The sequence below is a fragment of the Burkholderia sp. 3C genome (genome assembly GCF_054589155.1).
Map to the genome: position 1 here is coordinate 129,842 of NZ_BAAILN010000030.1, position 41,025 is coordinate 170,866.

Consider the following 41,025-nt stretch of genomic DNA (forward strand, 5'->3'; position numbering starts at 1 on the left):
TCAGGGCGTGCCGCTGGTGCTGCCGCCCGTGCCGCCGGTCGGGCGGTTGGCCGCCGTGCCGGCCGCGGCCACCGCCGCCAGCAGCGCCGCCGACGGCGTGCCGGCGCTGGTGAACGCGCCGGCCGCCTGCAACGCATCGAGATCGGCGTCGGCGCCCGGCTGGCCCGGCGTGAACGCCGTCGTCAGGAACGCCGAGGTCGACAGCGTGATGTTGAACATCGACTTCAGCACCGTCGCCACGCCGCCCTGCGCGGCGCTCAGGTTGCCGCTGTTGACCACCGCGCTCTGATAGGCCGTGTTCGACGCGAGGCCGCCGAGCAGGCCGTTCAGATCGGTGCCCAGTTCGGCCGCCAGGTAGACGAGCATCAGTTCGGTCAGCGGCGTCACGTTGAACGTGCCGCTGCCGTTCGCGAGCGAGTGCAGCGTGGCCGTGCCCGTGCTGCCCGTGATCGAGCACGGCCCGGAGAACGCGAAGCTCACCGTGAACGCGCCGGCGGACGTGGCCGTGCTCGCGCCGGTGCCCTGCACGCAGGCCACCGTGATCGATGCGTTCGCCATCGCCGCGCCCACCGCCGCGGTGCCGCTGATCTTGCCCGAGGCCGTGGTGGAGGTCGTGACCGGCCCGCCGCCGCCGCTGTCCCCGCCGCCGCCGCAAGCGGTCATCAGGGCCATCGCAACGACGCCCGGCCCCATCCACTGCGCGGCGCGCAGTTTCGTAACGCCTGTCTTCATCGTGGTTCTCCGTGTTCTCGTGAATCGTCGTGCCGACCACGGGCGGTGCGAAACGTCGGGATGACGGGTCGCACCGCACGCGGCTCGTGTGGTTTCAGGGTTGCGGCGCGACGGCGGCGGCCGTCGTCGTTGCGCTTGCGGCGTTGATGGCGTGGGTTGCGTTCGCGATGGCGACGAGCGCCAGCGGCTCCTGCGCGGGTGTCGTCTGCGTCTGCGTCTGCGTCTGCGTCTGCGGTGCGGCGGCCGGCGTCTTGCGCGTGGCCGCCGCATCGGGCGCGGCGTAGCGTTCGTAGGCGTCGCGCATGCGGTAGAGCTGGGTCGAGAAATACCCGGCGCTGAAACGGCCCTGATTGAGCAGCAACTGTTGCGTGTCGTAGCCGAAATCGAGGCTCTGCGTGCCGTCGGCCGCCAGGTAGTTAGTCGAGCCCACGCGCGTGCGGAAATTCAGATCGAACTGCGAGGTGCCGGCCACCTCGACGAGGCCCGGCTTCATGCCCTGACGCGGCGTGAGCGGCAGGCTGACCGACGCCCCGATGAACGAGCCGTGGCCGCTGTGCTGCGCCTGGAAGCTGAACGCGACGTCGTCGAACCAGCGCGTCGCCACCACCAGCGGCCCCTTGTCGCCGCCCACGTAGCGCGCCACGCCCGCCTCAATCCACAGCTTCCAGGCCGGCTGCACCCAGCGATAGGTCAGCGAGGCGTTCTTGACGTCCGGCAGCGCATCCTTGCCCGGCTCGCGGCGCAGGTAGGCCAGCTTCAGGCGCACCACGTCGGGCCGGCCCGGCACGAACGCCGTCGTCTCGTTCTCGACGCCGAGATATTGCAGATCGAACTTGCCCGCCGACGTGACGTTCAGCACGCGCGGCGCGATCCAGAAGCTCTGCGCGAGCGCGGCGTCGGCGATGCCGCCGCGCAGGCGGTAGGCGCTGTAGAAGCGGCCGTTGTCCATGTTGCGGCTGTTGGCGAGCGGCGCGATCGCGCTCGCGTAGAACTCCGCGCCGCGCCAGAGCGGCACGAACGCGCGCAGTTGCGCGCCGACCGAGTAGTCGAAGTTGCCGTAGTCGGTGCCGTACAGGTAGTGCGTGACCGGCGCGATCTCGAAGCGCACGTAGCTGTGGCGGCCCGTCCTGCCCGACCAGTCGACGCTGGCCGAATCGTAGGTCGGACGCATGCGCATCGCGAGCGACGCGCTTGCCGTGGTCGGCGCGCCACCGGCGAGGAACGCCGCGTACGCGCCGCGATCCACGCTCACCTCGGCCATCGCCGCGCCCGCCTTGCGGATCACCACGCGGATCGTGTCGATCTCGCCGCCCGCGTGGCGCGCCGCGATGCCGAGCGCGATGCCGAGCGCATCGGCTTCGTTCTGGTTGTAGCGGTGGTTTTCGTATTCGACCACCAGGTCGTGGCCGACGATGCCCGCGCGGCCGCGTTCGAGCCCGGCCTCGGACAGCGCATCGACGATCGCGTCGAGCGAAGTCGGCCCGCTCGCCACCGGCACGATCGCGCCGACCCGCTGCATCGTTGCGCGCGCATCCATTTCGTTCGTCGACGCGGGGTGCAGCGCGGACCATGCGATGGCCGGCAGCAGGAGTGGCGTGGCGGTGTTTGCCGAGGCCGGGCGGGCGTCCAGGCCCGAGGTTGCGCCCGCTGCGGCATGCGGTTCGGTGTCCGTCGATGCGGCGTTCGTCATCGCGGCGTTCGCGGCGGCGTTTGCGGCTGCGTTCGTGGCCGCGGCCTGCTGCGCATCGCACAACGCGCTCGCGCAATGGGCGGCGTCGAAGCGCTTGCCGAGCGGAATCTGGATGCCGACCGAGAACGCCGTGCGTTCGGCCACGCCGTGGGTCTGCTTCAGCGAGCGCATCAGCGTGGCGACCAGGCTCGCGTCGGCCAGCCAGCGGATGGCCGGCGAGTGATAGCGGATGCCCGCATAGGGTGTCTGCGAATCGTGTTCGACCAGCAGCGACAGGCCCGTGTGGAACACACTCAGCTCCGCGCCGCCGAACGCGCCGTCGAGCCGGTCGCCGCTGCCGTAGCCCACCGTGAACGTCGCCGGGCCGAGCGCCTGCGAGATCACGCCGTATTTCGCGCGAAAGAAATGCGTCTGGCCGCCGATGTCGTTGATGCCGAACGCGATGTCCGGCTGATAACGGAAGAACTTCGGCACCGCCACCTTGAGGTTCGCCATCAGGTGGCGTACCACGATCGACTCGGCACCCGGGAACACCGGCCGCACGTTGCCGGTGTAGTTCACCAGGCCGCCCGTCACCTCGACGTACGGCAGGATGCCGATGCCCGCCCACGCGACGTCCGACTTCGTGGCCGTGCGGCCGAAACGCGGGTCGATGTAATCGTTGTATTGCCCTTCGAACGTGCCTTGCGGCAGCGTGAAGCCGTACGGAATCACCAGCCCGCCGCTCGGCCCCAGCGCCGACAACGCCGGCTCCGCCGCCGTCGCGGCGCTCGCCGCGAACGCCTGGATCGCACCCAGCGCGAATACCCCAAGGCCGCTGCCGGCCCGCTTCTTTCGGTTTTTGTAGGTCATTGTTGTCGCTATCGTTGACGTGTGATCGCCGCTTCGCCGCCCCCCGCTCCCCGCCATCGAGCCCCCCCGGCGCGGCGGCAAATCGCACGCGTCCGCCCTGCATCCGGTGGACGGCTGCAAGGGAACCCGGCTCGATACCCGGTGAACCACGCCCGGCACCCGGACGTGGACGACATTCGCGCTGCACCGCACCGGCCGTACCGCGCCTGGCGTCGCTGCAGTCCTGCTGTCAGACCGTCGCTGCGGCGTCCATCCCCCTGCCACACACGCGACGCTGCAACGCAGCAAGAAGCGTTCCAAAATCGGAAGATTGCTTACAAATCGTCAATGCTGAAATTTTTCGTTTCCGAAAGAGGGTCGGACGGCGAGGGATTGCGAAAACGTGGACAAGCGCGAAGGTGCGCGGCGGGCGGGGATGTTCCGGTTACGTGACGTTCGGCGTGGGCGTTACGGGCGGGCGGGTGACATCGCGCGCGAGCGGCCGGTTTGCGCGCCGGAGCGGCGATGGGCGTGCGGCATAATGCTTGCCCACTCATCAGACGGAAGGCCGGGCCATGTCGACGCAAGCGATGCTGTATACGGAAATCGAAGGCAGCATCCGCGACAGCGGGAAGGTGAGCTTCGAGATCGGCGGCATTCCGATCACGTTCGATCTGGCGAACCGGCACGAGCGCTACTACGCCGCGTCGCTGCTGTTGAAGATTCGCTACCCGCAAGGCGACGTCGATCGCGCACTGTTCCAGCGCTTCGTGCAGGCCGGCGACCAGGTGCTCGACGCCGGCGCGAATATCGGCGTGACCGCGCTCGAACTGCTCGACACCGGCGCGCGCCGCGTGATCGCCGCCGAGCCGATCCCCGAGTTGTTCGCCCGGCTCGCCACCCTGCCGGCCGATCGCGTGGTGGCCGTGCCGCAGGCCGTGTCGTCAGCGCCCGGCTCGGCCACCATGACCGTGTCGCTCGCGCACAACCAGGGCTCGAGCCTGAAGGACGAAGTGCTGGCGCTGTTCCCGTATATCTTCGGCGACGCCCATCGCAAGATCGACGTGCCGACCATCACCATCGACGCGCTGCGCGCCGAACACGGCGCCTTCGACATCTGGAAGCTCGACATCGAGGGGGCGGAGGTCGATGCGCTGACCGGCGCGGCCGACACGCTTGCGCAGTGTCCGCCGCGGGTCGTCATCGCCGAGTTGTATGGTGAGTTGCGGCACGAATTCGCGGAGCGGTTGAAGGCGACGCATCCGTATGGATATCGGGCGTATCTGCGCAAGTCGGATTACGGGCTGGAACTCGTGGATGTGAGTGTGGAGCCGGGGGAGGATCACCATCACACCAGCCCGATGTTTGCGTTTTGCCGGGACGCGGCGGGTTGAGCCGCAGGGTTGGCTAGCGGCATGTGAAACGTGGTGCCGGCGCGCTTCGCCGGCCAGGATCGACGCCGGTTACTGATATGCCGCAAGCCCCGCCGCCCGGGCCGCGCCCGGTGGCCGTTTTACCCTCTGCCAAACGGCCTGCCCCGCGAACCGTCACCGCCCCCTGCTGGTAAACTCCACGACCAAAGCCACTTCAGCCTGTCAAATGAGCACGCAACCCACCGACGTAACCGCGAACCACACGCCCATGATGCAGCAGTACCTCCGCATCAAAAGCGAACACCCGGATACGCTCGTCTTCTACCGGATGGGCGATTTCTACGAGTTGTTCTACGACGACGCCGAGAAAGCCGCGCGCCTGCTCGACCTGACGCTGACGCAACGCGGCGCGTCGGCCGGCACGCCGATCCGAATGGCCGGCGTGCCGCATCACGCGCTCGAACAATATCTCGCGAAGCTCGTGAAATTCGGCGAATCGGTGGCGATCTGCGAACAGATCGGCGACCCGGCCACGTCGAAGGGGCCGGTCGAGCGCAAGGTGGTGCGCGTGGTCACGCCCGGCACGCTGACCGACGCGGCACTGCTGTCCGACAAGGCCGACGTGTTCCTGCTCGCGCTGAGCCTCGGCCACAACAAGCGCGGCGTGGTCACCAACGTCGGCCTCGCGTGGCTCAACCTGGCCAGCGGCGCGCTGCGCCTCGCGGAAATCGCGCCCGGCGAACTCGGCACCGCGCTCGAACGCATCCGCCCGGCCGAAATCCTCGCCGCCGATGCCGCCATCGAAGCCGTGCCGCCCGGCGCCGGCGCGGTCACGCGCGTGCCGGCCTGGCACTTCGACATCGCCTCGGGCACGCAGCGCCTGTGCAGCCAGCTCGACGTGGCGAGCCTCGAAGGCTTCGGCGCGCATTCGATGACGAGCGCCTGCGGCTCGGCCGGCGCGCTACTGCTCTACGCGGCGTCCACGCAGGGTCAGCAATTGCGCCACGTGCGCAGCCTCAAGGTCGAGACGGAATCCGAATACATCGGGCTCGACCCGGCCACGCGCCGCAATCTCGAACTGACCGAAACGCTGCGCGGCACCGAATCGCCCACGCTCTACTCGCTGCTCGACACCTGCTGCACAACGATGGGCAGCCGCCTGCTGCGCCACTGGCTGCATCACCCGCCGCGCGCCTCGGTGGCGGCGCAGGGCCGCCAGCAGGCGATCGGCGTGCTGCTCGAAGCCGTGGGCGACGCGAACCTCGAAACGCTGCGCGGCGCGCTGCGCCGGATCGCCGACGTCGAGCGCATCACCGGCCGCCTCGCGCTGCTGTCGGCGCGCCCGCGCGATCTGTCGAGCCTGCGCGACACGTTCGCCTCGCTGCCCGAGCTGCGCGCGCGCCTCACGCCGATCGCGCAACAGGCGGAGGCGCTGGCGCGCCTCGAAGCCGCGCTCGAACCGCCGGCTGGCTGCGCCGACCTGCTGACGCGCGCGATCGCCCCGGAGCCGTCGGCGATGGTGCGCGACGGCGGCGTGATCGCGCGCGGCTACGACGCCGATCTCGACGAGCTGCGCGACATCTCGGAAAACTGCGGCCAGTTCCTGATCGATCTCGAAGCGCGCGAGCGCACCCGCACCGGCATCGCGAACCTGCGCGTCGAGTTCAACAAGGTGCACGGCTTCTATATCGAAGTCACACGCGGCCAGACCGACAAGGTGCCCGACGACTACCGCCGCCGCCAGACACTGAAGAATGCCGAGCGCTACATCACGCCGGAACTGAAAACCTTCGAGGACAAGGCGCTGTCGGCGCAGGAACGTGCGCTGGCTCGCGAGCGCTCCCTCTACGACGCGCTGCTGCAGGCGCTGCTGCCGCATATCGAGGCGTGCCAGCGGGTGGCCGCCGCGCTCGCCGAGCTGGATCTGCTCGGCGCCTTCGCCGAACGCGCCCGCGCGCTCGACTGGGTCGCGCCGCGCTTTTCCGATGAAATCGGCATCGATATCGAACAGGGCCGCCACCCGGTGGTGGAAGCGCAGGTCGAGCAGTTCATCGCGAACGACTGCCGGCTCGGCAACGAGCGCAAGCTGCTGCTGATCACCGGCCCGAACATGGGCGGTAAATCGACCTTCATGCGTCAGACCGCGCTGATCGCGCTGATGGCCTATGTCGGCAGCTACGTGCCGGCGAAGTCGGCCTGCTTCGGCCCGATCGACCGGATCTTCACGCGCATCGGCGCGGCCGACGATCTGGCCGGCGGCCGCTCGACGTTCATGGTCGAGATGACCGAAGCCGCGGCGATCCTCAACGACGCCACGCCGCAAAGCCTGGTGCTGATGGACGAGATCGGCCGCGGCACCTCGACGTTCGACGGCCTCGCGCTGGCCTGGGCGATCGCACGCCACCTGCTCTCGCACAACGGCTGCTACACGCTGTTCGCCACCCACTACTTCGAGCTGACGCAACTGCCGGCCGAATTCCCGCATGCGGCAAACGTCCACCTGTCGGCCGTCGAGCACGGCCACGGCATCGTGTTCCTGCATGCGGTCAACGAAGGCCCGGCGAACCAGAGCTACGGCCTGCAGGTCGCGCAACTGGCCGGCGTGCCGCCCGCCGTGATCCGCGCCGCGCGCAAGCACCTCGCGCACCTCGAACAGCAGTCGGCCGGCCGGCCCACGCCGCAACTCGACCTGTTCGCCGCACCGGCACCGCTGTACGACGACGAATCCGATTACGACACGCCCGCCGTGCACGAAGCACCGCCGGCCGCGCCGCATCCGGCGCTCACGCGCCTGCGCGAGATCGAACCGGACAACCTCAAGCCGCGCGAGGCGCTCGATCTGCTCTACGAACTGCAAACCCTCGCCGCCCGGCAAGCGGACGATGACCTCGCGCACTGAAGCCCGGCCTGCGCACGGCCCGCGCCGCGCTCCTTGCCGGCACACGGCGGCGTGGCTGCTGCTGGCTGCCGCCGCGGCGTTCGCCAACCCGGTTGGTGCCGCGCCCGCGGCCGGCGCCGCGCATGTTGCCGAGCGCGGCTTCGCGTTCGCGGTGCTGTCCGGCATGATCAACAGCCCGGCCGACGACCCCGGCATGGCGCGCATGTTCGACGCGATTTCGCGCGATCGCGCGGTGGCGTTCGCGATCTACGACGGCAACCTCAAGGGTGTGCGCGAAGCGTGCCGCGACGGCGTGTACGACAACCGCTTCGCCATCCTCAAGGCCTCGCGCGTGCCGGTGTTCTACGTGCCGGGGCAATTCGACTGGGCGGTGTGCGCGCAAAAAGACAACGGCGGCTACGACGCGGTCGAGCGGCTCGACTATCTGCGCCAGACCTTCCTGTCGGATTCCGAATCGCTTGGCGCGACGCCGCAGCCCGTCACGCGCGAGAGCGAAGTCGCGCGCTTCCGCCCGTTCCGCGAGAACATCCGCTGGACCCAGGGCGATGCCGTCTTCGTCGCGCTGAACGCGCCGTCGCCGAACAACCGCTATCTGACAGCCGGCGGGCGCAACGGCGAGTTCGAAGATCGCGCCATCGCCAACGCATTCTGGATCGACCATGCGGCCGAATTCGCGAAGCGGCGCAATGCCCGCGCGCTGGTGATCGTGATCGAAGGCGATCCGCAGTTCGAGCGCTACGAACACGAGCGCTTTGCCTGGCTGCAACTGAGGACGCGCGCGCGCGACGGTTTTCTGGAATTCAAGCGCTCGCTCGTGAAGGCGGCCGCCACGTTTCGCGGCACGATCCTCGTGATCCATGCGGGCAGCGAGGCGCTGCGCGGCGGCTTCCGGATCGATCAGCCGTTGCACGACGAGAAAGGCGAGCGCATGGAGAACCTGACGCGCATCGCGATCGCGCCGCGCGAACGGCTCGTGCAATGGATCAAGATCACGATGAATCCGGTCGGACGGCCGATGTTCGGGGTGAGCCTGCAGGAAGTGCCGGCCAACCTGCCGGTGCCGCCCGCGCTGCCTGCCACGCCGCACGAGGACATCCCGTTGCCCGATATGCCGGAAATCCCGGCGCTGCCGGAATTGCCCGATCCGGCCTCCACCGTGGGCGGCGTATCGCCGCAACCGGCTTCGATCGGCGCGTCGCCCGGCACCGCGGCGAGCGGCGCGGGTCAGGCCATGCCGCCGCTCTACCCATCGGCACCAACGTCCAACGTGCCGGCATCGGCGCCGGGCAGCTACCGCTGAACGCAGCCCGGAAGGCCTGAGCCACGATGCCCCGAGGGCCGGGGCCAAGCGGATGCAAAAACGCGGGCCTCGGCCCGCGTTCGATCAGTGCAGCGTGTGGCCTTTCGGCGCCTCGCCTTCTTCGTCGTCATCGTCCTCGTCGACGATTTCCAGCCCTTCCGCGCCATGCGCGTGTTCGTGCTCGATTTCGTCTTCGGTGGCCGCACGCACATCCTTCACGCTCAGCGAGAAACGCAGCGCCATGCCGGCGAGCGGGTGATTGCCGTCGAGCACCACCTTGTCTTCGGCGACATCGGTGACGGTGTAGATCAGCGAATCGACTTCCTCGTCGCCATCTTCCGGCGTGCCTTCGAATTGCATGCCGACTTCGAGCGGCTCGGGGAAGCGGTCGCGCGCCTCGATCTTCACGAGCTCGGGATCGTATTCGCCGAACGCGTCTTGCGGTTCGAGCTGGACCTCCGCCTCGTAGCCGGCTTCCTGACCGTCGAGCTGTTCCTCGATCTTGGGGAACGTGCCATCATAGCCGCCGTGCAGATAGACCATCGGCTCGTCGCTTTCTTCAATCAGGTTGTCTTGCGCATCCGACAGCTTGTAAGCGACCGATACGACGGTGTTTTTTGCGATTTTCATCCAGATCTCCCAATTTCAAGCCGCATTATACCGATGTCTCAACGGTCCGAAACCGAAGCGCACAGCCCGTCCGATGCCCCCCGCCCCGACCAGCCGACGCCGCTGCTCGGCAACCTGACACCGTCGCAATTCATGCGCAGCTACTGGCAGAAAAAGCCGCTGCTGATCCGCCAGGCGATACCCGGCATCGTGCCGCCGATCACGCGCGACGCGCTGTTCGAGCTGGCCGCCGACATGGATATCGAATCGCGGCTCATCACCCATTTTCGTAACAGATGGCAACTGGATCACGGCCCGTTCGAGGCACGTGCGCTGCCCTCGGTGAACAAGCGCGAATGGACCCTGCTGCTGCAAGGCGCGGACCTGCACGACGATGCCGCGCGCGCCCTGCTCGAACGCTTTCGCTTCGTGCCCGATGCGCGCCTCGACGACCTGATGATTTCGTATGCGACGGACGGCGGCGGCGTCGGTCCGCACTTCGATTCCTACGACGTGTTTTTGCTGCAGGTGCATGGCAAGCGACGCTGGCGCATCGGCGCGCAAACCGACCTGAGCCTGCGCGAGGATCTGCCGCTTAAAGTGCTCGAGCATTTCGAGCCGACCGAGGAGTGGGTGCTGGAGCCGGGCGACATGCTTTACCTGCCGCCGCATATCGCCCACGACGGCATCGCCGAGGGCGAGTGCATGACCTGCTCGATCGGCTTCCGTGCCCCGTCCACCGGGGAATTGACGAGCCAGTTCCTGTATTACCTCGCCGAGCGCGGCGCGCTGCGTCAAGGCGCGCGCGCCGGCGCGCTGTATCGCGATCCGCGGCAACCGGCCGTCGATCGTCCGGCGCAATTGCCGGCCACGATGGTGGAGAAAGTGGAAGCGGTGCTGAACGGCATTCGCTGGACGCCGCGCGAGATCGAATCGTTCCTCGGCAGCTACCTCAGCGAACCCAAATCGAACGTGGTATTCGACACCCCTGATGACCCGCTCGAAGAGGACGATTTCTCGACTGAAGCAGGCCGCCGGGGTATTCGCCTCGACAGAAAGGCGGCGTTGATGTATAACGCGCGCTCGTACTTCATTAATGGCGAAGAAAATCCGCTCGCCGGCACCGCAAAATGGCTGCCGGAATTGGCCGATCGACGCTGTTTGGGGGCGAAACGCTTTGTAACACACTCCCGCCACCCGCTCATGACAGCGTTGCTCCACGAGTGGTATTGTGCGGGCTGGATCAAACTGGGATAAGTGCTGTACGCTTGCCCCGGCATGACATCCCATATTGGATGAAACCTGTATGGGAAAGACAACGTATTGACCCCGCATTTGTCGACGGTCGATAGGAAAGTGCATATAATTTCCGCCCAAGCCGTAGGGAAGATTCACGCTCTGGCAGTGCGTCCAGCGCGTCTCCACCAGCGGCCCGAGTCGGTGTTGGAGCACATTACCGGTATTGTTTCGCGCTGTTGCTTACCTTTAACCATAAAAGGACGTGATCATGAAGAAATCCCTCCTCGTAGCTTCCCTGTTGGCCGCTGTTGCTCTTGCTGCTTGCAACAAGAGCTCGGACCAAGCTGCTTCGTCGGCTGCTAGCGACGCATCGGCAGCAGCTTCGGCTGCTTCGTCGGCTGCTGTTGCTGCTTCGGACGCAGCTTCGAGCACGGCTGCTGCTGCGAGCGACGCTGCATCGGCTGCTGCTGCTCCGGCTTCGGACGCAGGCGCATCGGCTGCTGCTCCGGCTTCGGGCGCAAGCAACTAAGCAAGACTCAGCTCACGCTGATACGAAAAACCGGCCCTGGTGGCCGGTTTTTTTATGCCCGCTCGCGATTCCATCGCGACAAGCGGGCACTCCCCTGCGGCACATGTGTGCTCGCTCCCCTACCCCACGTCCAGCCAGCCGAAACCGTCGTCCTGCGACGCGACCGTCACGTCATCCCGCGCGCAATCGAGCACGGCCGAGAATGCGGCCTGCGCCAGCTCGGGAAGGTTGTTCTGCTGGCTCAGGTGCGCAGCCACCAGATGCCGCAAGCGCGAGCGATCCAGCGAGGCCAGGATCTCGGCCGCCGCGGCGTTGCTGAGGTGCCCGTGCGGGCCGCTGATGCGCGCCTTCAGCGAGGCCGGATAGCGGCCCTTGGCCAGCATCTCGACATCGTGGTTGGCTTCGAGCACGAGCGCGTCGCAGCCGTTCAGGGCACTGCAGAGATGCGGCGTGGACATGCCCGCATCGGTCAGCACGCCGAGCCGTGCACTGCCATTGGAAAACACGAACTGAAGCGGCTCACGCGCATCGTGCGGAACCGTATAGGGATGGATTTCGAGATCGCCGATGGCAGCTGTGTCGTCGCCCCACATCACATGGAGATCGACGTCGGCGCTATCGGCGCCGACCGCGCGTGCGGTGCCCCAGCTCATGTACAGCGGGATGCCGAAACGCCGCGCCATGGTCAGCGCGCCGCCGATGTGATCGCTGTGCTCGTGCGTGATCAGGATCGCGTCGAGCTCCCCCGAGGCGAGCCCGACCCGCACCAAGCGGCGATCGATTTCTTTCGCTGAAAAACCGCAGTCGAGCAGGACGCGTGTGGTGGTGGTGCCCGACGATGCCTCGACAACGAGCGCGTTACCCTCGCTGCCGCTGCCGAGGCTTGTGACTCTCACGCGCTCAGTTCAGTTGCGTGTGGAGCAGCGTGATGATGCGCTGCGCGTCGGTCGAATTGTCGGCCTGGCCGTTTGCATCGACGACGGCCACCTGCGTCTTCGCGTCGCCGGTGGCACGCACGCTGACGAAGTATTCCTTGCCCTGCTTGGCGGCCTTGGCGTGGCCGTAGAACAGCTTGCCGAGCAGGCCGTCGCCCTTCAGCTCGTCGGCCGAATTCGCGTAGCGGACCATGTACACGCCCTTGGCGCGATCGCGGTTGTCGACGGCGAAGTTGGTGCGATCGAGCGCGAGGCCCACGCGCAGCCAGGCGCGATCGACGGATTCGGCCAGATCGAGCGTGGCCGCGCCGGAGCTGTCGACCACGGTGGCCGGCGCCGTGGCGGAGCGCGCGTCGGTCAGCAGCTGCTTGGCCTGGGCATCGGTCAAGCCGAACTTCTCCATCAGCTTGGCCAGGAACACCGCTTCGAGCACCGGGTTGCGCGGACGCTCGACCCAGCGCGACGAATCGCCGCCCTGCGGCCCCGTCAGCACTTCTTCCATCGCGCTGTGCGTGATCGAGATGTCGGTCGTGCCGTTGCCGCCACGCGTGACGAGCGTGCGGAAGCTGTCGCGCGTGCCCGACGAATAGGCGAAGTCGATCACGCGGCCGATGCTGCGGCGGAACCAGTCGTCCGGAATGTTGGCGCGATTCTCGGCCCAATCGGTGCTGAGGATGCCGGTTTGCGGCGCGTCGGTTTTCAGGGCGAAGCCGTTGTCGGCCCAGAATTCCTTCAGTTGCGGCCACAGCTGTTCCGGCGTGCGGCCATCGACCACGAGCCAGCGGCGATCGCCATCGCGCTCGATGTGCATGCCGTACGGGTCCTGCGCGCTCGGCTGCCCTTCCGTGGAATTGCCCGCGGCCGTCACGGCGCGCTGCGGCAGCGAACCGAGGCCCGCATTGGTCGGCGGCGCGACGTAGGACGGGCTGACCGGCACGGCCGTCAGATCCTTCGGCACGGCCAGCGGCGGCGCCGAGCCGGTCGACTTGTAGTTGACACGGTCGGGCGCGAAATAATCGTTCAGCGTGTCGCAACCGGCCAGCGCGCCAAGCGCAAGCGCCACCACGGACGCCTGGACGGCGCGAGAGGAAAAGGCGAAATGTTTCATGAAATCCTTCGTCTTGCTAAACGCGTGACACGCGCAATGCCGGCGGGCCGGGGTGAAATCGGGTGGGTCGGGAAGCACGGACGGCCGCGGGCGCGGCCATCCGGATCGGTCAAACGATGCCGGCTTCGCGCAGCGCGCCGCGCACGACATCGTGGAAGCGCTCGTCGAGCGGCGTCAGCGGCAGGCGGATGCCGCCGCGAATCTTGCCCATTTCCTGCAGCGCCCATTTCGCGGGAATCGGGTTCGCCTCGGCAAACAGGTGCTTGTGCAGCGACAGCAGCTTCATATGGATTTCACGCGCGGTTTTCGCGTCGCCGGCGATCGCGGCGCGACACAGCTCGCTCATCGCGCGCGGCGCGACGTTGGCCGTGACCGAGATGTTGCCGTGGCCGCCGAGCAGCATCAGCGCGATCGCGGTGGGATCGTCGCCGCTGTAGATGCCGAAGCCCTGCGGCGCGGCCTTGATCAGGTGCGCGGCGCGCTCGAGGTTGCCGGTGGCGTCCTTCACGCCGACGATGCCCGGCACCTCGGCGCAACGCAGGATGGTTTCATTGGCCATGTCGGCCACCGTGCGGCCCGGCACGTTGTACAGGATCACCGGCAGGTCGACCGCCTCGGCGATCGCACGGAAATGGCGATAGATGCCTTCCTGCGTCGGCTTGTTGTAGTACGGCACCACCTGCAGCGTGGCGTCGGCGCCGACCGACTTGGCCTGGCGCGACAGCTCGATCGCCTCGGCCGTGGAATTGCCGCCCGCGCCCGCGATGATCGGGATGCGCTTGGCGGCGTGCTCCACCGCCGTCTTGACCGTCTGGATGTGCTCGTCGACCGACAGCGTGGCCGATTCGCCGCTCGTGCCGACCACCACCAGTGCATCGGTGCCTTCTTCGATATGCCAGTCGACCAGCTTGCGGAAGGCCGGCAGATCGAGGCTGCCGTCTTCGAGCATCGGGGTCACGATCGCGGGCATGCTGCCGCGGAATTGAATGCCGTCTTGGGTGCCGTTAGCCATGAAACGCAATGAAAGTAAACTCAATAAACGTCGATTGTAGCGGATTACCCGAGCAGTCCGTAACGCGGGAATCCCTCCCCTTGATCGCGCACCGCGCAGATCCGCTGGACGAAGGCGGGCCGCCCCTGGTCCGTGAAGCCGTCCTCGAAACCGATCACGCGCAACTCGCCGCGTACCGCGTCGAGCAATTCGCCCGGCGTGAGCAGGAATGCGGGATTGGACGGCTTTCCGAGCGTTTCGTTGCCGCGCGCGAAAGTTTCGTAGAGCAGGATGCCGCCCGGTGCCACCGACGCCACCAGGCGCGGCAGCAGCGGGCGATGCAGGTAGTTCGTGACGACCACCGCCGCGAAGCGCGCATCGCCGGCCAGCGGCCACGGCGCACCTTCGAGATCGGCCGCGCGCGCCTCGACGCCGCCGATGCCGGCCAGCGCATCGAGCGCCACCGGATCGCGGTCGAGCGCGAGCACCGGATGGCCGCGCCCGGCGAACCAGCGCGCATGCCGGCCCTGCCCAGCCGCCACGTCGAGCACCGCGCCGCCGGGCGGCACCAGGTGCGACCAGGCGGCGACCCAGCGCGACGGCGCGCCGGCCGCGTGCGGCTCGGCGGTGCCTGCGTGGGCAGCCGGCGGGATCGGCGTGGTGGTGGTCATGCCGCGGCTCAGTTGTAGGACAGGCCCATTGCGTCGCGCACGTCGCGCATCGTCTCGACCGCGTGCTTGCGCGCCTTGTCGCAACCGTCCGCGACGATCGCGCGCAGCAGCGACGGATCGTCCATGTATTTCTGCGCACGCTCCAGCATCGGCTGCTGTTCGCGCAGGATGCCGTCGACCACCGGCTGCTTGCAGTCGAGACAGCCGATGCCGGCCGTCTTGCAGCCCTGCTTCACCCATTCGCGCGTCGAATCGTCCGAATAGACGAGATGGAATTGCCAGACCGGGCACTTGTCCGGATCGCCCGGATCGGTGCGGCGCACGCGCGCCGGATCGGTCGGCATGGTGCGGACCTTCTTCGTGATGGTTTCGGCATCTTCGCGCAGGCCGATCGTGTTGCCGTAGGACTTCGACATCTTGCCGCCATCGAGGCCCGGCATGCGCGAGGCCTCGGTCAGCAGCGCCTGCGGCTCGACCAGGATGATCTTGCGCGAGCCTTCGAGATAGCCGAACAGGCGTTCGCGGTCGCTCATCGACAGGCTTTGCGATTCCTGCAGCATCGCGCGCGCTTGTTCGAGCGCCTCGTCGTCGCCTTCCTGCTGGTAGGCGTTGCGCAGCTCGCGGTACAGCTTGGCGCGCTTGCCGCCGAGCTTCTTGGCGGCTTCCAGCGCCTTTTCCTCGAAATCCGCCTCGCGGCCATACAGGTAGTTGAAGCGGCGCGCGATTTCGCGCGTCATCTCGACGTGCGGCACCTGGTCCTCGCCCACCGGCACCAGCGAACCGCGATACAGCAGGATGTCGGCCGCCATCAGCACCGGGTAACCGAGGAAGCCGTAGGTGGAAAGATCCTTGTCCTTGAGCTTCTCGATCTGTTCCTTGTAGGTCGGCACGCGTTCGAGCCAGCCGAGCGGCGTGCTCATGCCGAGCAACAGCGCCAGCTCCGCATGCTCGGGCACCTTGCTCTGGATGAACAGCGTCGCCTGGGTCGGATCGATGCCGGACGCGATCCAGTCGATCAGCACTTCCCAGACGTTCTTTTCGATGACCTCGGGCGTTTCGTAGTGCGTGGTCAGCGCGTGCCAGTCCACCACGCAGAAGAAGCACGGATACTCGGACTGCAGCTTCACCCAGTTCTTCAGCACGCCATGGTAATGGCCGAGGTGAAGCGACCCGGTGGGACGCATGCCGGAAAAGATACGATCGGGGAACATGTTTGTGTTTTAGAAAAGCGATGCAATGGGAGACAGGATGGCCCGCACGATGCTGTAGCCGATGCCGACGCCGGGCTGCAGCCAGTACTTCGACAGCACGCCGGTCATGAGCAGCAGCAGCACGATGATGAAGCCGTAAGGCTCGACCCTCGAAAGCGCGATCGATTGCTTGGGCGGCAGCAGCGCCGACAACACGCGCCCGCCGTCGAGCGGCGGCAGCGGAAACAGGTTCAGCACGCACAGCACGAGGTTCACGCCCACGCCGGCGCCGGCCATGCGCGTGAAGAACGCCTCGTCGACGTCGCCGGCGGCCAGGCCGACCGCGACCAGGCCCCAGATCAGCGCCTGCACGAAATTGCAGGCCGGGCCGGCGGCCGACACCCACAGGCTGCCCCAGCGCGGGTTGCGCAGGTTGCGGAACGCGACCGGTACCGGCTTGGCATAGCCGAACAGGAAGGCCCCGCTCGTCAGGAAATACAGCGCGATCGGCATCACGATGGTGCCGATCGGATCGATGTGGCGCGCGGGATTGAACGAAACGCGGCCGAGCGCATAGGCGGTGTTGTCGCCGAGCAGGCGGGCGGCGTAGCCGTGTGCGGCCTCGTGCAGCGTGATCGCGAAGATCACGGGCAAGGCGTAGACGACGATCGTCTGAATCAGGTTGTCCATAGCGCGATATTGTAACAAGCGGAAAATGACGGACGCGGAAAACCGGCGGCGCGCCGCTGCGTTCGGGTCGGAGTCAGGCGTTGGCGCTCAGGCCGAACGGTTCGAGCGCGCCGCGGCCGGCTCGCACCAGCACCGGCTCGTCGCCGCTCAGGTCGATCACAGTGGACGGCTCGCGCGGGCATGCGCCGCCGTCGATCACCAGATCGACCTGCTTCTCCAGGCGTTCGCGAATTTCCTCGGGATCGTTGAGCGGCTCGTCGTCGGACGGCAGGATCAGCGTGGTGCCGAGCAGCGGCTGACCGAGCGCCTCCAGCAGCGCCAGGGTGATCGCGTGATCGGGCACGCGCAGGCCGATGGTCTTGCGCGACGGATGCGACAGCCGGCGCGGCACTTCCTTGGTGGCCTGCAGCACGAACACGTACGGGCCGGGCGTGACCGACTTGATCAGCCGGTACTGGTGGTTGTCGACCATCGCGAAATTGGCCAGCTCCGACAGGTCGCGCACCAGCAGCGACAGCAGTTGCTTGTCGTCGAGGCCGCGGATGCGGCGCACACGCTCCACGGCGGTCTTGTCGTCGAGATGGCAGGCCAGCGCGTAGCTCGAATCGGTCGGCATCGCGATCACGCCGCCCTGCCTGACGATCTCGGCCGCCTGGCGCACCAGCCGCGGCTGCGGGTTTTCCGGGTGAATCCTGAAGAACTGGGACATGGACTGTGTGGGGAGTGGATCGTCGGCCCGTGCGTGCGTTGCGCGTTGGGGGGCCAGGCCGCGCCAGGATGCGCGCGGCAGCGGGGGTCAAAGCCAGCGTTCCCAGACCGGTTTCAGGTCCGGCGGCAGTGGCGGCAGGCTGCCAAGCTCGATCACGCTCTCGCCCGGCGCATGGAAATCGGAACCGCGCGACGCCTCGAAGCCGTAGCGGCGCGCCACGTCGGCATATTCGCGATATTGGTCGGGCGTGTGGCTGCCCGTGACGACCTCGATCGCCCGCCCGCCCAGATCGATGAATTCGCCGAACAGCGCGCCGAATTCCACCGGCGTGAACGCATAGCGGCCCGGGTGAGCGATCACGGCCTCGCCACCCGCCTGCTGGATCCAGCCGACCGCGTCCGACAACTTGGCCCAGCGGTGCGGCACGCAGCCAGGCTTGCCGTCGCCGAGATAGCGCGCGAATACGTCTGACGTGGACGCGGCATAGCCGGCCTCGACCAGATAACGCGCGAAGTGGGTGCGGGAAATCAGTTCGGGATTCGACACGAAGCGCAGCGCGCCTTCGTAGGCGCCCGGAATGCCGATCTCGGCGAGCCGCTCGCTCATTTCCTGCGCGCGCGCCGCACGGCCGTTGCGGGTGCGATACAGCCCGTCGACGAGCGCCGGATGGGCCGGATCGATATTGAGCCCGACGATATGCACCGTGCGTGACGCCCACGTGACCGAAATCTCCACGCCGCACAGGTAGCGCATGCCGAGCGCCTGGGCCGCCTCGCGCGCCACCGCCTGGCCGCCGATCTCGTCGTGATCGGTCAGCGCCCACAGCGTCACGCCCGCCGCGTGCGCGCGCTGCGCGACCTCGGCAGGTGTCAACTGGCCGTCGGAGACGTTGGAATGGCAGTGCAGATCGGCGTTCATCGTCGGAATCGGGTACATGCAGGCATTCTACTGCAACGCCGCAATCCGGCGGTCGCGCCGATCCCGGATAGGGCCGCCATGCCCAGGTGAAACCGGGGCCGCATGCGGCCCGGATTCAGGCTGAAATCAGGCGCAGAACGCCTCGATCAGCGCGGCGACCTGCTCGGGCTGGTCGTGATGGACCATGTGGCCGGCGTCCTCGATGGTCTTCTCGCGCCAGTCGGGGAACGCGGCGAAACGCGCCTTGAATTCGTCGAGCGGGATCTTGCCGGCCAGGAAGCGCAGCGTCGGCGAATCGACCGCCTCGATGTGCAGCACCTTGGCACGCACCTTCGACCACACCGCCATCACCTCGTCGAGCCGGTACAGCAGCGGGCCGGCCTGCTTGTGGGCGGGATCGGCAAGCAGGTGAAAGCGGCCGTCGGGATCGCGGCGCGACCAGTAGCCGGCCAGGAACGCCGCACGCGAGGGCGCGAGGCGCGGGTTGGTCTTGATCAGGCGCGCGGCGACCTCGTCGAGCGAGGCGTAGCTGGCCAGGTGCGGCGGCTCGCGCAGCTCGTCGAGCCAGCCGGCCAAGCGCAGCGGCGCCTGCGACGGCGGCGGCGGCGCGAGGCCGAAGCCTTCGAGATCGACCACGCGGCGCACCCGCTGCGGCCTCACGCCGGCGTACAGGCACACCACGTTCGCGCCCATGCTGTGACCGACCAGGTTGACTTCGCCGTCCGGCGTGTAGTGATCGATCAGCGCTTCCAGATCGGCGAGATAGTCCATGAACCAATACTGGCCGCCGCCCTGCGCCGCCACCGGATAGTCGGACAGCCCGAAGCCGCGCGCGTCCGGCGCGATCACCTGCCAATCGCCCGCCAGCGCGTCGACCACGAACTGGAACGATGCGGCGACGTCCATCCAGCCGTGCAGCATGTAGAGCGTCGGCGCGCCGGGCCGGCCCCAGCGGCGTACGTGCAGGCGCGTGCCGCGCACGGTCACGAATTCGGAGAGGGAATCGGTGCTGATCTGGGTCATTGCGGCCACCAAAAAAGAATGATCGTTCGATTATATCGATGCCGATGGCAGCCGGTGCTGCGCAACGTCGCGCCGCGGACGCGTGTCGAGCCACCTCTCTAGGTCAAGCCGATGGTCGGGCCCCGGCCGCGGGCGGCGGATCGCGATCCTGCGCGACCAGCGCGTCGAGTTCGGTCTCGTCGAAACCGGCGTCGCGACGCGCCTCGAAATTGAACGGCCCGCGCAGGCGCGGCGCATGATATTGCGCGGCCAGTTGCAGGTAGGCCGGATGCGGTTCGCGCCCCGTTTGCGCGCACAGATGACGAAACCACCGGTTGCCGATCAATACGTGGCCGATCTCGTCGCGCAGGATCACGTCGAGGATCGCCGCCGACGCCTCATCGCCCGACTGCGCGAGCCGCGCGCGGATCGGCGGCGAGGCATCGAGGCCGCGCGCCTCCAGCGTGCGCGGCACCAGCGCCATGCGCGCCAGCACGTCGCCGGCCGTGCGCTCGCACATTTCCCACAGCCCGTCGTGCGCGGGGAAATCGCCGTAAACATGGCCGAACTCGCCCAACCGCTGCGCCAGCAGCGAATAGTGATGCGCCTCCTCGGCGGCCACCTTGAGCCAGTCGGCGTAGAACGCCTCGGGCATGCCGGGAAAGCGCCACACCGCGTCGAGCGCGAGATTGATCGCGTTGAATTCGATATGGGCCAGCGCGTGCAGCAGCGTGGCGCGCCCTTCGGGCGAGCGCATCGAACGGCGCTTCAGCAGGCGCGGCTCGACCAGTTCGGGGCGCTCGGGCCGGCCGGGCAAGGCCGGGGGCACCTCGAGGCGACGTGCCGGGTCGATCCGTGCGCGGCCCGCCAGGCCATCGGCATGCAGCGCGCGCACCTGCGCGGCCTTCGCGACGGGATCGGTTTCGAGCAGCGCGGCGAGTGCGGCGGCGCGCAGACAGGGCAAGGATTCGGACGGGAAATTCGGGTCGGACATGAATACGACGCTGGCGACAGCGAAGCGGTGTGCGCGATCAATTCACGCAAGCATTTACAATAGCGGATTACGGTGCGTTCGGCCGCTGCCCGTTTCGCGCGTGGCGGCCACGGCAACCCGGCCCGCACGGCCGCGCACATTGTACCGGCGCCATACGGCGCCCCACCCTGCAGGTGCCCCCCAGGAGACAACGTGACCATCTACAAGCTCGGCGAAGACGCCCCGACCATTCATGAAAGCGTGTTCGTCGCGGATAGCGCGGCGATCATCGGCAAAGTGGTGCTCGAGGAGAACGCCAGCGTCTGGTTTGGCGCGACGATCCGCGGCGACAACGAGCCCATCGTGGTCGGCGCCGGCAGCAACGTACAGGAAAGCGCGGTGCTGCACACCGATCCGGGCTGCCCGCTGACGATCGCCCCGAATGTGACGATCGGTCACCAGGCGATGCTGCATGGCTGCACGATCGGCGAGGGTTCGCTGATCGGGATTCAGGCGGTGGTCTTGAATCGTGCGGTCATCGGCCGCAACTGTCTGGTCGGCGCCGGCGCGGTGGTCACGGAAGGCAAGACCTTCCCCGACAACTCGCTGATCCTGGGCGCGCCGGCAAAGGTCGTGCGCACGCTGTCCGACAAGGACATCGCGGGCATGCACGCGAACACGCAAAACTACGCGCAGCGACGCGCGTATTTCAAGGAGCAGCTCGTGCGGATCGGCTAAAGCCGTCCGCCGCACTCCGCCAATCGAGGAACCGAAGTGAGCGACCAGCTACAGAAATTCATGTTCAACACGGCGCCGGTGCGCGGCGAGATCGTCTCGCTCGGCAGCACCTGGCGCGAAGTCCTGACGCGTCGCAGCTATCCGGCGCCCGTGCGCCACATTCTCGGCGAGATGATGGCCGCCTGCGCGCTGCTGTCCGCGAACCTGAAGTTCAACGGCACGCTCGTCATGCAGATCTACGGCGACGGGCCGGTCAAGATGCTGGTGGTGCAGTGCAGCTCGGACCTGTCGATGCGCGCCACCGCCAAGCTGGCCGATTCGACGGCGGCCACGCTCGGCGACGACATGTCGTTCGTCGATCTGCTCAACGTCAGCGGCCATGGCCGCTGCGTGATCACGCTCGACCCGTCCGACAAGCAGCCGGGCCAGCAGCCGTACCAGGGCATCGTGCCGCTCAACGATCACGACGGCCCGCTGCAATCGGTTGCGCAGGCGCTGGAACACTACATGCATCACTCGGAGCAGCTCGACACGCGGCTCTGGCTCGCGGCCGACAGCGACCGCGCGGTCGGCATGCTGCTGCAGAAGCTGCCCGGCGACGGCGGCATCGTGCCGGCCGCCGACGAGCAGGACGCCGACACCTGGGAACGCGTCTGCACGCTCGGCAGCACGCTGACGTCGAAGGAATTGCTCGAAACGGAACCCGAGACGGTGTTTCGGCGTCTGTTCTGGCAGGAGAACGTCCGTCACTTCGAACCGGCCAGCACGCGCTTCCAGTGCACCTGCTCGCGCGAGAAGGTGGGCGGGATGCTGCGCATGCTGGGCCGCGAGGAAATCGACGGCGTGATCGAGGAGCGCGGCCACGTCGAGATTCATTGCGAGTTCTGCAACCAGCGCTATGAATTCGATCCGGTCGATGTCGAACAACTGTTCGCGACGCCCGCGTTGGGTGCCGGCGTCACGCCGGCAGGCGATCAGCGTCACTGAGCAGCACGCGGCGGCACCGCCCGCCCGCGCCGAGGGAGAAGCATCATGAGCATCCGATCCATTCGCCAACTGCCGCTGCCGGCCTCGGTATCGGCCTCGGCCGCCCTGGCCGCCGTATTGGCGGCCACGCTGCTCGCGGGCTGTGCGGTCGCGCCGCCGTCCACGGTGCTGAGCCGGCTGCCCGATGGCCAGCCCGGTGCCGCCGCGGCCCAGGCTCGGCCGCTTACGCCCGCGGAAAAGCAGCGCTACGACGCCATCGACAAGCAGGTGCTGCGCGAGCAGGACGAGGTGATGTCGGCCGAAGCCGCCGCGCGGGCCGCTTATTACGCACCGGCACCGGTCACCGTCTATGGCGGCTACTACGGCGGCTGGAACAACGGCTGGGGTTACGGATACGGCTATCCGGGCTGGGGATGGGGCTGGTAAGGCTCATCCGGCCGTGGGTTCTCGCCTTCCGCTCATGCGCGCTCGCTGAATAAAAAACGCGACCCATTGGTCGCGTTTTTCTTTGGCTGCCGCCGTTCCCGCCTCACTCGTGATGCGCCGCGCGGCCGTGATGACGTTCGGGCTTGGCGCGCGACACCGGGTTCGGCACGACGCTGACCGGTGCACCGGTGGTCACGCCGTGATTGGTCAGCGACGCCGTGGAATTCTGATTCGGCACCATCGGCGCCGGCGAATTCGGCGAGACGAACTGCACGAACACTTCGCCGTCCTTGATCATGCCCATCTCGTAGCGCGCGCGCTCCTCGATGGCGGCCGTGCCGCTCTGCAAATCCTGCACTTCGCCGGCAATGCGCTCGTTGCGCAGCTTTTCGTCCGCGTTCTTCTGCATCTGGTCGACCAGCTCCTGACGCAATTCGTGCACGCGCAGCCAGCCGCCATGTCCCCACCAGAGTGGGTACTGAATCAACACCAGCAAGGCGATCAGAACGACAGTGACAAGCCGCATGTACGAGCCGCAGATATAAGAAGCGCCGCTTCACGAGGGTCGCGAAGCGGCGTCACGGAGGACAAGTCCGGATAGTAGCGCGTTATCAGCGCAGGTTGTAGAACGCCGACTTGCCCGGGTAGCTGGCGATATCACCGAGATCTTCCTCGATGCGCAGCAACTGGTTGTACTTCGAGATGCGGTCGCTGCGCGACAGCGAGCCCGTCTTGATCTGGCCGGCGTTCAGGCCCACGGCGATATCGGCGATCGTCGAATCTTCCGTTTCGCCCGAGCGGTGCGAGATCACGGCCGTGTAGCCGGCGCGCTTGGCCATTTCGATGGCGGCGAACGTTTCGGTCAAGGTACCGATCTGGTTGATCTTGATGAGGATCGAGTTGCCGATGCCCTTCTCGATGCCTTCCTTCAGGATGCGCGTGTTGGTGACGAACAGGTCGTCGCCGACCAGTTGCACCGTCTTGCCCAGACGATCGGTCAGCAGCTTCCAGCCGTCCCAGTCGCTTTCGTGCATGCCGTCCTCGATCGAGACGATCGGGAACTTGTCGGCGAGCGTGGCCAGGTAGTCGGTGAATTCGGCCGACGACAGTTGCAGGCCTTCGCCGGCCAGTTGGTACTTGCCGTCGTGATAGAACTCCGAGGCCGCGCAGTCGAGCGCCAGCAGGACGTCTTCACCGGCACGGTAGCCGGCCTTCTCGATCGCCTGGATGATGGTCGACAGGCATTCGTCGTTGCTGCCGAAGTTCGGTGCGAAGCCGCCTTCGTCGCCGACGGCCGTGCTCATGCCGCGATCCGACAGGATCTTCTTCAGCGCGTGGAACACTTCGGCGCCGCAGCGCAGCGCTTCGCGGAACGTCGGCTGGCTGACCGGAACGATCATGAATTCCTGGATGTCCAGGCTGTTGTTGGCGTGCGCGCCGCCGTTCACGATGTTCATCATCGGCACCGGCAGCTGCATCGCGCCCGAGCCGCCGAAATAGCGGTACAGCGGCAGGCCGGCTTCTTCGGCGGCAGCCTTCGCGACGGCCATCGACACAGCCAGCATCGCGTTCGCGCCGAGGCGCGACTTGTTGTCGGTGCCGTCCAGCTCGAGCAGCGTCTTGTCCAGGAACGCCTGCTCCGACGCGTCGAGACCCATGATCGCTTCGGAGATTTCCGTATTGATATGCTCGACCGCCTTCAGGACGCCCTTGCCGAGATAACGGCCGGCTTCGCCGTCGCGCAGCTCGATCGCTTCGCGCGAGCCCGTCGACGCACCCGACGGCACCGCGGCGCGGCCCATCGTGCCCGATTCGAGCAGCACGTCGCACTCGACGGTAGGATTACCGCGCGAATCCAGAATCTCGCGGCCGATGATATCTACGATTGCACTCATGATTTCCTCTGAGGATGACGATGGATTCCGTCGTGATGGCTGTGACGGCGGAGCAGACCTTGCTACAGACGCCTGCCACCGCCGCCAAGTTCATGCATTAGTTGAAATCGTTTTCCAGGAACGGCGTGCGCTTGACCGCCGTGTCGAGCGTGACGAGCGTCTCGAGCAGCGCGGCCATGCGATGCAGCGGCACGGCGTTCGGGCCGTCGGACTTCGCCTCGGCCGGGTTCGGGTGCGTCTCCATGAACAGCCCGGCCACGCCGGTGGCCACGGCCGCGCGTGCGAGCACCGGCACGAACTCGCGCTGGCCGCCCGAACTGGTGCCCTGCCCGCCCGGCAACTGCACCGAGTGCGTGGCGTCGAACACGACCGGCGCGCCCGTTTCGCGCATGATCGCGAGCGAACGCATATCGGACACGAGATTGTTGTAGCCGAACGAAACGCCGCGCTCGCAGGCGAAGAAGCGATCTTCGGACAGACCGGCTTCGCGGGCCGCGGCGCGCGCCTTGTCGATCACGTTCTTCATGTCGTGCGGCGCAAGGAACTGACCCTTCTTGATATTGACGGGCTTGCCCGAGCGCGCGCAGGCGTGGATGAAATCGGTTTGCCGACACAGGAAGGCCGGCGTTTGCAGCACGTCGACCACCGACGCCACCGGCTCGATTTCCTCGATGCCGTGCACGTCAGTCAGCACCGGCAGGCCGAGCTGGCGCTTGACTTCGGACAGGATGCGCAGGCCTTCGTCCATGCCCGGGCCGCGGAACGAGGTGCCCGAACTGCGGTTGGCCTTGTCGAACGACGACTTGTAGATGAACGGGATGTTCAGCTTCGCGCAGATTTCCTTGAGCCGGCCCGCGGTGTCGATCGTCATCTGCTCCGATTCGACGACGCAAGTGCCGGCGATCAGGAAGAACGGCCGATCGAGGCCGACTTCGAAATCGCCCAGTTTCATGCTTTCACTCCGGCACGCGCCTGCTGATTGGCCAGCGCGGCTTCGACGAACGACTTGAACAGGGGGTGACCGTCACGCGGCGTGGACGTGAATTCCGGGTGGAACTGGACACCGACGAACCACGGGTGCATCGAGCGCGGCAGCTCCATCATTTCCGGCAGATCCTCGCTCGGCGTGCGGGCGCTGATCACGAGGCCGCCGGCTTCGAGCTGGGGCACGAAACCGTTGTTGACCTCGTAACGATGGCGGTGACGTTCGTTGACGTCGGCGCCATAGATTTCCTCGGCCAGCGTGCCGGCCTTGATCGGGCAGCGCTGCGAGCCCAGGCGCATCGTACCGCCCAGATCCGATCCTTCCGTGCGCTTTTCCACTTTGCCTTCGCGATCGTGCCACTCGGTGATGAGGGCGACCACGCGGCTCGGCGTTTCCGGATCGAATTCGGTGCTGTTGGCGCCCTTCAGGCCGACCACGTCGCGTGCGAATTCGATGACCGCGAGCTGCATGCCGAGACAGATACCGAGATACGGCACGTTCGCTTCGCGCGCATAGCGGATCGCCGCGATCTTGCCTTCGGTGCCGCGACGGCCGAAACCGCCCGGCACCAGCACGGCGTCGAGGTGCTTGAGGCTGTCGACGCCGTTGGTTTCGATTTCCTCGGAGTCGAGGTATTCGATGTTGACCTTGGTCGACGTGTGGATCGACGCGTGACGCAGCGCCTCGATCAGCGACTTGTACGATTCCGTCAGCTCGACATACTTGCCGACCATGCCGATCGTGACTTCGTGCTTCGGGTGCTGCAGGCGATCGACCAGCGAGGCCCACATCGAGAGATCGGCGTCGTTCGGCGAGAGCTTGAGCTCTTCGCAGATGATCTTGTCGAGGCCCTGATCGTGCAGCATCTGCGGGATCTTGTAGATGCTGTCGACATCCCACACGGAAATGACCGCGTCTTCCGGCACGTTCGAGAACAGCGAGATCTTCTGGCACTCGTCGTCGGGGATGCGGCGATCGGCACGGCACAGCAGCACATGCGGCAAAATGCCGATTTCGCGCAGCTTCTGCACACTGTGCTGGGTCGGCTTGGTCTTCAGCTCGCCGGCCGTCGCGATGAACGGCACCAGCGTCAGGTGCACGAAGCACGCGCTGTTGCGGCCCATGCGCAGGCTCATCTGACGTGCGGCTTCGAGGAACGGCAGCGATTCGATGTCGCCCACCGTGCCGCCGATTTCGACGATCGCCACGTCCGGCTCGCCGCAGGTGGCCGACGCCGCGCCGCGCTCGACGAACGCCTGGATTTCATTGGTGATGTGCGGAATGACCTGGACCGTCTTGCCCAGGTAATCGCCACGGCGTTCCTTGCGGATCACCGACTCGTAGATCTGACCGGTCGTGAAGTTGTTGGCCTTGCGCATCTTCGTGCTGATGAAGCGCTCGTAGTGGCCGAGGTCGAGATCGGTTTCCGCGCCGTCTTCCGTCACGAACACTTCGCCGTGCTGGAACGGGCTCATCGTGCCGGGGTCGACGTTAATGTACGGATCGAGCTTGAGGAGGGTGACTTTTAGACCGCGCGACTCGAGGATCGCGGCGAGAGAAGCGGCAGCAATTCCCTTGCCGAGGGAAGAAACTACGCCGCCGGTGACGAATACATATTTGGTCATCGCTGAATGCTCGCGGGAAAAACGGATTATACCGTAAAGACCGTGCATCTCTGAGCAATTGTGGACCGATCGCGCCCTATCCTTGCCCTGTGCGGCGAGGCGGCCGATGGCCCGTTTCGGCACCTGCGCGGCGGCTATCCCGACGCCGCGCGAGCGGCCGGGAAGGCGTGCTGGGGCAGGCTGTCCCGCGCCATTGCACGCCGCCTCGCGCCACGCCGGCTGCTATGCGGCGGCGCCGGCCGAACGCAAGGTATTCAGCATGCGCTGCAAGGCGCGTGCGGTTTCCAGCGGGTGCTCCATCGGGAACAGATGCGAGCCTTCGAGCCACTCGATCCGGCCGTGCGCGATACGCCGCGTGGCATCGAGCCCGACCTGCCGCACCTCGCGCGAACGCGTGCCGGCCAGGAAGCCCACCGGCACCGGCGCGCCGTGCGCAAGCCGCGGCCCGAGCGTGTGCGGCAACGTCCGATAAATCATGTACTCGATCTCGCGGTCGAACGCGAGCCGCCGCTCGCCGGACGAATCCGTCTGCGGAATGCCGTGATCGACGTAGTCGGCCAGCATCCGCTCGTCCCAGCGCGCGAACGCCGGCTTCTCGCGGAAATGCCGCCAGACCTCGTCGCGGCTGGCCCAGCGCGTGCGCCGCTTGCGGGTGGCCGCAGCCGGCGAGAGCCGCTCGTCGAGGCCGGTCCACTGGCTCACGCGCAGCGCGCTGCTGCGCCAGCCCGCGATCACCGGCGAATCGAGCATGACGACGCCGCGCACCCATTGCGGCTTCTTGAGCGCCGCCATCAGCGACAGATACCCGCCGAGCGAATGGCCGACCAGCCAGACCGGCCGCTCGTAGCGCTGGCCAATCGTCTCGACCAGCTCGTCGACGAGATGCGGCCAGTCGCGCGTGACGGGATAGCGCCGGTCGTGACCGATCCGCTCCAGCGTGCGGATCTCGTACTCGTCGGCCAGCTCGGCGAACAACGTCCGGTAGGTCGAGGCGGGAAAGCCGTTCGCATGCGAGAAATGGAGGATGTCCTTCAAGTGAGCGGTGTCTCCTGTTTTCGGTTCGGGGCACGGCAGACAAGGCTGCGCGACGATGCCGGACGAGCATAGCGCGTCCGTGCGGCCATATCGCACAATGCGCCGGGGCGCACCGGGCCGCGTGCCGGGTCATTTTCGAAATGAGGCGATAAGCATTTGATTTTTATCGAATCCTTTCGATCGACCGCGCTTCGATGGTTCCCTCTACTCTCGCCCTCATCGATCCATCCAGTAGCGCCGGTGGCGGTCACGGTAGCGCAGGATCGGCAATGCGTCGGGAGCGTCGGGATCGTTCAGCATGACATCCACCTGACCGTCGCGATCGCTGCGCGCCAGCGGAATGCCGCGTTCGGCAAAACGCGCCCAGACAGTCGGATGCGGATGCCGGAAACGGTTCGCATAACCGAGCGGAAACCACGCGGTGCGCGGCCCGACCGCATCGACGAACGGTTCCGACGACGACGTGCGGCTGCCATGATGCGGCACCACCAGCACATCGGCCGCCAGCGCCGCGCGGTCGCCGGCCAGCAGCACGCGTTCGACGCGCGTGTCGATGTCGCCTGTCAGCAAGGCCGCGTGGCGGACCGCCGAGACGTGCAGCACGCAAGATTGCGCATTCGCGCTGCCGGCCCGCACCCCGCCCTGCGGCCACAGCACGGCAAAACGCACGCCATCCCACTGCCAGTGCTGCCCGGCCGCGCAAACGAGCCGGTCGGCCACGCCGGCATCCTTCGCCTGACGCCACAGCCGGTTGCCGGGCGGCAAACCGCCCGCGAGCTGCGCGACCGGCAACGCGGCGAGCACGGCCGGCGCGCCGCCCGCGTGATCGGCATCGGCGTGGCTGATCATCAGCACGTCGAGCTTGTCGATACCGCGCGCACGCAGGAACGGCACGACCACGCGCTCGCCCGCACGCGTGGACTCCTCACCCGGCCCGGCATCGAACAGCAGCCGGTGATGCGCGGTTTCGACGAGCACCGACGTGCCCTGCCCGACATCGAGCATCGTCAGCCTCGCCGCGCCCGCTGGCGGCCCCTGCGGCGCGGGCAGCGCGAACGGCAGCCACGCGAGCGGGGCCGCGAAACGCAACGGCCAGCCATGCGGCATCAGCATCCATCCGCCGCCGATCAGCGCGGCGGCCAGTGCGAAGCCCGACGGCGGCGCCATCGTCAACACCGAGCGCTCGGCCGGCCCGAGCGCGTCGAACACGCCGAACAACACCGCGAGCATCGCGTGCGCCGCATGAAACGCCAGCGCATCGAGCGGCGCCGGCAGCACCACGCCGGCCAGCACGACCGGCGTGACGAGTGAGCCGACCCACGGAATCGCCAGCGCATTGGCCGCCATGCCGCCCAGCGGGATCTGCCCGAACCAGACGACGCCGAGCGGCACCATCCAGAGCGTCACCGCGTATTGCACGCGCGCGCCGCTGGCGATCCCGTGAGCGAGGCGCGCAACCCAACGCCGCGAATCGATGGCGCGACGCGGCTGCGCAACACCCATATCGGCATCGGCGGCCAGCGGTTCGCCCTCCCGCCGATGCCGCCGCCGATTCGTGCGCCCCGACACCGCGAACAGGATCACCGCAACCGCGCCGAACGACAGCCAGAACCCCGGCAGCAGCACCGCCCACGGATCGGCGATCAGCACGCCGGCAAGCGCCATCGCCAGCGTGGCCGACGGCGGCACCGCACGCCCGGCCAGATAGGCGAGGCAGGCCGTGCTCAACATCCACCAGGCGCGCTGCGCCGGCACGTTGAAGCCGGCCAGCGCGGCATAGCAGCCGGCTCCGGCGATCGCCGCGCACGCGCCGGCGTACTGGGCCGGCACGATCAGCGGCAACGGCATGCCGCGTACCGCCGCGCGCCGCCACCACGCGGCCACGCCCCAGCCGGCCAACGCCCCGACCATACCGATATGCAGCCCAGAAATCGCCACCAGATGGCTCGTACCGGTGGCGCGCAGCGAGCGGCGGTCGGCTTCGGTGATGTCGTCCTGCGCACCGATCGCCAACGCGATCACGATGCCCGCATGCGGCGCCCCGGCCAGCACCGTGCGGACCCGCTCGCGCAGCGCGAACCGCAGCCGATCGACGGCGTCGCGCGGTGTGCGAGGCCCCGCATCGAGCCGTATCGCGTCGCGCGGCGCGGATACGTAGCCGAGCGCGCGCACGCCTTGCGCCAGCCACCCGGCCTCGGCGTCGCGCACGCCGTCGTTGGCCGCGCCGTGGGGTCGCTTCAGGCGCACGCGCAGCCGCCAGCGCTCGCCAGGGCGCATCGGCGGCGGTGGCGCGATGTCCTCGCCACGCACGATCCACGACAAGCGCAAGCGCGCCGGAAAGTGTGCGAGGCCCGTGTCGTGACCGTCGACGTCGAACACGAAACGCATGCCGTCGGCGTCGCACGCGGGCAGCCCGCGCACCGTGCCGGTCACGATCGCATCGCGCCGCATCCATTCGGCCGGCAAGGTATCGGCGAGCCGCCAATGCGCGCGCACGGCAGCGTAGGAAAAGCCGGCGAGCAAGGCCAACGCAAGCGCCGCAGGCACACACGCCCGCCTCGCCCAACGGGTAGGCCCGACAAACAGCACGAGCACGAGCGCGATCAGCAGCCCCACCGCCAGCCCCAAGGCCGCCAGCAAGCGCCATTCCGGCAAGCTCGCCTGCCGCTGCAACAGCACGACGCCGAGCGCAAACGCGATCCAGATTTCCCGCATCGCCACCTCGTGATGACGCGCCGCGAACACGACGCCAAGCACGGACGATTATGCGGACGAAAGGCAGCCGCGAACCGTCGAAACGATCACGCTGGCCGAAGGGAATAGAGCGATGGGAAAAAACCGAAACGCGTGCAACCGAGCAGGCAACTCAGGCGCCATCAAGCCAGCGCGGCGCGCAAACGCGGCATCGCCGCATGAGCATTCTCGGTGGTCGCGCGCGCCATGCCGGCAACGTCGCTGCCGCGCAGGGCCGCCATGATCTCGCCGATACGCGGCACCTGATCGGGCGTGTTGCGCTGCTTGTAGCGCCATTCGGGGGCGATGTCGGGCGCATCGGTTTCGACCACCAGCGCCTCCAGCGGCAGTTGCTCGGCGAGCCGCCGGATCTGCCGCGCCCGCTCGAACGTCACGTTGCCGCCGAAGCCCAGATGCAGGCCCTGCGTCACGAACGCCTCGGCCTGCTGGAAGCTGCCGTTGAACGCATGCGCGATGCCGCGCCGCACGCCGAAGCGCCGCAGCCCCGCCAGCACACGATCCTGCGACTTGCGCACATGGCACAGCACCGGCAGATCGAATTCGCGCGCCAGCTTCAATTGCTCGGCGTAGAAGTGTTCCTGGCGCGGGTTGTCGAGCCCGTCGACGAAGTAATCGAGGCCGATCTCGCCGATCGCGACGAAGCGCGGATCGTCGAGGCTGGCCTCGATCTCCATGCGCAGGCGGTCGAGGTCATCGTCGCCCGCGGCCGGCGTGAACAGCGGATGGATGCCGAGCGCGTAACTGCCGCCGGCGGTGCGATGCGCCAGCTCGCGCACCGTATCGAAATTGCCCGAGCCGACGCTTGGAATCACGATGCCCGACACGCCCGCCTCGGCCGCCGCCAACGCCACCGCAGCGCGGTCCGCGTCGAATTCGCCGGCGTCGAGATGGCAGTGCGTGTCGATCCACATCGCGTCAGGCCGGCACCGCCGGCTCCTCGTGCAGCACGCCGTCGCGCAGCCGCAGGATGCGGTCGCAGCGGCCGGCCAGTTCCAGATCGTGCGTGACGATCACGAAGCTGGTGTCGAGCGTTTGCGACAGTTCGAGCATCAGGTTGAACACGTTGTCGGCGGTCGAGCCGTCAAGGTTGCCGGTCGGCTCGTCGGCCAGCACGCAGGCCGGCTTGGTGACGAGCGCGCGCGCCACCGCCACGCGCTGGCGCTCGCCGCCCGACAGCTCGCCCGGACGGTGCTTCGCGCGATTGCCGAGGCCCACTCGTTCGAGCATCTCGCGCGCCGCGTGATGCGCTTCGGCGGCCGCCAGCCGGCGGATTCGCAGCGGCATCGCCACGTTGTCGAGCGCCGAGAATTCCGGCAGCAGATGGTGGAACTGATAAATGAAGCCCAGCGCGCGATTGCGCAGGTCGTTGCGTTCACGCTCGGCGAGCCGCGTGAACGGCTTGCCGAGCAGCGACACCTCGCCCGTGCCCGGCTCGTCGAGCCCGCCCAGCACGTGCAGCAGCGTGCTCTTGCCCGAGCCCGACGCGCCGACGATCGCGAGCTTCTCGCCGCGATGCACGGTGACGGACGCCTCGGCCAGCACGCGCACGTCGAGCCCGCCCTGCTGGAACGATTTGGTGATGCCGCTCGCTTCGAGCACGGTTTCGCGCATGCGCGGATTTCCTTGATGGTTCGAGTTCATGGCCTGTTGCGCGCCCCGCTCATTCGTAGCGCAGTGCTTCGGCCGGGCGGACCTTGGCCGCGCGCCAACTCGGATACAGCGTCGCCACCGACGACAGCACGAATGCGATCAGGCCGATCTTGATCACGTCGCCGGCCACCAGCTCCGACGGCAGTTCGCTGATGAAATACACCGACGGCGGCAGGAACTGCACGCCGAACAGATGCTCGATCATCGGGATCAGCCACGGAATGCTCCAGGCGATCAGGCTGCCGAGGCCGACGCCCGCGAGCGTACCGACGAAGCCCACCGTCACGCCCTGCACCACGAAGATCTTCATGATCGAGCCGGGCTGCGCGCCGAGCGTGCGCAGGATCGCGATATCGGCCTGCTTGTTGGTCACCGTCATCACGAGCGACGACACCAGATTGAACGCCGCGACCGCGATGATCAGCGTCAGGATGATGAACATCATGCGCTTCTCGATCTTGACGGCCGAGAACCACGTCTTGTTCTGCTGCGTCCAGTCGCGGATATACAGATCGCCCGACAGCGAATGCGACAACTGCACGGCCACCTCGGGCGCGCGCTGCATGTCCTTGAGCCGCAACCGCACGCCGGTGGGCGCGGGCAGGCGGAACAGGGTTTGCGCGTCGCCGATGTCGATCATCGCGAGCGTGCTGTCGTATTCGTAGTGGCCCGATTCAAACACGCCGACCACCGTGAACTGCTTCAGGCGCGGCAGCATGCCGGCCGGCGTGATGGTGCCTTCCGGCGCGACCAGCGTGACTTTATCGCCCACACCCACACCGAGATTGCTGGCCAGCGCAGTGCCGAGCACGATGCCGAACTGGCCTTGCTGCAGGGCCGCGAGCGAGCCGGCCTTCATGTCCTTGCTCACGTCGGACACCTGCGGCTCCCGCACCGGATCGACACCGCGCAGCAATACGCCGCTCACCGCATCCTGGCGGGTCAGCAAGGCCTGCGCCTCGACGTAGGGCGCCGAGCCGATCACTTCGGGATTGCGGCGCGCTTCATCGGAGGTCAGTTGCCAGTTCGGCATCGAACCGGTGGGCGAGAAGATCTCGACGTGCGCGAGCACCGACAGCATGCGGTCGCGCACCTGCGTCTGGAAGCCGTTCATCACCGACAGCACCACGATCAGGGCAGCCACGCCGAGCGCGATGCCGAGCATCGAGACGGCGGCGATGAAGGAGATGAAACCGTTGCCGGTCGTGCGTTTGCCGGCGCGCGTGTAGCGCCAGCCGATCTGCCATTCGTACGGGAGTTTCAAGCGGGTCCTTTTTACGTGTTGCGGCGGGCGTCGCCGGCCGGGTGAGGCATCCGGGCCGGCAGCCCGGAAGGCGGCGCACCAGGCCGGGCGCCGCCGATCACGCGCGAAGTTTGCCACACATTACTTAACCGGCTCTGAAAACGAGACAGGACGAGGCGGCCCGCAACGGGCCTGTGCAAAAGCCGCCGATGCCCCGCCGGGCGGTCTTCCCGGCACGGCCGCCCGCCGTTGTCGGCACAGCCGCGCATGCTGCTGCCATGACTCGCCCGGCCGCTGCCGCGCTCGCGCGGCCCGGGTCACCCCGGGCCACAAACCGCGCCGCCGGCCCAGGCCGTTTGGCCTACAATGCGCACCATCATGCGCGACCACCCTGCCCCCCGCCGCCTCCATTTCCTGCTGCCGTTCGCGCTCCCGTCCGCCGCCGATGCCGCCTTGTCACTGCGCGATCTCGCCAGCCCGGCGCTGAGCGCGCTGCTGGCCCGCGCGCGCCTGGTCGAACGCATCGCCGGCGAAGATTTCCAGCGCACGCTGCCGCACGAACGCTGGCTGGCCCAGCGCTTCGGCGCGATCGACGGCCAGACCGACGACGCCCCGCTCGCCCCCTACATGCTGCTCGCCGACGGCGGCACGCCCGGCGACGCGCCGTGGGCCTGCATCGAGCCGGTGCACGTGCAGATCGCGACCGACCACCTGGTGCTGATCGATCCGTCCTCGCTCGACCTGGCCGACGCCGAAGCCGCCGCGCTGCTCGACGTGGCGCGCCCGCTGATCGAGGAGCTGGGCGTGCGCATGCAGGCGCCCCATCCGAAACGCTGGTATGTCTCCAGTGCCTCGCTGGCCGAACTGGCCGGGGCCGCACCGCTGCGCGCGAGCGGCCGCAACATCGAGATCTGGCTGCCGCACGAGGCCCGCACGGGCGAACGCTCGCGCCTCTGGATGAAGCTGCAGAACGAAGTGCAGATGGCCTGGTTCGGCCACGCGGTGAACGACGCGCGCGAGGCGCGCCGCCAGTTCAGCGCGAATTCGATCTGGTTTCACGGCCAGGGCACGCTGCGGCCGGTGCGCAGCCCGTTCGCGCGCGTGCTGTCCACGGCCTGCGCCACGCGCGGGCTGGCGCTCGCCGCGCAGGCGCCCGCCGATGCGCCGCCGGCCACGTTCGATGCCCTGGCCGCCAACCATGCCGATAACGACGACGCACGCGCCACGCTGATCGAGCTGGACACGCTGACCGTCCCGTTCATCCAGCAGGACTGGTACCGCTGGCGCGACGCGCTCGACGCGCTCGAACGCGACTGGTTCGCCCCGGCGCTCGAGGCACTGCGCGCGGGCCGGGTGCGCGAACTGAGCTTCACGCTGTGCGGCGACACCAGCGCCACGACGCTCGCCGCCACGCGCGGCGATCTCCGCAAATTCTGGCGACGCCGCGCGCTCGCCTCCCTGTTCGAAAACGCAAGCGCATGACCCGACTCGTCACCCGCTCGGCCTCGCCCGCCGACACCGAAGCCCTGGCCCGCCACGGCCTGCATCCAGTTCTCGCGCGCCTGTACGCGGCGCGCGGCGTCACCTGCCCCGAGGACATCGAAACGGCGCTGGCCCGCCTCGTGCCGCCCGCCAGCCTGAAGGGCTGCGAGGAGGCCGCCGTGCTGCTGGCCGATGCACTCGACGCGCGCAAGCGGATGCTGGTGGTGGCCGACTACGACTGCGACGGCGCCACCGCCTGCGCGGTGGCCGTGCGCGGCTTGCGCATGCTCGGCGCGAGCATCGATTACCTGGTGCCGAACCGCTTCGAATACGGCTACGGCCTGACGCCCGAAATCGTCAAGCTCGCCGCCGCGCGCAAGCCGGACCTGCTGATCACGGTGGACAACGGCATCGCCAGCGTCGACGGCGTGGCCGCCGCCAACGCGCTCGGCATCGACGTGCTGGTGACCGATCACCACCTGCCCGGCGCGACGCTGCCGGATGCGCGCGCCATCGTCAATCCGAACCAGCCGGGCTGCACGTTCCCGAGCAAGCACATTGCCGGCGTGGGCGTGATGTTCTATGTGCTGCTCGCGCTGCGCGCCGAACTGCGCCGCCGCGGCGCATTCACCGAGGCGCGCCCGGAGCCGCGCCTCGACGGCCTGCTCGACCTGGTCGCGCTCGGCACCGTGGCCGACGTGGTGCGCCTCGACGGCAACAACCGCGTGCTGGTCGCACAGGGCCTGCAGCGAATCCGCAACGGCCGCATGCAGCCCGGCATCGCCGCGCTGTTCCGCGCCGCCGCGCGCGAGGCGCGCAGCGCCTCGGGCTTCGACCTGGGCTTCGGCCTCGGGCCGCGCCTGAACGCGGCCGGCCGCCTGTCGGACATGTCGCTCGGCATCGAATGCCTGACCACCGACGACGTCGGCCGCGCCTGGGACCTGGCGCAGCAGCTCGACACCATGAACCGCGAGCGCCGCGAGATCGAGGCCGGCATGCAGCAGCAGGCGCTGGCCGACCTGGCGAGCGTCGATCCGGCCGAGGCGGCCACCATCGTGCTGTTCAATCCCGAGTGGCACCAGGGCGTGATCGGCATCGTCGCCGGCCGGCTCAAGGAGAAGTTCCACCGCCCGTCGTTCACGTTCGCGCATGCCGACGAGAGCGGCGCGCGCGTCAAGGGCTCCGGCCGCTCGATCCCGGGCTTCCATCTGCGCGACGCGCTCGATCTGGTCTCGAAGCGCGAGCCGGATCTGCTCGTCACGTTCGGCGGCCACGCGATGGCGGCCGGCGTCACGCTCGAAACCGACAAGGTGCCGCGCTTCGCCGCCGCGTTCGAGGCGGTGGCGCGCGAATGGCTGTCGGCCGACACGCTCGCGCGCGTGGTCGAAACCGACGGCGACCTGGAGGATGCGTACTTCACGCCGCAGTTCGTCGAGCTGATCGATGCTGCCGTCTGGGGCCAGGGCTTTCCGGCCCCGCTGTTTTCGGGAGAATTCGAGGTGGCCTCGCAGGCGCTGGTCAAGGACAAGCACCTGAAACTGCAACTGCTGCGCGGCCGCCAGCGCTTCGGCGCGATCTGGTTCAACCACACCGAGCCGCTGCCGGCGCGCGCGACCGTCGCCTACCGGCTGGCGAGCGATACCTGGAACGGCGTCACGCGCGTGCAACTGATCGTCGAGCACGCCGCCTGAAGCGGCGCGGCGGGCCGCCCTGCCCGCCGCAGCGCCCGCCGGCCGCCGATTCATCGCCGGCTCGCCATCGATCCGTCGCTCATTTCCACACCTTCCGCAGCCCGCCCGCCGCACGGCAGCCCCGCCTGGCCAACCGGAGGGGCCGCCCGATCGGCTATAATTTCGCCTTTTCACGAAGCCGAAAAAGCGATCATCACATGGAAGCGGAACGCCTCAACGCGATCGAAAGCTCTCTAGCAGACCTGCGCCGGCGCGCAGGCGAGCTACGGGGGTATCTTTGACTACGACGTCAAGTCTGCACGTCTAGCCGAAGTCAACAAGGAACTCGAAGATCCGAACGTCTGGAACGATTCGAAGAACGCCCAGGCACTCGGCCGCGAGAAGAAATCGCTGGAAGGCGTCGTGATGACGCTGACCGCGCTCGATAACGATCTCGGCGACGCCAGCGATCTGTTCGATCTCGCCCGCGAGGAAGACGACGAAGACACCCTCGTCGGCAGCGAAAGCGACGCCGCCGCACTCGAGAAGCGCGTCTCGGAAATCGAATTCCGCCGGATGTTCTCGAACCCGGCCGATCCGAACAACTGCTTCATCGACATCCAGGCCGGCGCCGGCGGTACCGAGGCTTGCGACTGGGCGTCGATGCTGTTGCGCCAGTACCTGCGCTACTGCGAGCGCAAGGGCTTCAAGACCGAAGTGCTGGAAGAATCCGACGGCGACGTGGCCGGCATCAAGAACGCCACGATCAAGGTCACGGGCGACTACGCCTACGGCTTCCTGCGCACCGAAACGGGCATTCACCGCCTCGTGCGCAAGTCGCCGTTCGATTCGTCGGGCGGCCGCCACACGTCGTTCTCGTCGGTGTTCGTCTATCCGGAAATCGACGATTCGGTCGAGATCGACGTGAACCCGGCCGATCTCCGCATCGACACCTATCGCGCGTCGGGCGCGGGCGGTCAGCACATCAACAAGACCGATTCCGCGGTGCGTATCACGCACATGCCGTCCGGCATCGTGGTGCAGTGCCAGAACGACCGCTCGCAGCACCGCAACCGCGCCGAAGCGATGGCGATGCTGAAGTCGCGCCTGTACGAAGCCGAAATGCGCAAGCGCCAGGCCGAGCAGGACAAGCTCGAATCGAGCAAGACGGACGTGGGCTGGGGCCACCAGATCCGCTCCTACGTGCTCGACCAGAGCCGCGTGAAGGATCTGCGCACCAACGTCGAAATGAGCAACACCCGCGCCGTGCTGGACGGCGATCTCGACGATTTCATCGGCGCCAGCCTGAAACAGGGCGTCTGATCGTCAGGGCGGCCTCGCGCCGCCCGCCCCACGCGGCGACACCGCGCCTCGCGCGATCGCCGCGGCCCCCGCGCCCGGCCAGCCGGACGCACCCGCAGCACCGGCCCGACCGAGTTGCCGCACTCGCAGCACTCGCCGCACCTGTCACGCGCCGCACCCGTGTTACCCACCGAATTCCGACCATCATGACCGAACCGACCCAACCGCAGCAGGCCGCGCCCGCGACCGACGAAAACCAGATCATGGCCGAGCGCCGCGAGAAGCTGCGCGCGCTGCGCGAGCAGGGCGTCGCCTATCCGAACGATTTCCAGCCGACGCACCACGCCGCCGATCTGCAATCGGGCTACGCGGGCGACGACAAGGAGGCACTCGAAGCCAAGGCACTCGAAGTCAAGCTGGCCGGCCGGATGATGCTCAAGCGCGTGATGGGCAAGGCCGCGTTCGCCACCGTGCAGGACGGCTCGGGCCAGATCCAGTTCTTCGTCACGCCGGCCGATGTCGGCGCCGAAACCTACGACGCCTTCAAGAAGTGGGACCTCGGCGACATCGTGGCCGCGCGCGGCGTGCTGTTCCGCACCAACAAGGGCGAGCTGTCGGTCAAGTGCGTGGAGCTGCGCCTGCTGTCGAAGGCGCTGCGCCCGCTTCCCGACAAGTTCCACGGCCTCGCCGACCAGGAAACGCGCTACCGCCAGCGCTATGTCGACCTGATCGTGTCGCCCGAAACACGCAACACGTTCCGTGCGCGCACCAAGGCGATCGCGTCGATCCGCAAGTTCATGGCCGATGCCGACTTCATGGAAGTCGAAACGCCGATGCTGCATCCGATCCCGGGCGGCGCGACGGCCAAGCCGTTCGTCACGCACCACAACGCGCTCGACATGCAGATGTTCCTGCGGATCGCACCGGAGCTTTACCTGAAGCGGCTGGTCGTGGGCGGCTTCGAGCGCGTGTTCGAAATCAACCGGAATTTCCGCAATGAGGGCGTGTCGCCGCGCCACAATCCGGAATTCACGATGATGGAGTTCTACGCGGCCTACACCGACTACCGCTGGCTGATGGATTTCACCGAGCAGGTGATCCGCCAGGCCGCGATCGACTCGCTCGGCACCGCCACCATCCAGTATCAGGGCCGCGAGCTCGACCTCGCCAAGCCGTTCCATCGCCTGACCATCACGCAGGCGATCCAGAAGTACGCGCCCGACTACACCGATGCCCAACTGGCCGACGTGGCGTTCCTGCGCACCGAGCTGAAGCGCTTCGGCGTGGATGTCGGCCAGCCGGCCTTCCTGAACGCCGGCATCGGCTCGCTGCATCTGGCGCTGTTCGAGGAAACCGCCGAATCGCAACTGTGGGAACCGACCTACATCATCGACTACCCGGTCGAGGTGTCGCCGCTCGCACGCGAATCGGACACGGTGCCGGGCATCACCGAGCGCTTCGAGCTGTTCATGACGGGCCGCGAAATCGCCAACGGCTTCTCGGAGCTGAACGATCCGGAAGATCAGGCCGCGCGCTTCAAGAAGCAGGTCGACCAGAAGGATGCGGGCGACGAGGAAGCGATGTACTTCGACGCCGATTACATCCGCGCGCTCGAATACGGCATGCCCCCGACGGGCGGCTGCGGCGTCGGCATCGACCGCCTCGTGATGCTGCTGACCGACAGCCCGACGATCCGCGACGTGCTGCTGTTCCCGCACCTGCGCCGCGAAGACTGAGCGAGCTGACGATGCCGGCCGGTGGGTGTGCCCACGGCCGGCATGTACCGTACATTCCGCCTTGCCTCGGGCCGCGCGTTCGCCGTGGCCCTCCCCCGCCTCCCCGCCGTCTCGTTTCGCCTTCCTTGCGATCGACAGTTTTGTAACGGCACGTAAAATTTCTCCGCTGACGTGCCCGCACCTCGCCGCGGAACAGCGACCGCCCCGCCTCCTCACCGCACCCACACGAGCCGGCCAGCGGTAATCGTTACATCTTGATACGCCGGCACCGGTCGGAATGATCGACACTCATCGACAGAAAATAACGCACACGAAGTGCGCTGGAGAGCCGACATGGACAACCTCAACCCGAACCGCACACCCGCTACCGAACCACCACGCAAGCGCCTGCATCCGCTCGTCGCCACGGCCGCCGGTGCAGTGATCGTCGCCAGCCTGGCCGCCACCGCCGCCATTACCGGCGTACTGCCGAAAGCGGGCGGCTCGCCATCGGCATCCACGCCGCCGGCAGCAGTCGACACGGCCGCGCCCGCCAGCGGTGCAGCCAACAATACGGCCAACGGCCCCGCCACGCTGCAGGCGCAGCAAGCCGGCCAGCCTACGCAAGCGGTGGCGCCCGTCGCGGCAGCCCGCGCGCCCGCGCAAGCCGAACCGTCGGCCGCGCCGCAGCCGCCGCAATACGCGCAACAGCCCGCCCAACCGCAGGCCGCGATCTGCCACACGTGCGGCACCGTGGTCGCGATCACCGAAACGCGAACGGAAGGACACGGCACCGGGCTCGGTGCGGTGGGCGGCGCCGCCGCGGGCGGCCTGCTCGGCAACCAGTTCGGCAGCGGCGGCGGCCGCACCGCGATGACCATCGTCGGCGCGCTCGGCGGTGGCCTGGCCGGCAATTCGGTTGAAAAGCACCTGCGCAGCGAAACCGCGTACCACGTCCGCGTGCGCATGCAGAGCGGCGCGGAACGCACCTTCACGTACCGCAATCCGCCGCCGTTCGGCCAGGGCGAGCGCGTCCATATCGAACGGGGCACGCTGGCGGCAGGCTGATCTCGCAGGCACCACCCTCACGGTGCCACGGCGCCCGAATGCAAAACGGCCGGTTGACGGC

General features: G+C 67.7%; 35 protein-coding genes. 12 read left to right on the forward strand and 23 right to left on the reverse strand.

Annotation, left to right across the window (positions count from 1 at the left end; all coding sequences use genetic code 11):
• Together ACYP33_RS04665 and ACYP33_RS04670 are read right to left on the reverse strand one after the other, a co-directional pair.
• Entirely contained in the window at positions 1-732 is a 732-nt protein-coding gene (locus ACYP33_RS04665; RefSeq protein WP_459620028.1) for a carboxypeptidase regulatory-like domain-containing protein, read from the reverse strand.
• A gap of 94 nt (positions 733-826) precedes the next feature.
• Positions 827-3,274, reverse strand: a complete 2,448-nt coding sequence (locus tag ACYP33_RS04670) for a YjbH domain-containing protein (RefSeq protein ID WP_459620030.1) — start codon at positions 3,272-3,274, stop codon at positions 827-829.
• 554 nt (positions 3,275-3,828) lie between these two features.
• Between ACYP33_RS04670 and ACYP33_RS04675 the strand changes: the two genes are divergently transcribed.
• The 3 genes from ACYP33_RS04675 to ACYP33_RS04685 all read left to right on the forward strand — a co-directional run bounded on the left by ACYP33_RS04675 (position 3,829) and on the right by ACYP33_RS04685 (position 8,825).
• Positions 3,829-4,647, forward strand: a complete 819-nt coding sequence (locus ACYP33_RS04675; protein WP_414451532.1) for an FkbM family methyltransferase — start codon at positions 3,829-3,831, stop codon at positions 4,645-4,647.
• 205 nt (positions 4,648-4,852) lie between these two features.
• Entirely contained in the window at positions 4,853-7,525 is a 2,673-nt protein-coding gene (mutS, locus tag ACYP33_RS04680; RefSeq protein ID WP_459620032.1) for a DNA mismatch repair protein MutS, read from the forward strand.
• Positions 7,509-8,825 (forward strand): hypothetical protein, encoded by a 1,317-nt coding sequence (locus ACYP33_RS04685; RefSeq protein WP_459620034.1) that lies wholly within the window; start codon positions 7,509-7,511, stop codon positions 8,823-8,825. The genes mutS and ACYP33_RS04685 overlap by 17 nt, the downstream gene beginning before the upstream one ends.
• An 84-nt stretch (positions 8,826-8,909) precedes the next feature.
• Here the strand turns inward: ACYP33_RS04685 and ACYP33_RS04690 are convergent, their stop codons facing one another.
• On the reverse strand, positions 8,910-9,455 hold the full coding sequence (locus ACYP33_RS04690; protein WP_414442486.1) for an FKBP-type peptidyl-prolyl cis-trans isomerase: 546 nt from the start codon (positions 9,453-9,455) through the stop codon (positions 8,910-8,912).
• Between the two features lie 33 nt (positions 9,456-9,488).
• On the opposite strand from ACYP33_RS04690, the gene ACYP33_RS04695 reads away from it, so the two are divergent.
• Positions 9,489-10,691, forward strand: a complete 1,203-nt coding sequence (locus tag ACYP33_RS04695; protein ID WP_459620179.1) for a JmjC domain-containing protein — start codon at positions 9,489-9,491, stop codon at positions 10,689-10,691.
• Positions 10,692-11,032: 341 nt separating this feature from the next.
• Here ACYP33_RS04695 and ACYP33_RS04700 read toward each other — a convergent pair whose 3' ends face one another.
• The 11 genes from ACYP33_RS04700 to ACYP33_RS04750 all read right to left on the reverse strand — a co-directional run bounded on the left by ACYP33_RS04700 (position 11,033) and on the right by ACYP33_RS04750 (position 20,410).
• Positions 11,033-11,167, reverse strand: coding sequence for a hypothetical protein (locus ACYP33_RS04700; protein ID WP_414442487.1), 135 nt, complete (start codon positions 11,165-11,167; stop codon positions 11,033-11,035).
• Positions 11,168-11,321: 154 nt separating this feature from the next.
• Positions 11,322-12,098 (reverse strand): MBL fold metallo-hydrolase, encoded by a 777-nt coding sequence (locus tag ACYP33_RS04705; RefSeq protein ID WP_414442488.1) that lies wholly within the window; start codon positions 12,096-12,098, stop codon positions 11,322-11,324.
• Positions 12,099-12,102: 4 nt separating this feature from the next.
• Positions 12,103-13,245, reverse strand: coding sequence for an outer membrane protein assembly factor BamC (gene bamC, locus ACYP33_RS04710; protein ID WP_414451474.1), 1,143 nt, complete (start codon positions 13,243-13,245; stop codon positions 12,103-12,105).
• Positions 13,246-13,354: 109 nt separating this feature from the next.
• A complete protein-coding gene (dapA, locus tag ACYP33_RS04715; protein ID WP_414451473.1) occupies positions 13,355-14,257 on the reverse strand; it encodes a 4-hydroxy-tetrahydrodipicolinate synthase in 903 nt (300 codons plus the stop codon).
• Positions 14,258-14,301: 44 nt separating this feature from the next.
• On the reverse strand, positions 14,302-14,907 hold the full coding sequence (locus tag ACYP33_RS04720) for a class I SAM-dependent methyltransferase (protein ID WP_414451472.1): 606 nt from the start codon (positions 14,905-14,907) through the stop codon (positions 14,302-14,304).
• A gap of 8 nt (positions 14,908-14,915) precedes the next feature.
• On the reverse strand, positions 14,916-16,118 hold the full coding sequence (locus ACYP33_RS04725; protein WP_414442492.1) for a tryptophan--tRNA ligase: 1,203 nt from the start codon (positions 16,116-16,118) through the stop codon (positions 14,916-14,918).
• A 9-nt stretch (positions 16,119-16,127) separates the two neighbouring features.
• A complete protein-coding gene (locus tag ACYP33_RS04730) occupies positions 16,128-16,787 on the reverse strand; it encodes a site-2 protease family protein (RefSeq protein ID WP_414451471.1) in 660 nt (219 codons plus the stop codon).
• Between the two features lie 73 nt (positions 16,788-16,860).
• Positions 16,861-17,496: an L-threonylcarbamoyladenylate synthase gene (locus ACYP33_RS04735; RefSeq protein ID WP_414442494.1), complete on the reverse strand. Its 636-nt coding sequence runs from the start codon at positions 17,494-17,496 to the stop codon at positions 16,861-16,863.
• An 87-nt stretch (positions 17,497-17,583) separates the two neighbouring features.
• Positions 17,584-18,414, reverse strand: coding sequence for a 3',5'-nucleoside bisphosphate phosphatase (locus ACYP33_RS04740; RefSeq protein WP_459620181.1), 831 nt, complete (start codon positions 18,412-18,414; stop codon positions 17,584-17,586).
• 126 nt (positions 18,415-18,540) lie between these two features.
• The gene (locus ACYP33_RS04745; protein ID WP_414451468.1) at positions 18,541-19,437 is read right to left on the reverse strand and encodes an alpha/beta fold hydrolase; all 897 of its coding nucleotides are present in this window, start codon (positions 19,435-19,437) and stop codon (positions 18,541-18,543) included.
• Positions 19,438-19,540: 103 nt separating this feature from the next.
• Positions 19,541-20,410, reverse strand: a complete 870-nt coding sequence (locus ACYP33_RS04750) for a ferritin-like domain-containing protein (RefSeq protein WP_459620040.1) — start codon at positions 20,408-20,410, stop codon at positions 19,541-19,543.
• A gap of 192 nt (positions 20,411-20,602) precedes the next feature.
• Here ACYP33_RS04750 and ACYP33_RS04755 point away from each other — a divergent pair, with 192 nt between their 5' ends.
• Genes ACYP33_RS04755 through ACYP33_RS04765 form a run of 3 tightly spaced genes read left to right on the forward strand, consistent with a single transcriptional unit; the run spans position 20,603 to position 22,540 of the window.
• Entirely contained in the window at positions 20,603-21,127 is a 525-nt protein-coding gene (locus tag ACYP33_RS04755) for a gamma carbonic anhydrase family protein (RefSeq protein ID WP_459620183.1), read from the forward strand.
• 36 nt (positions 21,128-21,163) lie between these two features.
• On the forward strand, positions 21,164-22,114 hold the full coding sequence (gene hslO / locus ACYP33_RS04760; RefSeq protein ID WP_459620042.1) for an Hsp33 family molecular chaperone HslO: 951 nt from the start codon (positions 21,164-21,166) through the stop codon (positions 22,112-22,114).
• Positions 22,115-22,159: 45 nt separating this feature from the next.
• Positions 22,160-22,540, forward strand: a complete 381-nt coding sequence (locus tag ACYP33_RS04765; RefSeq protein ID WP_414451465.1) for a hypothetical protein — start codon at positions 22,160-22,162, stop codon at positions 22,538-22,540.
• A gap of 103 nt (positions 22,541-22,643) precedes the next feature.
• Here the strand turns inward: ACYP33_RS04765 and ftsB are convergent, their stop codons facing one another.
• The 9 genes from ftsB to ACYP33_RS04810 form a co-directional block, all read right to left on the reverse strand.
• Positions 22,644-23,066 carry a cell division protein FtsB gene (gene ftsB, locus ACYP33_RS04770; RefSeq protein WP_414451464.1) on the reverse strand — a complete coding sequence of 141 codons (423 nt, stop codon included), beginning with the start codon at positions 23,064-23,066 and terminating at the stop codon, positions 22,644-22,646.
• Positions 23,067-23,151: 85 nt separating this feature from the next.
• Positions 23,152-24,435: a phosphopyruvate hydratase gene (gene eno / locus ACYP33_RS04775; RefSeq protein ID WP_414442501.1), complete on the reverse strand. Its 1,284-nt coding sequence runs from the start codon at positions 24,433-24,435 to the stop codon at positions 23,152-23,154.
• Positions 24,436-24,532: 97 nt separating this feature from the next.
• Positions 24,533-25,387 carry a 3-deoxy-8-phosphooctulonate synthase gene (gene kdsA / locus ACYP33_RS04780; protein ID WP_414442502.1) on the reverse strand — a complete coding sequence of 285 codons (855 nt, stop codon included), beginning with the start codon at positions 25,385-25,387 and terminating at the stop codon, positions 24,533-24,535.
• The gene (locus tag ACYP33_RS04785; protein WP_414442503.1) at positions 25,384-27,045 is read right to left on the reverse strand and encodes a CTP synthase; all 1,662 of its coding nucleotides are present in this window, start codon (positions 27,043-27,045) and stop codon (positions 25,384-25,386) included. The genes kdsA and ACYP33_RS04785 overlap by 4 nt, the downstream gene beginning before the upstream one ends.
• Positions 27,046-27,267: 222 nt before the next feature.
• Positions 27,268-28,080, reverse strand: coding sequence for an alpha/beta fold hydrolase (locus tag ACYP33_RS04790; protein ID WP_414442504.1), 813 nt, complete (start codon positions 28,078-28,080; stop codon positions 27,268-27,270).
• A 216-nt stretch (positions 28,081-28,296) separates the two neighbouring features.
• Complete coding sequence (locus ACYP33_RS04795) at positions 28,297-30,795, reverse strand: DNA internalization-related competence protein ComEC/Rec2 (RefSeq protein ID WP_459620185.1); 2,499 nt, start codon at positions 30,793-30,795, stop codon at positions 28,297-28,299.
• Between the two features lie 161 nt (positions 30,796-30,956).
• On the reverse strand, positions 30,957-31,745 hold the full coding sequence (locus tag ACYP33_RS04800; RefSeq protein WP_459620046.1) for a TatD family hydrolase: 789 nt from the start codon (positions 31,743-31,745) through the stop codon (positions 30,957-30,959).
• A gap of 4 nt (positions 31,746-31,749) precedes the next feature.
• Positions 31,750-32,475: a lipoprotein-releasing ABC transporter ATP-binding protein LolD gene (lolD, locus tag ACYP33_RS04805; protein ID WP_459620048.1), complete on the reverse strand. Its 726-nt coding sequence runs from the start codon at positions 32,473-32,475 to the stop codon at positions 31,750-31,752.
• 19 nt (positions 32,476-32,494) lie between these two features.
• Positions 32,495-33,748 carry a lipoprotein-releasing ABC transporter permease subunit gene (locus ACYP33_RS04810; RefSeq protein ID WP_414442508.1) on the reverse strand — a complete coding sequence of 418 codons (1,254 nt, stop codon included), beginning with the start codon at positions 33,746-33,748 and terminating at the stop codon, positions 32,495-32,497.
• Positions 33,749-34,093: 345 nt separating this feature from the next.
• On the opposite strand from ACYP33_RS04810, the gene ACYP33_RS04815 reads away from it, so the two are divergent.
• The 5 genes from ACYP33_RS04815 (at position 34,094) to ACYP33_RS04835 (ending at position 40,964) form a co-directional block, all read left to right on the forward strand.
• On the forward strand, positions 34,094-35,209 hold the full coding sequence (locus tag ACYP33_RS04815) for a regulator (RefSeq protein WP_459620050.1): 1,116 nt from the start codon (positions 34,094-34,096) through the stop codon (positions 35,207-35,209).
• Positions 35,206-36,900: a single-stranded-DNA-specific exonuclease RecJ gene (gene recJ, locus ACYP33_RS04820; protein WP_459620052.1), complete on the forward strand. Its 1,695-nt coding sequence runs from the start codon at positions 35,206-35,208 to the stop codon at positions 36,898-36,900. Before ACYP33_RS04815 ends, recJ begins: the two co-directional genes overlap by 4 nt.
• Positions 36,901-37,097: 197 nt before the next feature.
• Positions 37,098-38,202 (forward strand): peptide chain release factor 2 gene (prfB, locus tag ACYP33_RS04825; RefSeq protein WP_414442511.1). Its coding sequence is split into 2 segments (ribosomal slippage): positions 37,098-37,178 and positions 37,180-38,202, totalling 1,104 coding nucleotides; the frame shifts between segments, so codons are not numbered across the junction.
• A 185-nt stretch (positions 38,203-38,387) separates the two neighbouring features.
• A complete protein-coding gene (gene lysS, locus ACYP33_RS04830; RefSeq protein WP_459620055.1) occupies positions 38,388-39,917 on the forward strand; it encodes a lysine--tRNA ligase in 1,530 nt (509 codons plus the stop codon).
• Positions 39,918-40,250: 333 nt separating this feature from the next.
• Positions 40,251-40,964, forward strand: a complete 714-nt coding sequence (locus ACYP33_RS04835; protein WP_459620057.1) for a glycine zipper 2TM domain-containing protein — start codon at positions 40,251-40,253, stop codon at positions 40,962-40,964.
• The last annotated feature ends 61 nt before the right edge of the window (positions 40,965-41,025 follow it).

Excerpts from the sequence above, each read along its gene's own strand:
- ACYP33_RS04665 (WP_459620028.1), bottom strand. The coding sequence starts at position 732 with ATGAAGACAGGCGTTACGAAACTGCGCGCCGCGCAGTGGATGGGGCCG.
- ACYP33_RS04670 (WP_459620030.1), bottom strand. The coding sequence starts at position 3,274 with ATGACCTACAAAAACCGAAAGAAGCGGGCCGGCAGCGGCCTTGGGGTA.
- ACYP33_RS04675 (WP_414451532.1), top strand. The coding sequence starts at position 3,829 with ATGTCGACGCAAGCGATGCTGTATACGGAAATCGAAGGCAGCATCCGC.
- mutS (WP_459620032.1), top strand. The coding sequence starts at position 4,853 with ATGAGCACGCAACCCACCGACGTAACCGCGAACCACACGCCCATGATG.
- ACYP33_RS04685 (WP_459620034.1), top strand. The coding sequence starts at position 7,509 with ATGACCTCGCGCACTGAAGCCCGGCCTGCGCACGGCCCGCGCCGCGCT.
- ACYP33_RS04690 (WP_414442486.1), bottom strand. The coding sequence starts at position 9,455 with ATGAAAATCGCAAAAAACACCGTCGTATCGGTCGCTTACAAGCTGTCG.
- ACYP33_RS04695 (WP_459620179.1), top strand. The coding sequence starts at position 9,489 with ATGTCTCAACGGTCCGAAACCGAAGCGCACAGCCCGTCCGATGCCCCC.
- ACYP33_RS04700 (WP_414442487.1), bottom strand. The coding sequence starts at position 11,167 with ATGCGCCTGCGTCCGAAGCCGGAGCAGCAGCAGCCGATGCAGCGTCGC.
- bamC (WP_414451474.1), bottom strand. The coding sequence starts at position 13,245 with ATGAAACATTTCGCCTTTTCCTCTCGCGCCGTCCAGGCGTCCGTGGTG.
- dapA (WP_414451473.1), bottom strand. The coding sequence starts at position 14,257 with ATGGCTAACGGCACCCAAGACGGCATTCAATTCCGCGGCAGCATGCCC.
- ACYP33_RS04720 (WP_414451472.1), bottom strand. The coding sequence starts at position 14,907 with ATGACCACCACCACGCCGATCCCGCCGGCTGCCCACGCAGGCACCGCC.
- ACYP33_RS04725 (WP_414442492.1), bottom strand. The coding sequence starts at position 16,118 with ATGTTCCCCGATCGTATCTTTTCCGGCATGCGTCCCACCGGGTCGCTT.
- ACYP33_RS04730 (WP_414451471.1), bottom strand. The coding sequence starts at position 16,787 with ATGGACAACCTGATTCAGACGATCGTCGTCTACGCCTTGCCCGTGATC.
- ACYP33_RS04735 (WP_414442494.1), bottom strand. The coding sequence starts at position 17,496 with ATGTCCCAGTTCTTCAGGATTCACCCGGAAAACCCGCAGCCGCGGCTG.
- ACYP33_RS04740 (WP_459620181.1), bottom strand. The coding sequence starts at position 18,414 with ATGAACGCCGATCTGCACTGCCATTCCAACGTCTCCGACGGCCAGTTG.
- ACYP33_RS04745 (WP_414451468.1), bottom strand. The coding sequence starts at position 19,437 with ATGACCCAGATCAGCACCGATTCCCTCTCCGAATTCGTGACCGTGCGC.
- ACYP33_RS04750 (WP_459620040.1), bottom strand. The coding sequence starts at position 20,410 with ATGTCCGACCCGAATTTCCCGTCCGAATCCTTGCCCTGTCTGCGCGCC.
- ACYP33_RS04765 (WP_414451465.1), top strand. The coding sequence starts at position 22,160 with ATGAGCATCCGATCCATTCGCCAACTGCCGCTGCCGGCCTCGGTATCG.
- ftsB (WP_414451464.1), bottom strand. The coding sequence starts at position 23,066 with ATGCGGCTTGTCACTGTCGTTCTGATCGCCTTGCTGGTGTTGATTCAG.
- eno (WP_414442501.1), bottom strand. The coding sequence starts at position 24,435 with ATGAGTGCAATCGTAGATATCATCGGCCGCGAGATTCTGGATTCGCGC.
- kdsA (WP_414442502.1), bottom strand. The coding sequence starts at position 25,387 with ATGAAACTGGGCGATTTCGAAGTCGGCCTCGATCGGCCGTTCTTCCTG.
- ACYP33_RS04785 (WP_414442503.1), bottom strand. The coding sequence starts at position 27,045 with ATGACCAAATATGTATTCGTCACCGGCGGCGTAGTTTCTTCCCTCGGC.
- ACYP33_RS04795 (WP_459620185.1), bottom strand. The coding sequence starts at position 30,795 with ATGCGGGAAATCTGGATCGCGTTTGCGCTCGGCGTCGTGCTGTTGCAG.
- ACYP33_RS04800 (WP_459620046.1), bottom strand. The coding sequence starts at position 31,745 with ATGTGGATCGACACGCACTGCCATCTCGACGCCGGCGAATTCGACGCG.
- lolD (WP_459620048.1), bottom strand. The coding sequence starts at position 32,475 with ATGAACTCGAACCATCAAGGAAATCCGCGCATGCGCGAAACCGTGCTC.
- ACYP33_RS04815 (WP_459620050.1), top strand. The coding sequence starts at position 34,094 with ATGCGCACCATCATGCGCGACCACCCTGCCCCCCGCCGCCTCCATTTC.
- recJ (WP_459620052.1), top strand. The coding sequence starts at position 35,206 with ATGACCCGACTCGTCACCCGCTCGGCCTCGCCCGCCGACACCGAAGCC.
- lysS (WP_459620055.1), top strand. The coding sequence starts at position 38,388 with ATGACCGAACCGACCCAACCGCAGCAGGCCGCGCCCGCGACCGACGAA.
- ACYP33_RS04835 (WP_459620057.1), top strand. The coding sequence starts at position 40,251 with ATGGACAACCTCAACCCGAACCGCACACCCGCTACCGAACCACCACGC.